The sequence below is a fragment of the Paucibacter sp. TC2R-5 genome, from assembly GCF_025717605.1.
GTDB lineage: Bacteria > Pseudomonadota > Gammaproteobacteria > Burkholderiales > Burkholderiaceae_C > Paucibacter_A > Paucibacter_A albus.
Genome location: NZ_JAJIRQ010000006.1, coordinates 111,417 through 168,317 on the forward strand (window position 1 = coordinate 111,417; position 56,901 = coordinate 168,317).

Below are 56,901 nucleotides of genomic sequence, written 5' to 3' on the forward strand. Positions count from 1 at the left end.
TGGTGGAGGCGGCGGCGGCGCATGGCGTGCCGGTCAGCTTGAAGATGCGCACCGGCTGGTGTGCGAGTGAAAAAAATGCCCTGCGCCTGAGCCTGGCTGCCGAAGGCGCCGGCGTGGCCATGGTCACCGTGCATGGTCGCACCCGTGAGCAGGGTTACAAGGGCGAAGCCGAATACGCCACCGTGGCGGCCGTCAAAGCGGCGCTGAGAATACCGGTGGTCGCCAATGGCGATATCGATTCACCGCAAAAAGCCCGGGATGTGTTGGCCTTGACCGGCGCCGACGCGGTAATGATTGGCCGCGCGGCCCAGGGTCGGCCCTGGATTTTTGCGGAAACCGCGCATTTTTTGGCCACCGGCGAGCAGTTGCCGGCGCCTACCGTCACCCAGGCGCGAGACTGGCTGGTCGAACACCTGCATGATCACTACAGCCTCTACGGCGAGCTGACCGGCATGCGCACCGCGCGCAAGCATATCGGCTGGGCCGTCGCAGACTTGCCCGGTGGCGAAGCATTTCGCCAGGAAATGAACCTACTGGAGAGCAGCGCCGCGCAAGTCAAGGCCTTGCAAGCTTGGTTTGACACACTTGGGGCTTCCTATCAGCGCTTGCCCTATCTTGCCAAGCTGCCAGAAGCTCGAACAATAGCTCCCCATGAATACAAGCAATAAAGATTGAGACAACAGGCATGATGACCCCGAAAACAATCGATGCCTGCGTGCGCGACAACCTCGAAACCTATTTCCGCGACCTGGACGGCGAAGAGCCGCACTCGATGCATGAAATGTTGATCCAAGTGGTCGAGAAACCTCTGCTGGAGGTGGTGATGAAACACGCCGCCGGCAACCAAAGCAAGGCCGCCGAATGGCTGGGCATCAACCGCAACACGCTGCGGCGCAAGTTGACCGAGCATAAATTGCTCTAGCCCGTTCGAGCACAAGCAAGCGCAACTCCCCAGCGCGAACGCATCTTTCTAACGTAGTAGCTCCCCGCACACCATGTCCAAACTGACTGCCCTGATCTCCGTGTCCGACAAGACCGGCATTCTCGAATTCGCCACCGCGCTGAACAAGTTGGGCGTGCGCCTGCTGTCCACCGGCGGCACCGCCAAGCTGCTGGCAGATGCTGGCCTGCCCGTCACCGAGGTGGCGGAGCACACCGGCTTCCCCGAAATGCTGGACGGCCGCGTCAAGACCCTGCACCCCAAGGTACATGGCGGCTTGCTGGCCCGGCGCGACCTGCCCGAGCACATGGCGGCAGCGGCCCAGCACGACATCACCATGATCGACATCCTGGCCGTCAATCTCTACCCCTTTGAGGCGACCGTGGCCAAGCCCGGCTGCACGCTAGAAGACGCGATCGAGAACATCGACATCGGCGGCCCGGCCATGGTGCGCTCCGCCGCCAAGAACTGGAAAGACGTGACCGTCTTGACCGACGCCGGCCAATACGCGCAAGTACTGGAAGAACTCAAGAGCAGCGGCAAGACCAGCGACAAGACTCGCTTTGCCGCCTCGGTCGCCGCCTTCAACCGCATCGCCCAATATGACGCTGCGATCAGCAATTACTTGAGCGCACGTCAGGATGATGGCTCACTGGCCGAGTACCCCGCGCAGATGAACTCCACCTTCGTCAAGGTGCAGGATCTGCGCTACGGCGAAAACTCTCACCAGACCGCCGCCCTCTACCGCGACCTCTATCCCGCGCCCGGCTCCCTGGTGACCGCCAAGCAGTTGCAAGGCAAGGAGCTGAGCTATAACAATATCGCCGATGCCGACGCCGCCTGGGAATGCGTGAAGGCTTTTGAAGCTCCGGCTTGCGTCATCATCAAGCATGCCAACCCTTGCGGTGTGGCCGTGGCCGAGAACGCCGCTGCCGCTTATGCCAAGGCACTCAAGACCGACCCAACCTCGGCCTTCGGCGGCATCATCGCCTTCAACCGGCCCGTCGATGCGGCGGCCGCCACCCATGTGGCCAAGCAGTTTGTCGAAGTTTTGATGGCGCCGGCCTTCAGCGATGAAGCGCGCGCCATCTTCGCTGCCAAAGCGAATGTACGTCTGCTCGAGATCGCTCTGCCGGCCGGTGGCTCAACGCCGTTCAGCCAGGGCCGCAATGCCGTCGACAGCAAGCGCGTCGGCTCCGGCATCCTTTTGCAAACCGCCGACAACCATTTCCTGAAGGCGGCCGATCTGAAGGTCGTCACCACCAAGCAGCCGACGGCACAAGAACTCGAAGACTTGTTGTTCGCCTGGACCGTCGCTCAATATGTGAAGAGCAATGCCATCGTGTTCTGCGCCGGCGGCATGACGCTGGGCGTCGGCGCGGGCCAGATGAGCCGCATCGACTCGGCCCGCATTGCCAAGATCAAGGCCGAGAACGCCGGCCTTACCTTGACCGGCTCGGCCGTCGCCAGCGACGCCTTCTTCCCCTTCCGTGACGGCCTGGATGTGGTCGTTGACGCGGGTGCCACCAGCGTGATTCAGCCAGGCGGCTCGATGCGCGACGACGAGGTGATCGCCGCCGCCAATGAGCGCGGCATTGCCATGGTGTTCAGCGGCGTCCGCCACTTCAGGCACTGAAGAAGGAAACAAACCCGACACCGGGTTTGTTTCAGCGCTCTAGACCAAGGCCGCCAAGCCCACGAGCCCCAGGCCTAAAGCGGCCAAGGCGTCGCCGGCAATCAGCCCACCTCCGACCAAGGAGGTACTGCTCATGTCCTCGGGCAAGTCCACCTCGCTGGCCTTGGCCTTGGGTTTCAAGGTATTGATCAAACTCGATACCACGCCACCGGCCGCGAACCAAACCGAGGTCGGCAGGTTGACAAAGCCGCCAAAGGACGAGGCATAGGGGCTGGGCAAGAACACCGCGTCAAGGCAGAAGTCGACGCTGAAGCCGAGCTTGCCGCTGGCCACATAACGGCGATACACAACGTTGGACTTGATCAACTTGCGCAAGACCTCGGTCACCAAGCCGACCGCCATTCCCAAGAGAATCGCTGTGGTCTGAAACGGCTTGGGCTCGGTCAGGGTGCTCAGCACGCCGACAAATTTGTAAGTCATGGCCGAGGTCCATTGCGCAGGCACCTGTTCGGCGCTCATCACCGTTTGGTCCAGCTTCAGCACCGGATAGGCCGCCATGAAGACATGCGCGATCGCTACCGCGAGCACGGCGCCGAGCAAGATGCCCGCCACCTGAAAGCGGAACTGAATCGTTCGGTTCGTGCCCAAGCGCCAACCGGTCGAGCGGTCTTGCTGCATATCGCCGGCCACGCTGCTTGAGATGAACACCACGCTGGCGACCATTAGGCCTAGGACAGGGTCGCGCAAACCGATCGCAGCCAAGATCAGGACCGTCACCACAAAGGCCGAAGAAATCGGATTCGAGTCGGTCAAGCCCAGCGAGATGCCGTTGACGAGGGCAAACACATAGACCAAGGCCACGGCGATCAACATATAGATCAGCGGCTCATTGAAGAACTGCACCCCAGCCACCACCGTGGCCACCGTCCACACCGCCACCCAACTCAGCAGGCGCGGCAGGCTGGCCCGCGGGCCTGTGCGCTGCTCCTCGGGCACAAGGGTGCGCACACCCGGATCGCGCAGGCGCGCGACGGCGCGCCACAGGATCAAGCTCATATCGATCACCGCCGCGCCCAAAATCATGCCCAGTGCGATCAGGAATGCAATTTTTCGGAAGGGCTCGCCATCCTTGAGCCAGCCAATGCTGATGAAGTAAGGCGCTAGCGCCCAGAACACCAGGCCACCCAAGAGCGCCGGCAAGCCGACCCGCGCGCCAACGATCAAGCCCGCACCAAAGGTCGAGGTCGACAGCTCGATCGCTCCCAACGCCGCAACCTTGGCCGCAGCAAAGCCGCCACCAAACCCGGCAGCCATGCCGCCGAACAAGCGCGACACCGACTGGCGCAACAGCACCGGATCGGTCAGCGCACGCAGGATATTGGCAACCGCCAGCCCCGAGGGAAAAACCAGCTGCATGCGCTCGACCAGGATGGGCGTGTAAAGCATGCCGATGCCAGCGGCCATCATGCCAATGCACAACATATAAGTTACCAGCTGCCAGGCGGGAGGCTGGGGCATGCCCATCCAGGTCATCGCCTGGATCAAGGTGCTCATCGCCATCATGCCGGCCACCGAGGCGGCGGTGGTCTGTATGTAATTGGCGCCATGCTTGCCCTCGCTGCCGTAACCAAAGGTCACGACAGAGCCCAAGATGCCGGCCAAGACCTGACCCCCGACATAAAAGCCGATCGAGAAATTCATGAAGGCGGCCGCGATGCCACCCAAGGGCCCGAGCACCAACATGCCGATGGCGGCCAACAAGGCGTAATAGCCGGCCGAGCCGACCGGCGGCAGCCAGGCCCAGCGGCGGGTATCGGTGTGAATCTCTTGCGGGTCTAGGCTGAAAGCGGACATGGCTGGCAAACAAATTGGTGTGGCGCGCACTGTAGTCCTCGGTTCACAATCCGACCATGCGTGAAGACACCCCCCATCCACTCTCTCCAGGCTCCCCAGTTTCGGTCGCCATCCTGAGCTTTGATGGTTTCAACGAGCTGGACAGCTTTATCGCGCTGGGTCTGCTCAACCGCCTGCGGCCCCTGGGCTGGTCGGCGCAGCTGTGCGGCCCCGGCCACGCCGTCACGTCGATGAACGGCGTTACCGTGCAATTGCAACGCCCGCTGGAATGGGCCAATGAGGCCGATGTGGTGCTGTTCGGATCGGGCATCTACACGCGGGCGATTGCCGAGAACTCCGCGTTGCTGGATCGCCTCCAACTTGACCCCTTGCGCCAGCTGATCGGCGCGCAATGCTCGGGCACCTTGCTGCTGGCGCGCTTGGGCCTGCTGGGCGATATGCCGGCCTGCACCGATTTGACGACCAAGCCCTGGGTGGTGGAGGCCGGTGCCCGAGTGATCGACGAGCCCTTTCAGGCACGCGGCGCCGTCGCCACCGCCGGCGGCTGCCTGGCCTCTCAATACCTGGCAACCTGGGTGATGCTCAAGCGCGCCGGCGAAGCGGCCACCCGCGAGGCGCTGCATTACGCCGCACCGGTCGGTGAAAAAGACGTTTACGTGGAACGCTTGTTGACGCGGGTGAAGCCGTTTTTGTTCTAGACCCAGCTCCCTAGTCAAGGGCCATTCCGCTTGGCCTGCCTGGGCATTGCGGTTAGCCTATTGAGAGAACAAGCAGGAGACCCGATGAACCAAACGCTGCAAGAACGATTGCACCTGGCGCTGGAGCTGCAGCGCAGCGCCTTCCGTGCCGAGATGAACCCGAGCTTGGCGGTGCGCCTGGACAGGCTGCAACGCCTGCGGGCCATGACGGCCAAGTACAGCGAGGCGCTGGTGGCGGCCATCTCCAGCGATTTCGGCCACCGCGCACCTCAAGAAACGCTGCTGGCCGATATCTTCACGGTCGAGTCGGGCGTCAAACATGCGCAAAAGCATCTGAAGGCCTGGATGCGCACGCGCCGGATGCCAACCGCACTGCACTACCTGCCCGCCAGCAACCGGCTGATGCGCCAGCCGCTCGGCGTGGTCGGCGTGGTCTCGCCCTGGAATTACCCCTATTACCTCGCGATGGCGCCGGCACTGGCCGCGCTGGCCGCGGGCAACCGGGTCATGATCAAACCCTCAGAGTTGACCCCGGCGACTTCGGCGCTGATGGCCAATATGGTGGCCGAGTTCTTCGCGCCGGAGGAGATGCAGGTCATCACCGGCGACGCCGATGTCGGCCGCGCCTTCACCCAACTGCCTTTTGATCATCTGTTCTTCACTGGCTCCACCGCAGTCGGCCGCCATGTGGCGCAAGCTGCCGCGCAAAACCTGACCCCGGTCACGCTGGAGCTGGGCGGCAAGAGCCCCGCGCTGATTGACCGCAGCTGCAATTTGCAGCTGACCGCCGAGCGCCTGGCCTACGGCAAGCTGCTCAATGCCGGCCAGACCTGCGTGGCGCCCGACTATCTTTTGGTGCCCAAGGAAATGGTCGAGCCGCTGGCCGAAGCGATTGTCAAAGCAATGCAGCGCCTGTTCCCGACGCTGGAAGGCAACCCCGACTACAGCAGCATTGCCGCCGAACGCCACTTGAGCCGCCTGCAAGGCTTGCTGAGCGACGCCAGGTCGCGCGGCGCTCGCCTGCTGCCCACCCACCAGGAAACGATGACTAGCCGCAAGCTGGTGCCCCACCTGCTGCTCGACGTGACAGACGAGATGGCGGTCATGCGCGAAGAAATCTTCGGCCCGCTGCTGCCCATCGTGGGCTACACCCAGGTTGAGGAAGCCTTGGCCTATATCAACAAGCATGAGCGCCCGCTGGCGCTGTACTGGTTTGGCCAAGACGAGGCCGCACAGCAGCACGCGATGGAGCAGACCCACGCCGGCGGCGTCACCATCAACGACTGCATCTGGCATCTGGGCCAGGAGGAGCAGCCCTTTGGCGGCGTCGGCGCCAGTGGTATGGGGAGTTATCACGGTGAATGGGGTTTCCGCACCTTCAGCAAGGAAAAGCCGGTCTTCAGCCAAGCCCGTTTTGCCGGCACCAAGCTGTTCTATCCGCCCTATGGCAAGACCTTCACGACGCTGTTGAACCTGCTGAAGAAAATCGTATGAAAAGACGCAGTCTCTTGAAGTTAGGCCTGGGCGGCGCCGTGCTGCTGGGCCTTGTCGGCGGCGGCATGGCTCTGCTCAAGCCGGGCCTGGTAGACAAGCATATGAGCCCGTCTGCGCGCGAGTTGATGCGCGCAGTCGCTTTGAGCGTGATGGACGGGCTTTGGCCCGCGCCTGGGGCCGCCCGGGACGCGGCCCTGCAAGCTCATCTGGACCGGGTGGACGCCAATATCGGCGGCTATCCGGCGGCCGTGCGGGCCGAACTCTCGCAGCTTTTTGCCTTGCTGAGCAGCAGCGGCGGCCGCCTCGCACTGATAGGCATGAGCCAAGACTGGCCCAAGGCCAGCGTGGCCGAGATTCAAGAACTGCTGAACGAATTGCGCCTATCCAGCCTGGACTTGCGCCAGCAGATTTATCACGCGCTGCGCGACCTCAACACGATCGCCTTCTTCACCGCGCCCGAGCATTGGGCCAGCACCGGCTACCCCGGACCGAGAGAGATTCCATGAGTTCTATCGCTGACCCGATCAAAGCAGGCCTGGCACGTGGATGGAAGGTGTTAGGCCAAGGCCATGCCGCCCTGCCGTCCAGTCTGGACTGCGACGTGGCCATCATCGGCAGCGGCGCCGGCGCCGGCATCACGGCCGAGTTGCTGGCCAAGGCCGGGCTCAAGATCGTCATCATTGAAGAAGGCCCATTGCGCTCCAGCTCCGACTTCAAACAGCGCGAGGCCACCGCCTACGCCGAGCTGTACCAAGAAGGCGCCGGGCGCAAGAACGCCGACCAGTCCATGAACATCCTGCAGGGCCGCTGCGTCGGCGGCAGCACCACGGTCAACTGGACCGGCTCCTTCCGCACGCCGCCCGACGCTTTGGCGCAATGGGTCAAGGAATTCGGCCTGAGCGACTGCAGCCCGGACAAGCTCGCCCCCTGGTTCGAGCAGGTCGAGAAACGCCTCAATATCAGCGACTGGCTGGCCGAGCCCAATGGCAATAACGATGCCTTGCGGCGCGGCACGCTCAAGCTGGGCATTTCGAGCAAGGTTGTGCAACGCAACGTCAAGGGTTGCTGGAACCTGGGCTCTTGCGGCATGGGCTGCCCGACCAATGCCAAGCAGTCGATGCTGATCACCACCATCCCCTCCGCGCTGGACCTGGGCGCCACGCTCTTGGTGCAGACGCGCGCGCAGCGCTTGGCGCTACAGGGCGACACCGTGCAAGCGCTGATCTGCCTGCCGGTCGGCCTGGACGGCTCACCTAACGGCCCGGAGCTGCGCATCACGGCGAAACACTTCGTCGTCGCCGGCGGAGCGATCAACTCGCCTGCGTTGCTGCTGCGCTCGAACGCGCCCGACCCGCACAGCCTGCTCGGCAAGCGCACCTTCTTGCACCCCACCGTCGCCAATCACGCGCAAATGCCCGCGCCGGTCGAAGGCTGGGCCGGAGCCCCCTTGAGCGTCTTCTCGGATCATTTTCTGCACCAAGGTCCGGTCGATGGGCCGATAGGCTACAAGCTGGAAGTCGCACCGGTGCACCCCGGTTTTGCGATGACCAATCTTGGCGGAGTAGGCCCCACGCTGGCCGAGCGCGCCCAGCTCATGCCCTATGCCAATGTGATGATTGGCCTGCTGCGCGACGGCTTCCATGCCGAATCAAGCGGCGGCCAGGTCAGCTTGAAGAGCGACGGCAGCCCGCAGCTGAACTACCCGCTGAATGCCTACTTGCTCGACGGCGCCCGCCGCGCCCACCTGAGCATGACCGAGATCCAGTTCGCCGCCGGCGCCAAAACCGTGCGCCCCGTGCATGAGCTCGCACGCGACTATGGCTCTTGGGCCGAGGCCAAGGACGCCATCAACAAATTGCCGTACAAACCCTTCCTCACCACCGTGGGCAGCGCCCATGTGATGGGCGGCTGCCGCATGGCAGCCGACGCCGGCCGCGGCGTGGTGCGGCCGGACGGCCAGCATTGGCAGCTGAGCAATCTGTCCGTGCATGACGGCTCGGTCTTCCCCACCAGCATAGGCGCCAACCCGCAGGTGTCGGTCTATGGGCAAGCCGCCAGGATGGCGAGCGGCCTGGCCAAGCGTTTGAGCGGGCGCGAAGTTCGCCTGGACTAGGGGATAGTCCGCGCGAAGCGGACTATCGACGCAGTGTCTAATGCCGGCTTCGCCCTAGCGGCAAATCTGCACGGATCATGCGCTTCAACGCCCTTCTTTTCAGCCTGACCGCAGCCCTGTCCTTGACCGGGCCAGCTTGGGCGCAGAACGCCGCGAGTGCTGGCCCTGTCGTGGATGAGGTGCCGCTGCGCGCCCATTTGGCCTTGCTGTCCTCTGACCTGTTCGAAGGCCGCGGCACCGGCCAGCGCGGCGGCGAGCTGACTGTCGCCTATCTGGAAACGCAGGCCAAGGTGCTGGGCCTGCAGCCGGCTGCACCCGGCGGCAGCTACCGTCAAGCCGTGCGCCTGCTCGGCACACGCACGCTCCAAGCTCAAAGCCAGCTGCGCATCGACGGTGACAGCAAGAGCGGGCCCATGCCTGTGCTGAAGTTCGGCAGCGACTGGGTCTACGGCAGCGGCAACGCCCAGGCGATCAATGCCTTTGGCGAAGAGCTGGTGTTTGCCGGCTACGGCATCAGCGCGCCCGAGGAGCGCTGGGACGATTTCAAAGGCCTGGACTTGCGCGGCAAGGTCTTGATCGTGCTGGCCAACGATCCCTACCCCACCGAGGCCGAACCCGGCCGCTTTGCCGGCAAGGCCATGACGATTTACGGTCGCCGGGCTTACAAATTTGAGGAGGCGCTGCGCCGCGGCGCCAAGGGCGTATTGGTGCTGCACACCGAGGCCTCCACGCTGAGCAGTTGGAGCGTGGTCAGCCAAGGCGCTTTGAGCGAGCAGTTCCAGCTCGACGGCGGCAAGCTCGGCCTGCCCCTGCAGGGCTGGATCAGCCAGCCGGCAGCCCAGCAGTTGTTTGCCAGCGCCGGCCTGGACCTGGACGCTTTGCGCGCACAAGCCGAATCGCGCGAGTTCAAGCCCGTACCCTTGGGTCTGCGCCTGCAGGGCGAGCTGCACACCGAACTGCGCCGCCTGGAGCAATTCAATATTGCCGGCCTGGTGCCGGGCAGCGACCCCAAACTCAAGGACGAGTTAGTCATCTACACCGCCCATTGGGACCACATCGGCAAGACGACGAATGCGAGCGGCGAAACGCAGATCTTCAACGGCGCGGTGGACAACGCCTCGGGCACCGCCGCCCTGCTGGCCATGGCGCAGGCCGCCGCGCTTCAGCCGGCGCGGCGCAGCCAGATGTTCCTGTGGGTGGCGGCCGAGGAGCAAGGCCTGCTGGGCAGTGCCTGGTACACGCAGCAGCCGCTCTGGCCGCTGGCGCGCACGGCGGCCAACCTGAACCTGGACACCCTGAACTTTGTCGGCCGCACCCGCGACATCGGTGCCCATGGTGCCGAGCGCAGCGACTTGGGCGCTGTGGCCGCGCAGGTGGCCGAACAAATGGGGCTGAGCATCGCGCCGCCGCGCGTGGACGTCGGCGGCTACTACTTCCGCAGCGACCATTTCAGCTTCGCCAAAGCCGGCGTGCCGGCCTTTTCGGTCAGCAGCGGCAGCCAATACCACGGCGACGTCGCCGCGCAGACCGCCAAGCGCGCCGCCTACGGCCAGCGCTACCACCAAAGCAGCGACCGCTACGACCCCAGCTGGGACCTCTCAGGCATGCGCGAGCAAGCGCAGTACACGCTGACCTTGGGGCGCTCGATTGGCAATGCAGAGGCCATGCCGGCCTGGAAGGCCGGCGACCCGTTTGGCGCAGTCAAGCGCTAAGTATGCTCTGCTTGCGTAACACGCTATGTGCTTGGATTGATGCACCAAGGGTGTAGCATCTCATTCCACTTGCTAGCTTGAGGGGCCCACATGCATTTACCCAGAAGACTCGCTCTCGCTAGCGGCATCATGTTCGCGGCCGGCGCGGCCTTCGCTCAAGACCATCAGGAAGCCCAGGCGCAGGCAAAATTGGCCGCAACACAGTGGCTGGCCTTGGCTGATGCAGGGCAGTTTGGCGACACTTGGGATCAGGCCGCCGCACCCATCCAGGCGCTGATCAGCAAGCCCAAATGGGTGAGCGTTTTGCAGGCCGTGCGCACGCCGCTGGGCAGCGTCCAGACGCGTCAGCTGAAATCGGCTGATTTCACCAAGACATTGCCGGGCGCACCGGACGGCGCGTATGTCGTCATTCGCTTCGAGACCCAGTTTGCCAACAAGGCCAGCGCCGTTGAGACCCTCACGCCGATGAAGGGCGAGGACGGTGCATGGCGGGTTTCGGGCTATTTCATCAAGTAGCAGCCCGTTCGCAATGAATCGTTTGTTCGGTTTGGTCGGCTTTTTAAGCTTTTGGGCCCGCCTGCGCGGCCACCTCGTTTCCCGGCGACGCCTGTGCTTCCTGGTCTTCGTCGGCGGCCTTCATCTCTTGCTGGTGTACTTGCTGCTCGATGCCCTGCATCGACAGCCAAGCAACCCTGCGCGGAAAGCTGCGTATCTTGTCACCGTCCAACTCGCACCTGCACAGCCGGTCCAAAAGGTGCGCCCGGCGAGGCCTTCGAAGGCGAACCCCTTAGCCGCCCGAGCAAAAGCATCGCCCCCGCAGATAGCCAATACCGAAGCGCTCGTCTCGACCGAGCTTGTCGTGCTGGCCGACACCGCTGCGACCGCCGCTTCCGCGCCGCCTGCGCTAGCTGGACTCAACCCCGATGCCACCGGCCGCGCCCTGCGGGAGGCGGCGCACAACCCGTCGCTGGCCTATCGCGCTCGCGTGCGCGACGGCAAGGCAGCGGCCACGATTGATCAGCGCTTGGAGGCCGGCGTGACGACCGCCGGTCGGCGTGATTGCCTGAACGGCAAGCTCAACCCTGGAGCCCAAGGCGACAGCACGGTCAAGTATTCGCCTATCCCCGTCTCCGGCATCCTCTTAGCGCCCTTCATCGTTGCCGACGCGGCACTGGGCAAGTGCGGCCTCTAGCTCCACCACGATGCCATGCTCATGAATCATCCCGCGCTGCAACCCAATTGGGACTTTTCAGGCATGCGAGAGCAAGCGCAATACACGCTGACCTTGGGGCGCTCGATTGGCAATGCCGAGACGATGCCGGCCTGGAAGGCGGGCGACCCGTTTGGCGCTGTCAAGCGCTAAGGATTGCAGCCACGCTTACCTTCCATTCGGCGCTTTCATCCAATAGATTACCTGCAGCAAAACGCAATGCTACTCATGACAAGACCCTGCCCAAACTGTCAAAGACCGCATGGCTTTTCCAATTGGGCCGCAGCGAACTCATCGGTGATGCGACCGTTGAAATGCAAACGCTGCTCGCAGTTTTTTCACCAGACCGGACTGCAGGCATGGTTCTGGTTCATGACCATCTTTCCAACGGGCTTGTTTTTCTCGCTGCACTGGGCCTTGGGCGTGGCAGCAATCGCGATTGCACCCAGCACGATGCTCGCATACGTCAGCCGAAAGTACCCACTCGTGGCCGGCCCAAAGCATGGCTGAAGCTAGCGATGGAGTTTGGCTAAGGCCGAACTTGCACGTGCTGCCTGAAGCTCGTTTGAGTGCCACACAAACTTCGCTACCATGGCCCCATGTCGTTAGCTCAATTCACAGGACTGGCTCTGGCCGGCATCGCCCGCCTGATCACGGGCGCGCAAGGTCATTGGAAGGGCTGCCCGCCGATGGCGGAGCAGCGCATTTATTTCGCCAACCACCAAAGCCATTTCGATTGGGTCCTGATCTGGGCCGCGCTGCCGGGTGACCTGCGGGCACAAACGCGGCCGATCGCGGCGCGCGATTACTGGACCAGCAGCCCGCTCAAGGCTTGGATTACCAGCGCAGTGTTCAATGCGATCTATGTTTCGCGCACCCGGGCCACACCGGATGAAGATCCGCTGGAGCCATTGATCGAAGCCCTCGCCCAAGGTGACTCGGTGGTGATATTCCCCGAGGGTACGCGTTCCAACAAGGGCGAGCCCCAGGCCTTCAAGGCCGGTCTTTTCCACCTGGCCGAGCAGTTCCCGCAGGTCAAGCTGATCCCCACCTGGATCGACAATGTGCAGCGCGTGATGCCCAAGGGCGAAGTGGTGCCGGTGCCGATCTTGTGCACGGTGACCTTTGGAACGCCGATGCAGCTGGCCCCCGATGAAGACAAGCGGGCGTTTCTTGCCCGTGCCCGCGCCGCTGTGCTGGCGCTGCGCCCCGACGGAGGCCGCGCATGAACTGGGACTGGCTTAAAGCACCCAATCCCCTGAGCGCCTGGACGGCCAGCGAGCAAGTGGGATTGCTGTTCGTGATCCTGTTCGGCGTTCTGCTGCTGACCAGCATAGGCAGCTTCCTGAACAGTTTGCGCGAGGCGGGCGGCGGCCAGGATGCCTTGGCGGCTCAAGCGCGCCGCCAGCGCTTTGCCCATGAATTGAGGCTGGCCTGGTTTGGCTCCACCGTGTTTTGGCTGGCCTGGGTGGCGGGGCCGATCGGCGCGACGCTGCTGTTCGGCGTGCTCTCCTTCCTGGCCCTGCGCGAGTACATCACCCTCTTGCACACTCGCCGGGGCGACCACCGAAGCTTGCTCTTGGCTTTCTTTGTGATCTTGCCCATGCAGTACGCATTGACGGGCGGGCGCTACTTCGATTTGTTCTCGGTGCTGATCCCGGTGTACAGCTTTCTGGCGATTCCAGTCGTCAGCGCCTTGGCCGGTGACCCGGCGCGTTTTTTGGAACGTAACGCCAAGATTCACTGGGGCATCATGGTCTGCGTGTACGGTCTTTCGCATGCGCCGGCGCTGCTCTTGCTGGAGTTCCCTGGCTACCTGGGCAGCGGCGCTTTTCTGCTGTTCTTCCTGGTGGCGGTGGTCGCTTGCGGGCAGTCGGCGCAGCTCGCCGCCACCCGGCGCCTACGCAGGCGGCCGCTGGCACGCCAGATCAGCCGTGACTTTTCGATGCGCGCCTGGTGGATTGGCGCGATCGCGGCCGGCCTGGCCGGCGGCGCCTTGTTCTGGATCACGCCCTTCAAGGCCAGCCAAGCGATGCTGATGGCTTTTGTCGCCTCCGGCGCGGGCAGCTTCGGCGGGCTGATCATGCAGGCCCTCAAACGCGATGCGGGCGTCAACAACTGGGGCAATCTCAGCGCCATCACCGGCGCCGTCGGCCTGCTCGACCGCATTGCGGTGCTGTGCTTCGCCGCACCGGTGTTCTTTCACTCGGTACGCTGGTATTTCCAGTTGGCACTTTGAGCGCTTACTGGCGGTGGATGTTGGGGCGGCGGGCGGCTGCCACGTGCCTTGAGCTGCTGCCCATCACGCCAGATCAATCGTCGCTGAAGGGCTGTAAGCCGAACTTGCATGCCGCCAAAGTAAACACCAAAGGTCGTCCTGCGATGGACGCCAATGAGCGAGAACTCGTGGCAAAAAAGCGGCCTTCAAATTCACATCTCTTACGACAAAAAGGCTTACTTGGCCTTGATCGTGATGCCCTGTCTCTGCAACTCTGCCACCATGCGCTGGGCATTGGCGTTGCCTTGTGTGGCAAGTGCCTGGGTAGCGTTGACCAGTGCATCCCCTTGTTCGCGCAACTTGGCAGCCTTTTCCAGTGTTGGGGCCAGTGCCGCAGACTGTGCGTTGAGCTGGTTGCGTTCGGCCACCAGTTGCACTGCCTGAAAGCCTAGCCAGCCCACCAGCGCCACGCCCATCAAGAGCACGGGCACAAAGGGGCTGCGGGTGTCATTGCTGTTCATATTGGCGCTCATGGTTTCTCAACGGCAGCAGCCGTTGCCGGTGCTGGGTTGGGCGTGACTTTCAGGCCCAAGCTGCCCAGCATGTCAATCAGCGCACGGTCATTGTCTTTGAGGGCCAACTGCGCAAGCGAGGTGGCGATGTTGGTGTAGATGCCTTCCAACTGGCCGGTTTGCTGCAAGTAGCCCTGTTTTTGGGCCAGCTCGGCCTGCGCTGTTTGGTTGGTGCTCAGGAGCACACCATTGAGCAGGGCCAGCACCACGGCAAGCGCTGCCAGTAGGGTGGTCAGGATGTATTGCGCTTTAGTCATGGGCAAATTACACGCTTACTGCGCTGCGGCGACGGCGGACCATGGCGCCCATCAACGCCAAACCTGCCAGCAGCATGGCATAGGTTTCTGGCTCGGGCACGGCAGACGTAATCGCCACACGCACCGTGCCATCGGTGCTCAGGTGCGAGAAGTCCAGCTTGCTTTTGTCATAGCCCGTCACAAAGATGCTGGAGTAGCCGTCTTCTGCAGTGCCAAACGAGCCGCTGAAACTGTTAAAGCCAAACAGTGCAAAGCTAGTGCCCTGCGCAGGCACATAGCTGCTGTCAAAGGCAAGGTTCAGCTTGCCATTGAAGGTGAGCGTGTTGATGCTAATCAGCTGGTCGTACTGGGTGCCAGGTGTGGCGCCAAAAAACTCCATGTTCAGCACCGATGTGCTGTCAAACGTGGCATTCCCGCCGCTAAAGCTGAACGCTGCCGGGCTGTTGCCGGGGTTGAAGGCGGCTTTGAAGGCAAAGTTGCCCGCAAAACTGCCAGCACCATTCACATCGTTCATGAAACTCAGGGTGCCTGCGCTGCCCGCCACAGTGCCGTTGTTGGTGAAGTTGCCCTGCACGCTGCTGTCGCCACTGAAGGCAACGGTGCTGTTGTTGACCGTGCCGCCCACCGTGCTGATTTGACCGCCCTGACCCAAGTTGACCGTGCCGTTTTGTGTCAAGGTGTCTGCGCTGAGCACGCCACCATTCAGATTCAGGGTATGTCCCGCGCCAAGGCTCAGGTTCTTGGCTACGTTCAATGCCTGGGTGCTATTCAGCGTGGTGGTGCTGGCCAGCAAACCGGTACCCAAGGCTGCGTCGCCTCGGTAGCCCAACGTGCCGCTGGCCCAGTTGAAACTGCCAGCAGACGTTTCACCGCCACTGGTTTGTAGCGTGCCGCCGCTGAGTGCAATGGTGCCCGCAGCAAGGGTTCCACCATGGGTATCCAAGGTATTGCCCGTGCCAATGTTGAGAATTTTGGCAACATTCAAAGCTTTACCGGACGCGAGTGTGGTCGTGCTGGCCAGCAAACCAGCGCCCACGCTGGCATTGCCGGTATAGCCCAGCGTTCCCTGGTTCCAGTTGAAGTTGCCGCCATCCAAAGAGCCGCTAGCAATTTGCAGCGCACCGCCACTCAGAGCCAAGGTGTTACCACTACCCACACTGAGATTTTGGGCTACGTTCAATGTCTTGCCGGAGCCGAGTGTCGTGTTTTTAGCCAACAGGCCCGCAGCACTTAAGGCTGCATCGCCGGTGTAACTCAGTGTTCCCTTGCTCCACGTAAAGGTACCGCCGCTATCCACCGCGCCAGTTTTGACTTGCAGTGTGCCTCCATCCAGGGTAAGGGTTGAAGCATTGACAACGCTGAATTTCGCTCCTACAGCGAGTGTCTGCCCGGCGCCCAGTGTGGTGGTTTTGCTCAATAAGGCGCTATTCAGAACAGCGTCCCCAGTGAAGCTCAGCGTGCCAGCCGTCCAAACGAGTCTGGACAGAGGTACGAGTGTTACGCCGGCGTTGTTATTGGGCAGTTCCAAGGTGCCGCCAGCCAGATTGACTGTGCCTTTGGCACCGATGTTCAGCGATGACGCTGTCACTTTGCCAGAATCCTGAATGTTCAGGGTGCCGGTGCCATTCAACCCAACAGTTAAGGTAGAAGAGCTATTCCACTGCGAACCAGCGCCCTTAACTGTGAGGGTGCCGGTGGAGTTTGTGGCGTTTCCGACAATGCCTTTTTGGGCACTCACCACACCACCTTCTTCGATGTTCAGAGTGCCGGTGGTAGTAAAGGCGCCACCTATGATGATCTGGTTGGAAAGGTTCCACTGGGAATCCGCACCGATGACGTTGACCACGCCGATACCCGCAGAGCCATTCTGGCCGACAATGCTGTTGACACTATTCACAACGCCACCAGTTGTGATGTTCAGAGTGCCCTTACTGGAAGCAACAGTACCAAGGTTTAGATACCCAGTAGTGTCCCAACGCGACCCGGCGCCAGACACGTTAACTGTGCCTTGGCCAATACTAGTTTGCCCGGTACTGCCAGTCACCCACCCACCGTTTTCAATGTTCAGGACGGCACCTGTGTTTTTGACGCTTGCGCCAACGGTGAGGTTCCCGGTGTTGGTCCACTTGGAGCCTGAACCGGTCACATTGATGGTGCCATTGCCGCCGGTTAAGCTGCCGCCGGGCGAGCCGCCTAATGCGGCGCCATTGGTGGTCACGGAACCGCCATTTTCGATGTTCAGTGTGCCAGTGCCCCCATTACCAATCGTCAGGAAACCTGCGTTTGTCCACTGCGAGCCCGCGCCAGTGACCTTGACCGTGCCGGTGCCGTCTTTGGATTCACCGACTCTGCCATAGAAGTTACTCACCACACCGCCGTTTTCGATGTTGAGCGTACCGGCTCCGCTCCTACCGACGGTCAGGTCAGCCGCGTTGGACCACTGCGAGCCCGCGCCGGTGACAGTTGCTTTGCCATTGCTGCCTGAGTAATAACCAATATCGCCGCCTGCACTCGATACATACCCTGCATTTTCGATGTTCAGGGTACCGGTGCCGGCCTCTCCAACGTTCAGTGCGTCTGAGTTGACCCACCGTGAAGCCGGGCCACCACCAGTGGCCTTGCCAGTCACGTTCACGGTGCCAATGCTGCCCAAAAGGCGGCCGATCATTCCGCGGCGGTTACTCACAGCCCCACCGCTTTCGATATTCAAGATGCCGATGCCGCTGTTGCCAATGGTGAGATCGAAGGTGTTTGTCATCTTCGTGCCGGCGCCAAGCACGTTGTAAGTCTCGGTGTCCCCCGCTAAGTTCCCCACAAGAACACTATCAAAAGTGTTTTTCACTTCGGTGCCCGTTGCCACCGTGGTGGTTTTGTCGGCAGCGAAGCCAGGTGCAAATGCCACCAGCAGGCTCAGGGCCAAAGTGCTTTTTGCGGGCAAACGAAGGCGGCTAAGGCCCAAAGGCTTTGTCATGGAACATCCTTGAAAAACGGATTGAATGTGCATACATCCCATGGCGATATGAATCGCTACTGCAGGGCGAGCTTTGGTTCAGCTCTTTAATGTGGCGCGATTATCAGTAGCAAAAACACCATGCCTTTGGTTGAATCCGCGTGTTGTTAAAACTTTGGCGAGCCCTCTGTGCATTAGTTCAAACCTTTGCCACTTTTCTGCGGCGCCCTGGATGCTTAGGCTGCTTTGCACAGTTTCCATGGACTGAGGCCAGATCATCGAGCGAGCCAACACAGCAGAATTTCCAACTACCCGCAGAGTGAATACAGCCGGGAGTTTTTGGCAATTAGGCTTTGACCTGGGCTATGTACCTGATGCCAACGGTGGTGAATCAGCGACTTGCTACGAGTGAATGCAATTTGAACCACTCCAAAGGCGAACTTCACTCATTGCGAATCTGGGATGACTCTCGCTCTTTTGCGCCTTCAGCACTAAGACTCCCGCCGCGGTGTTGCTGCCATCCACCTTGAGAATTTGGGCTTCCGCAATGGGCACGCTTCGCTCAGCCGCCAGCTTCTCAATGCAAACCCAAAGCTGCAACAAGTCATCAGCATTGCTTGAATTGCTCTCTCGCCCAAGCGGCAAAACGCCAGCGCCAGAATTACTGGCTGCCACCCAGGATCTCCTCCTGAACTGCGACACTGCGAGCCATGAGAATTCTTGGCATTGACCCCGGTCTGCAAACAACGGGTTTTATCTTTGGCACGGCGCTGTCGCGCCTTCAAGTCCGCCGAAGCGTTCTCAGCCGTCGCTGAAACCCTTTCCAACTTAACCCTCGTCGGATCTACACCTTGCGTATTCTTGGCATCGACCCCGGTCTACAAACCACGGGTTTTGGACTTATCGACGCCGACGGCCCGCGTCTGAGCTATGTGGCCAGCGGCACGATCAAGACCAGCGCGGTCGCGACCGGTGACTTACCGGCGCGCCTCAAAATCATTTTCGACGGCGTGCGCGAGGTGACGGCGCGCTACCAGCCGCACTGTGCGGCGGTCGAGATCGTGTTTGTCAACGTCAACCCGCAGTCGACCTTGCTGCTGGGGCAGGCACGCGGCGCGGCCATCACGGCGCTGGTGTCGAACGACCTGGCAGTGTCTGAATACACCGCGCTGCAGATGAAGAAAGCGGTAGTCGGCCATGGCCATGCGGCCAAGGAGCAGGTGCAGGCCATGGTGCAGCGGCTCTTGAACTTGCCGTCAGAGCCGGGCAAGGACGCGGCCGACGCGTTGGGCCTGGCCATCATGCATGCACACGCGGCCGTGTCCTTCGAGGCGATGGGCCGCAGCACCACCTTGCAGCGCCGCCAGCACGCGCAGTTCAAGGGCGGGCGTACTTACTGAGAATCCTTTTCTATGACGAACGAGTTCAATCAGCCGATCGAACGACTGCCTGCCTTGCTGCGTTACTGGCGTTGGCGATATGGCCTCAGTTGCGCTGTGCCGGGTCTCGCCCTGGCGCTCGGCGCATCGTTGCTACTGCTGCGCTCGGCCGCGGCCGGCAGGCATGGGCCGGACTTGGCATATGGGGTATTGCCGGCCCTGGCAGGCTTGGCCTTGCTCGGTTTCGCTTGCGGCTGGCGCTATGCCTCACTGCGCTTTGAACATTACCGCGCCGAGCACCATATCGGCGAAGGCGTGGTCTTGCGCAGCGGTGTTTGGTGGCGCAGCGAGGTCTGGGTGCCGATTGCGCGGCTGCAGCATTTGGACGTCACCCAAGGTCCGCTGGACCGGCGCTGGGGCATGGCGACCTTGAGCCTGCACACGGCCGGCAACCACGACCATCACATCCGCATCGATGGCCTGCCGCTGGCGCAGGCCCATGCCTTGCGCGAACAACTGTTACCTCGCCAAGCCCTTCAGCATGAGTGAAGCCTCGCAGTTGCAAAGCCTGCATCCGGCATCCTGGCTCTTCGGCATTGCCGGCTTGCTCAAGCAGATGCTGATGCCTCTGGTTGCCGTGCTGATTCTGGGTCACAAGGATGCGCAATGGGTGTTGTGGGCCTTGCCCGCCATGTTGGCATTGACGTTGCGCTCGGTGCTGCGGGCACGGGCTTTTCGTTACGAAGTCACCGGAGGCGAGTTGCTGGTGCGCGAAGGCGTGTTGGATCGCTCGCTGCGCCACATCCCGCTCGCGCGTATCCAGAACATCACCCAGCGGCGAATCTTTTTGCACCGGATTTTTGGCGTCACCGAGTTGCACCTGGAGTCGGCCGCCGGAGGCAAACCCGAGGCGGTGATGAAGGTGCTGAGCCTGGCGGCCGCAGCGCAGTTGGAGGCCTTGTTGCGAGGCGCTGTCAACCCGATTGAAACGACCGGAACCTCCTCGGTGACGCATGAGCCGCAACTCTTGTTCGCCATGCCCATGCGGGAGGTTCTGCTGCTCGGGCTGACCAGCAACCGAGGCAAGCTGATGCTGGCGGCCATGTTCGGCGCAGTGATGCCCAACCAGACCTTGCGCACCACGCTGCTGCAATGGTCCGAGCGACCCTTGACGGCGCTGAGCCGCGTCTTCAGGGCGGACCTGGAAAGCCAGGGCTGGCTGCACCTGGCCGCGCTGAGCTTGAGCCTCTTGCTGCTCGGACTATTGATGCTGCAAGTGCTGTCTGCTGCCATGGCTCTGATCAAGTTTCATAACTTCCGGCTTGAGCAGCAAGGCGAGCGCCTCTTGAGCAGCTCGGGCCTGAGCACCCAAACGCGCGCCGCCGTGCGCCTGCCCAGGCTACAGCGCTGGGAACTCAGCAGCAGCTGGCTGCAGCGCCGGCTCGGTCGCTGCCAACTCAGCGTGACGGTGGCCGGCCAACATGACAGCCCCGACAAGGCAGAGAAATTTGCCCGCTTCAGCGAGTTGGCACCGCTGGCCACACCCGCGCAAGCGCAGGCGCTGCTGCGCCTATGCCTGCCGCAGCTGGACTGGCAGGCCCTGGCCTGGCGGCCGCTGGGCGATGCGAGTTTGCGGCGCAGGCTGCTCGGCCAAGCGCGCTGGCTGCTGCCGCTGTGGGCGCTGGGCATGGCGGCCAATCTGGCCTTGGGCGCGCCGCTGCCCTGGCTGGCTGCGCTGTCGCTCAGCGCCCTGCTGCTGGGCGCTGCCGTGCTGCATGCGCGCGCCTGGGTCGGCTTTGCCGCCTACGCCTTGTCCGGCGACCTGATGCTTTACCGCAGCGGTGTGTTCACGCAGCGCTGGATCATCGTGTCGGGCCCCAAGCTGCAGAGTCTGCGCCTCTACAGCTCGGGTCTGGACCGCTATTTCGGCCTGCGGCATCTACAGGCCAACACCCATGGCGGGCTTGGCGGAAGCGGCTTGCAGCGTGCGCTCGACATCCCCTGCCTGCCGGCGGGCGAAGCCGAGTTGCTCCGCGCCGCTTTGTGGCGGGGTTTGCTGCAGACGCCCTAGGCCTCAGCCCAGCTGCGCGCGCCGGCGTGCCAGGGCGCCTAGACCCAAGAGACCGACCAGGCTCAGCGCCCAAGTGGACGGCTCGGGCACGGCGCTGACCGTCAGGCTGCCCAGGCTGTCCGCACCATGGTGGCTGTAGCTGAAGCCGCTGCTGCCCCAGACCGACAGCAGTTGCAGATAGCCGCCGGCCACACCAGCAAAGCCGGCATTGGGGCCGACCAGCGCGCCGCCTTCAAACTGGGCGTAGGCGTCGCTGCCTGGCGCCAAATGAAAGGTCTGGCCCAGGAAGCTAAGGTCCAAACTCTGCAACGCGACCGTCCCATCCGGGCCTGCCAGCAGGGCCGCTTGGTCGTCGTAGCTGAATTGCCCGGCGATGAACTCGCCGACCAATTTAGATGCCGTCGGGCTGAAATCTACAACGCCGCTGAAGTTGAAACTGGCCGCCGAAGCCGCCTGCGATGCCAAGGCCAAGCCGGCCGCCAAGGCGAGAGTTTTGAGATTGAAGATCATGATCTTGTTTGCTTTCAAAATGAGGGAGAGACGGTCACTCAGAACTTGTAGTTGGCAGTGCTCAGCTTGTCGCAGCTCAAGCCCTTCAATTGGACCAAGGGGCGGCTGCGTGTCACGCCACCAGTGCCGGCGGCGTTGATGCCGATCATGGCCGCGCCGTTTGCATTGCTGCAGACCACATGGCCGGAAGCCAAAGGGTCGGCGCTGCTGATGCCCAAAGCGCGCATCGACTGCCCCAGATCCAGCAAGTCATCTGCAGGCGTGAAGTCGGTGATGGTGTCGCCGGCATCGATCATGCTGGTGTAGACGAACTGGTCGGACCCCAAGCCGCCGGTCAGCGTGTCGGCACCTGCGTGGCCACGCCGCCATCGACTGTTGCCGCGCTGAAGGCACCGAGCGTGAAAGCTGCGGACCAGCTGCCGCTGATGGCAGCTGCATTGCCGACGCTGTCGACATCGCTGGCGGTGACGCTGAAGCGTCCACCCGAGCCGGCGGTGATGGGGGCTCCGGGCAGACCGGCACGATGGGCTTGTCAAGCGGCGGCGGGGTGCCGCCGCTGCAGACATTCAGAGCGGAAGCCGTGTTGCGCGGAGCCGGAGCTGCGACCGAAAAGTCGGCTTGGTCTTGATCGGTAGCGGTGCAGCCGCCCAGCGCGCGGATCGCGCCGGTGCTGTTGCTCACCGCTGGCGTAGGGCCGCTGCCTTCAGCAGGCGTGGCGCCAGTGCCATAAGCCACCAGATCCTACATAGCCGGAGCCGTTGCGCTGGCCACCGCCGACGTGGTGCTTGCCAACACCACCTTGCCGAAGGAGCCACTCATCGCTATGGAGCCCACCTTGTCTGGCGTCGGCAGATCGACCGTACCGCCAGCACCCTTGGACTCCTGCACCAAGAAATACTGACCCGGCTGCAAGATGACATCGGGTAAGACCGTGATGCTCGAAAAGCCGGCCGAAGCGCCAGCAGCGGCATATTGCACGCTCCAGCCCTTGAGCCTGACGGGCGCATCGCTGCAATTAAACAACTCAATAAAGTCATTCTTGAGCGTGGCGCCCGAGTTACCGCCTCCGCCATAGACTTGGCTGATGACAACATTGCTGGACGCAAAACGGCCGGAGCAGCAAACGCGGCGGCCAAAAGGCCGGCAATGGTTTTCAATTTCATGGGAGTTCCAGAACGGGAGAAAGGCGGTGCTTGAAACCCTTGCCTGGGATCTTTTTCGCGCCGATCCAAGCGCGCGTACGCATCGTTTGCCCTCCATCCGCCCAGCGAACAGCTTGCTCACGGCGCCCAAGGTGGCAGCCCTAGAATGCCGGTGCGGCTCCTGCACGCAATCTCGTCCTCCGATCGGCGCGGCCCTGAGCCGGCCTCATTGACAAATCCATGACCCTGAAACAGATGATCGCCGGCTTTGTGCGCCGGCATTGGGCGTCTTACGCGGCGTCGGCCTTGATGCTGCTGGGGATCGCTCTATTGACCGTGTGGATTCCGCGTCAGGTCGGTCACGTGGTGGACGGTTTGGTGGCCGGCTCGCTGCATGGCGAAGCGCTGCTGCGCCAACTCGCACTTTTGGTCGGCTGCGGCGTCTCGATCTATTTGCTGCGGGTAGGTTGGCGCCTGGCCTTGTTCGCTGCCGCCTACCGTCTGGGTCGCGAGTTACGCACCCGGCTTTACAAGGTCTTGACCCTGCAAGGCCCGGTATTCTTCCAAGCCAAGCGCACCGGTGACTTGATGGCGCTGGCCACCAATGACATCGACGCGGTGGAGATGGCCGCAGGTGAAGCGCTGCTGGCGGCTTTTGACGGCTCGCTGACCTTGATCCTCGTGCTGTCGATGATGACACTGGGCGTCGACTGGCGACTGGGCCTGGCCGCGCTGATCCCCTTCCCCTTCATGGCTTACGCGTTTTGGCGTATCTCCGAGAAAGTGCATCAAGCCTGGCAAAGCTCGCTGGGCCGCTTCTCGGGCCTGAATCAACATGTGCAAGAGGGTCTCGCCGGCGTGCGTACCTTGCGCGCCCTGGGGCTGACCGAGCGCAACGCGGCGCAATTCAGCGAGCTGGCCGACAGCGCCGGCGAGGCCAGTTTTCAGGCGCAGCGCTGGGAGGCTGCCTTCGAGCCAGCCGTGGGCATGACCTTGGGCGCAGCCTTGACCATCGCCTTAGGCCTGGGTGGCTATTTCGTCGCCAAGCAAGAGCTGACGATAGGCCAGCTGACCGCCTTCACCATGTATCTGGGCCAGCTGATCTGGCCGATGTTTGCGGCCGGTTGGGTCTTGTCCTTGCTGGAGCGCGGCCGCGCCGCCTGGGACCGTTTGTCGCCGGTGCTGGAGGCCCCCATAACGCTCAATGACAGCGGCTCGCAGCCCCTGCCCGCCAGTGCGACGCTACGCTTTGACAACGTCGGCTTCGGCTACGCGCTGGCCGAGCGGGCCGCGCTGAGCCAAGTCAGCTTGACGCTGGAGCCCGGTCAAACCCTGGGCCTGGTCGGCCCGACCGGCGCAGGTAAATCCACTTTGCTGCAGCTCGTATTGCGCCAGTTCGAGCCCAGCGGCGGCAGCATTCATCTCGGGGCCTACAGCTTGCCTGAGCTGAGCCTGCAGGCACTGCGCCAAGGCTTGGCCTGGGTGCCGCAGGAGCCGTTTTTGTTCTCGGCCAGCATCGCCGAGAACATCGCCCTGGCCAAACCGGAGGCCACGCCCGCCGAGATTGAGGCGGCAGCCCGCATGGCCGCCGTGCATGAGGACATCACGCGTCTACCGCAAGGCTATGCGACCGAGATCGGCGAGCGCGGCGTGACGCTGTCGGGCGGCCAGCGGCAACGCGTGGCGATCGCCCGCGCCCTGCTGTCCGACGCGCCACTGCTCCTGCTTGATGATGCCTTGTCGGCCGTGGACACCGGCACCGAGACACAAATCCTGGCCCATCTGCGCGAGCTCAGGCTGCTGCGGCCCGAGCGCAGCAGCCTGATCGTCAGCCACCGGCTCAGTGCGGTGGTGGACGCCGACCATATCGTCGTGCTGCAGCAGGGCCGTATCAGCGAGCAAGGCAGCCATGCCGAGCTGCTGGCTTTGGAAGGCGGCTGGTACGCCACGCAATGGCGCTATCAACAACTGGAGGCCAGCATCGATGCGCAAGACTGAAGCCACGGCCGCGGCTGAAAAAGAACGCCCTTGGGCCGCCGTCGGCCTGCTGATGGAGGCCGCCACACCCGAGAAGGCCACGCTTTGGCGCGGCTTGATCTGGCTGTTGCTGGCGGCTGGCTTGGAAGCACTCGGCCCCATCATCAGCAAGCATTTCATCGACACTTATCTGCAGCCACGCCATTTCGACGCCGGCGCGATGGCCCAGTTGCTGCTCGCGTTGCTCTTGAGCAGCTGGGCCAGCAGCTGGATACGCTTTGGCCAGCTCTCGCGCATGGCCGGCGTGGCGCGCCGCTCGGTCCTGCGCCTGCGTGAGAAGGTCTACGCCCATGTGCTGGCGCTGCCAATGAGCTACTTTGACAGTGCCATCACCGGTCAGTTGGTCAGTCGCGTGACGAATGACAGCGAGGCCGTCAACACCCTTTACCGGCAGGTGCTGTATGTGATGCTGGACTCCAGCATCGTGGTGCTGGGCTCGCTGATCGCGATGGCTTGGCTAGACTGGCGGCTGATGCTGATCGTCGCGACGCTGGTGCCGGCAATGGTGTTGATCATCGCGCTCTACCAACGCCTGAGTGCGCCGGCGGTGGCGCGCGCGCGCCAGCTGCGCAGCGACATCAATGCGCAAATGGCCGAGAGCATGGCCGGCATGGCGATGCTGCAGGCGGCCGGCGCCGCCCAGCGTTTTGGGGCGCGCTTCGAGCGCAGCAATCAGGCACACCTGAAGGCCCGCGTGGCCGAGCTCAGTGCCAATGCCTGGCTGCTGCGCCCAGCGCTGGACCTGCTCAATGTGCTGCTCTTGGTGACGGTGATTTACGGCTTCGGCCGGCGCGAAGTGAGCGGGCTGGAGGTCGGGCTGCTGTTTGCCTTCCTCAGCTATATCGCCCGCGTGGTGGAGCCTCTGATTCAGATCACCATGCAGTTCGGCCAATTGCAGCAGTCGATGATCGCGGCCGCACGGGTGCGCAGCCTGCTGCAAGAGAACGTGGCGCCTAGCCAAGCCGTGGCCGGGCACGCCATCAGCGCCGGCGCCATCAAGATCGAGCATTTGAGCTTCGGCTATGACGCACAGCGTCCGGTCTTGCGTGAGCTTGATCTCGATATTGAGGCCGGCAGTTTCATAGGCATCGTCGGCCACACCGGCAGCGGCAAGTCGACGCTGCTGTCGCTGCTGCTGCGCTTCTACCGGGCGCAAAGCGGGCAGATCACGATCGACGGCCAAGCCTTGGCCAGCTTCCCCGACGAAGCCTTCCGCGCCGCCGTCGGCCTGGTGCCGCAAGAGCCTTATCTGATGGCCGCCAGCGCGCGCGAGAACATCACCATGGGACGTCAAATCAGTGAGGACGCCGTGATCGCGGCGGCCAAGGCGGCCCGCGTTCACGATTTCTTGAGCGGCCTGCCGCAGGGCTATGACACCGTGCTGGGCGAAGGCGGTGCCCGCGTGTCTACTGGCCAAAAGCAGCTGATCGCCATGGCACGCGCGCTGGCCGGCTCGCCGCGCATCCTGTTCCTGGACGAAGCCACCTCGAATATCGACAGCGCCACAGAACAGACCGTCAGCGAAGCCCTGATCGCGCTGCGCGGCCGCGTCACCGTGGTGGCGATTGCGCACCGCTTGTCCACCATCCGCGAGGCCGATCAAATCATCGTGTTGAACCACGGGCATTTGGTCGAGCGCGGCAGGCATCAAGAGCTGATGGCCCATGCAGGCGGCGTCTACCAGCGCCTGGTTCAGCTGCAAGCGCTGGAGGAGTAGAAGAAGGCCGGCTCCCTAAAGCATCATCGCCAGCCGCTCCAGAATGAGCACCGCAAAAAAGCCCAAGCCGGCCAACACCGTCCACTTGATGACGATCACGCCGCGCTGGCGCCAGACCACCTGGCCGGTGCCGATGTAGAGCGCAAAACAAAGCACACCGGCGAACAGCAAAAGGCCCACGACAAGGCGAAAGATCAGCATTTCGACTACCAGGCCGGGGCCAGTTCCGCAAAGCCCTTGGGCGCATCGGCAGCGTCCTCGAAGCTGACAAATTCATAAGCCGAGGGGTCGGCAAACAGCGCGCGGAGCAGCTTGTTGTTCAGCGCATGGCCGCCCTTGAACGAGGTGTAAGCCGCCAGCAGCGGATAGCCCGCGACCTGCATATCGCCAATCGCATCAAGGATTTTGTGTTTGACGAACTCATCGTCATAACGCAGACCCTCAGCGTTCAGCACCTTGTAGTCATCGACGACGATGGCGTTGTCCATCGAGCCGCCCAGCGTCAGCCCGCGCGAACGCATCAGTTCGATATCGCTGGTCATGCCGAAGGTGCGGGCGCGCGCAATCTCGCGCTTGTATTGGCCCGAGCCCATATCGAACACATATTGCTGGCCGGTGGCCGAGACGGCCGGGTTGTCGAACTCGATCTCGAAGCTCAACGTGTAGCCATGATGCGGGCTCAGCTTGGCCCACATCAAACGCTTGCCTTCGCCCTGACGCACCTCGACCTCTTTCTTGACGCGCAAAAACTTCTTCGGCGCCGCCTGCTGTTCGATGCCGGCGCTTTGCAAAAGGTAGACAAAACTAGCGGCCGAGCCGTCGAGTATCGGCACTTCATCGGCATTGATATCGACATAAAGATTGTCCAGCCCCAAGCCGGCACAGGCCGACAGCAGATGCTCGATGGTCTGCACCTTGGGCGCACCGGGGTCACCCAAGGGGCTGACCGTGGTCGCCATGCGGGTGTCACACACCGTATCCACACGCACCGGAATATCGACCGGCGTGTTCAAGTCGACCCGGCGGAACACGATGCCGGTGTTGACAGGCGCCGGGCGCAGCGTCAACTCGACCCGCTGGCCGCTGTGGATACCGACGCCGACCGCCTTGGTCAGGGATTTGAGAGTTCTTTGTTGCAGCATGGCTTCAGTGTCGGTGATCAAGGTGGTGTTTGCTGATCCGGGGGCATTCTTTTGACGGGCAGGCGCAGGCTCAAGCGGGTGCCATGCCCCGGGCTTGAATCGATACGCAGCGAGCCACCCAGGCGCTGCGCGCGGCGCTGCTGGCTTTTCAAACCCCGCCCCATTTGGGCGCTGGTGATATCAAAGCCGTCGCCATCGTCCTCTACCCGAATCTCGACATAGCGCCCATGGTTGCGGGTCACCATGCGCACACGAGTGGCCCGCGCATGCTTGAGCACATTGCTGAGCGCCTCTTGCATCAATCGCAACACATGCAGGGCGTCGGGCGGCTCCAGCCATTCCAGCAGGGGCAGGTCTTGCACATCCCATTCCAGCATCAAGCCGCCCGCCTGCAGGCGTTTGCCCAGCCGGTAGCGCATGGTCGCCAGCAGTGCGACCAAATCATGTGCGACCGGCTCCAGGGAATCGATCACCAAACGCAAATCATCGACGCATTCGCGCAGCACCTCGACCACCTTGTCCTGCTCCATGCTGCCCTGCTCCACCGCCACCATCGCCGACAGCAGGGACGAACCCAGGCCGTCGTGCATATCCTGCATCAGGCGCTGGCGCTCCAGCAGCAAGGCCTGCTGGCGTTCGGCCTCGCGCAGGCGCTGGTGCTGCGCTTGCAACTCGGCGCTCTGCAATTGCAGTCGCGCTTCAAGCTGCTGATTCAACATCTCAACCTCTCTCAAGGCGCCCGTATAGCGGCCTTGCACCGCATACAGGAAACTCGCCAGCGTCAGCAAGGTTGCGAAGGGCAGCAGATAGATATGCTCGGGCCAGGCCCAGCCGGCCAAGAGAATCAGATCGTGCAGGCCCAGCGCCAAACTAAGCAGCAAACTCAGCGCAATCATGCGCAACTCGCGGCTGCCGTCGCGCCAGGCCAAACGCAGCACCAAGGCGACCGTCATCAGGCCGACCAAGGCATTGGCGCCATGCTGCAGCACTGGGCTGGCCAGCACATCATTCCACCAGGGCAGCGTCAGCAAGGCACTGAGCAGCACAAAGCCCAACATGGCCCGCTCAAGCTGCGCGAAGCGGCGGTGTGCAAAGCGCAAGGCGAACAAGAAGATCAACAACATCACCCAAGACAAGGAAGCGTTGCTGAGCCACCAGAACCACTCAAGGCCAGCCGGTGTGCGCGGCAAGTCCAGGTGGTAGTGAAGATTGCGCAGCAGCCAAACCAGGGACAAGAGCGCGAACAAGAAATAGGCCGGCTCGTCGCGCCTGCGTGCCCACAAGGAGAGCGAGAAAAGACCGAGGACGATCAAAGTTAGGCCGGTGGCCTGCGGGATTCCGATCTGCAGCCACCAGCGCCTTTGAAAGCGTATTTCAAGGTCTTCCCGGGCACCCAGCCAGACTCTTGAGACCGAGAAAGGCGCGCCCGTCACGACCGGCACCGCCACCACGACATCCATCATCTTTTGCTGCTGCGCCTCGGTCAGCGCCGCGGGCACAAGCGCCCAAAGTGGCCGCACCCATTGCTCGCGCGCACCGGCCTGGTTGTCGAAGACGGGCTGCCAACCCTCGTCGGTGCGCACCAAGACCGCCGCAGCCAGCGTCACCAGGCGCGGCATATACAGCGCCACGGACGTCGGCCAGCGACCCTGCTCGGGCACATAGCGGAAGCGATACCAACGCATCTGAAACGCGGCCTCGGCCGGCGGGCTGGGCGCCAATAAGGGGCGCCCGCTCAGATCGGGCAGTTGCACCCTCGTCCAGGCCTGCGGATCGCTGGGCGGCTGCAGTGCCTGCGGCAGCCCGCCACTTTTGCCTGCTGCACCATCCTTCGCCCGCAACGCCGCCCACCAGGCATCGAGGTCAGCGCGACTCCAGTTCGCGAGCGCCAATTCAGCCGTCACGGCCGGCTCACCGGCGTGCCGGGCGATCGGCTCGGGCAGGGGCATGGTTTGGGCGCCAGCCGCCTTATGCACTGCGCAACCACCGATGAGCGACAAGGCCAGCAGCAAGGCCGTCAAGCAGCGCATCAGCAGCGATCTCATCGTTTTGGTTGAGGCCAAGATATGTTCAGGCGCTTGCAAGGGCGGAGAGCTCAAGCAAAAAAGGCCCGAGCAAAAAAAGGCCCGGTTCGGTGCCATCGCTGCACCGAACCGGGCCTTCATTCTGCGCCCAAACCCACCAGGGTTTTAGGCTTCACCTCAATCGGCTTGCTTGCGCAGAAAAGCCGGAATTTCGATCTCGTCCATGCCGTTTTGCGACAAGGCCTCAACCTTGGCCGATGCGGTGCGACCGCGACCCTGCCACACGCTTGGGCCGCTTGAACCGGCGGCAAAGTCAGCGCTGCCGCTCATGCCAAAACCCATCGTCGATGCAGCGGCGCCGCCACGGCTCATCACCGTCTCGGTCAAAACCGGGATGTCATGCGTGCCGGTGCGCAGGCTTTGTTGCACCACGGTCAGTGGCGCCGCCGCCCGGGCACGTTGCGACAGGCCGGTGGCGATCACCGTCACGCGCAGCGCGTCACCCAGGCTCTCGTCATAGGCGGTGCCGTAGATCACATGCGCTTCTTCCGACGCATAACGCTTGATCGCGTTCATCGCATTGCGCGACTCGCTCAGCTTGAAGGTCAGCTTGCTGGCGGCAATCAAGACCAGCACGCCGCGCGCGCCGGACAGATCGATACCTTCCAGCAGCGGGCAAGCAACGGCCGCTTCGGCCGCCTTGGCTGCACGGTCCGGGCCGGTGGCTTGCGCCGTGCCCATCATCGCCTTGCCGGGCTCGCTCATCACCGTCTTGACGTCTTCAAAGTCGACGTTGACCAAGCCAGGGATATGGATGATGTCGGAGATACCGCCGACTGCGTTCTTCAGCACATCGTTGGCATGCGCGAAGGCTTGATCCTGCGTGACATCGTCACCCAAGACATCCAAGAGCTTGTCGTTCAGCACCACGATCAGCGAGTCGACATTGGCTTCCAACTCGGTCAGGCCAGCGTCAGCGGCCTTGAGGCGGCGCCCACCTTCGAACTCAAAGGGCTTGGTCACCACGCCCACGGTCAAGATACCCATTTCACGGGCGATCTTTGCAATCACAGGTGCCGCACCTGTACCGGTGCCGCCGCCCATGCCGGCCGTGATGAACAACATATGCGCGCCTTGGATCGACTCGCGGATGCGCGCATCGGCCTCTTCGGCAGCTGACTTGCCCATTTCAGGCTTGGCGCCTGCGCCCAAGCCCGAGGTACCCAGTTGCAGGAGCTGATCGGCCTTGGAGCGATTGAGTGCTTGCGCGTCGGTGTTGGCGCAGATGAACTCAACGCCCTGCACGCCTTGCGCAATCATGTGCTCGACCGCATTGCCGCCGCCGCCGCCGACGCCGATCACCTTGATTTGGGTGCCTTGGTCAAACTCTTCGATCATCTCGATCGCCATACAAATTCTCCTTCAGCTGTTGTGCCGCTGCCTAACGTGAAAAACTTCAGGGAAAACCCTCTTTTTTCACTCACCGCCGTTGTTTCCCGGCAGCTATGCGTGTTAGAAACATTATCCAAGATAAAGCCCATACATTTCAAAAAACTTGTGAGAAAACATCTCAAAATTTTCGGTGGGCCGCGCTTTTTGTCTTAAAAATTCCCCAGAAACCAATCTTTGGCGCGTCCGAACATGGTTTTCATCGAACCCGCTTGCTGCGCCGCCTTCAAACCCCGGGTGCGCGACAGTCTGGCTTCCTCCAGCAAACCCATCACGGCCGCCGAACGAGGGTTGGCCACCATATCGAAAAGGCCGCCGCTATAGGTTGGATTACCGCGCCGAACCGGCTTCAGGAATATGTCCTCGGCCAACTCGACCATACCCGGCATGACCGCCGAGCCGCCGGTCAAAACAATTCCCGAGGAAAGCAACTCTTCGTAACCACTTTCCCGAATTACCTGTTGCACCAAAGAGAATATTTCCTCGACACGCGGTTCAATCACGCCGGCCAGGGCTTGTTTCGACAACATCCGTGGCGCCCGGTCGCCCAAACCCGGTACTTCAACTTGAGCGGCCGGGTCGGCCAGCATTTGTTTGGCCACGCCATGCTCGACCTTGATTTCTTCGGCATCTTTGGTGGGCGTGCGCAGCGCCATCGCAATATCACTGGTAATCAAATCACCGGCAATTGGTATTACGGCGGTATGGCGAATAGAGCCTCCGGTGAATATCGCCACATCGGTCGTGCCAGCGCCAATATCGACCAAAGCCACCCCCAAATCGCGTTCATCGGCGGTCAACGCCGCGAGACTGGATGCGCTTGAATTCAAAACCAGTTGCTCGACTTCCAAGCCGCAACGGCGCACGCATTTGACGATGTTCTCAGCGGCGCTCTGGGCGCCGGTGACGATATGGACCTTGACCTCCAGGCGACCGCCGCTCATGCCAATCGGCTCTTTAACCTCATGGCCGTCAATGACAAACTCTTGCGGCTCCACCAATAACAGACGCTGATCATTAGGAATATTGATCGCCTTGGCGGTTTCAACCACCCGCGCCACATCGATGGGCGTGACCTCTTTATCCCGCACGATGACCATGCCGGTTGAGTTTTGGCCGCGAATATGACTACCGGTGATGCCGGTATAGACCTTGCTGATTTTGCAGTCGGCCATCATTTCGGCCTCTTTCAAGGCTTGTTGAATGGACTGCACGGTGGCATCAATATTGACCACCACGCCGCGCTTGAGCCCGGTGGAGCTGGCAACCCCGAGACCGGCAATGCGCAATTCGCCATTTCCCAGCACCTCGGCCACCACCGCCATGATTTTGGCCGTGCCGATATCCAGCCCGACGACCAAATCCTTGTATTCCTTGGCCATGCTTTTAATCCTTCAGTTTTTCTTCGATCGGCCATTCAATCCGGGTTTAACCTGACTGGGCGTTGTTGATATTCCGCTCAAGCGCACCGCATACCCCTCTGCATGACGCAGATCGGCTGACAACAATGGGGCGTGATTGAGCGAAGTAATTTGGGTAATCGAGCGGGTAAATTGCCCGAAGCGGGCCAGTATCTCGTCTTCGCTGCCGCGCCCGAGTTCGACCACGGCGCCTTTTTCAAAGCTCAGGCGCCACGATCCGCGTCCGGACAAGTCCAGTCGCTCGACCTGCTCGCCGATGGAGGCGCTGACGGTTTGCAAGCGCTGCCACATATGCAGCATCGCTGCGCTGGTGCCGGCTGGGCCGGCCAAGACCGGCAGGTCTTCGTCCTCGACATCGCCCAAATTGGCCTGAAAGACTTCGCCGTAACTGTTCACCAGCAAGCGATCGACATTGGCATCACTTTGCGCGTCGGCGCCCTCGGCCTTGGTTTCCCAATAGGCGCTGGGCTTGTGTTCTTCCAGTTTGACCAAGAGGCGGCTGGGCCACACACGCTGCACCACCGCGCGCCGAACCCAGGGCACTGACTCAAAAGCATCTCGGCCGTCTTGCAAGTTCATGCTTAAAAATGAGCCCGACAAACGCGGCAAGGCATTGGCTCGCAAAGAAGCCTCGCTATTGCGCGTCACATCGCCGTCCACCTGGATGGCGCGGATCGCAAAAACCGGCAATCTCACCACCCAGCGCAAGCCCAAGGCCGCCACCGCCACCAACATAGCCGCCAACAGCAGCGCCGTCACCGCATTCATCAGGCGGATATCGGGCGGCACAGAGATGGGCGTGCTGTTGCTGCGCATAGCTTTTGTTCAGCTGAGGCTCAGGCCTTGCCGTCCAAACGTGCTTGCGAGAGCAGCCACAGGCACAGCTGCTCATAGGAAATGCCGGCCGCCTTGGCCGACATCGGCACCAAAGAATGCGAGGTCATGCCCGGCGAGGTGTTCATCTCCAGCAAAAACGGCTTGTTGTCGCTCTTGCGCAGCATCACGTCGCCACGTCCCCAGCCGCGGCAGCCCAGCGATTGGTAGGCGGCCAGCACCAAGGCGCGAACTTCCGCTTCCTTTTCTTCGCTGAGCGTGCCGGTGGAGTAGCGGGTTGTGGAGGTGAAGTATTTGTTCTGATAGTCGTAGTTGCCGCCTTCGGCCTCGATCTGCATCACGGGCAACGCAAAAGCTTGATCGCCCTCACCCAGAATCGGACAAGTCAGCTCCGGGCCATCGATGAATTCTTCGCAGAGGATTTCATCGTCGTACTGCGCCGCGAGTTGCACCGCATCTTGCATCTGCGAGTAGCCCATCACCTTGCTGATGCCAATGGTCGAGCCTTCGTGCGGCGGCTTGACGAAGATGGGCAGGCCCAACTCATCGGGAATCGCCATGCAGCGCTTGCGGCTGATCTGGTCTTTCTTCAGCTTGACGTAGCGCGGCGTGGCCAGGCCGTCGGCCAACCACAAGCGCTTGGTCATGATCTTGTCCATGGCGATGCTGGAGGCCATCACGCCGGAGCCGGTGTAGGGAATGCCGAGTAACTCCAGCGCACCTTGCACCGTACCGTCTTCGCCGTGGCGGCCATGCAGCGCGATGAAGCAACGATCGAAGCCCTCGGCCTTGAGCTCATGCAGACCGCGCTCGGCCGGATTGAAGGCATGGGCGTCGACTCCGCCGTGCAACAAGGCCGCCAACACGCCCGGCCCCGACATCGTCAAGGAGACCTCGCGTTCGGACGAGTCGCCGCCCATCAAGACGGCCACTTTGCCCAGGGCTTTGGGGTCAATATTCAGATCAAGGTTGCTGATCATGGCTGCGCGCCTTTCGTCGTCGTCAGATAGTCCACTGTCTTGGCCGGCACCGCGCCTATCGTGCCCGCGCCCATCACGATCACCACATCGCCGCCGCGCGCATGGGCGGCGATCTGTGCGGGCAAGTTCGCCACATCATCAACAAACACCGGTGTCACTTGGCCGGCCGCCTGCAGGGCCTGTGCCAGCGCGCGCCCATCGGCCGCAGCAATCGGCGCTTCGCCTGCGGCGTAGACCTCGGTCAGCAAGACCGCATCGGCAGTGGAGATCACCTGCACAAAGTCGTCGAAGCAGTCCCGCGTGCGGGTGTAGCGGTGCGGCTGAAACGCCAAGAGCAAGCGCCGGCCGGGGAAGGCGCCGCGCGCCGCCGCCAAGACGGCCGCCATTTCCACCGGGTGATGGCCATAGTCATCGATCAGCGTGAACGTGCCGCCATCTCGTGTGGGCAGCTCCCCAAAGCGCTGAAAGCGCCGGCCGACGCCGCCAAACTGCGCCAAAGCGGCCGCGATCGGCGCGTCCGGCAGCTCCAGCTCGGTCGCCACAGCAATCGCGGCCAAGGCATTCAAGACATTGTGCGAGCCGGCTAAATTCAGCGTGATGGGCAAATCCGCCATGCCCTGACGCTGCACGGTGAAGCTCATCTGGCCGCCGGCCAGCGCCCGCACATCGACCGCACGCACATCGTTGTCGGCACCGAATCCGTAGCTGATCATCGGCCTGGACAGCAAAGGCATGATGGAACGCACGCCGGCATCATCACCGCAGAGCACGGCCGCGCCATAAAAAGGCATGCGGTGCAAAAACTCGACAAACGCGGCCTTCAGGCGCGCGAAGTCGTGGCCATAGGTTTCCATATGGTCGGCGTCGATATTGGTGACCACCGCCAACATCGGCAATAGATTCAAGAAGGACGCATCCGACTCATCGGCCTCGACGACGATGTACTCGCCCGAACCCAAGCGGGAATTGGCGCCAGCACTCATCAACTTTCCGCCGATCACAAAGGTCGGGTCGATGCCCGCCTCGGTCAGCACTGCCGTCACCAAGGACGTGGTCGTCGTCTTGCCATGTGTGCCGGCGATTGCGATGCCCTTTTTGAGGCGCATCAGCTCGGCCAACATCACCGCGCGCGGCACCACCGGGATGCGCTGGGCGCGGGCGGCGATCACTTCCGGGTTGTCAGGCTTGACCGCCGTCGAGGTGACCACGGCCTGCGCACCGGCGATATGCGCCGCCGCGTGACCGATGTGGATCTGCAGACCCAAGCTGGCGAGACGCTGAGCGGTAGCGCTGTCTGACTGGTCGGAGCCGGACACGGTATAGCCCAGGTTGTGCAGGATCTCGGCGATGCCGCTCATGCCGGCGCCGCCGACGCCGACGAAGTGGATGTGTTTGACGGCGTGTTTCATGATGGATTGACCATTCTTTCTATTTCATCGGCCACCCGCGAGGCCGCCCGCGGCCGCGCCAAAGCACGGGCCTTCTCGGCCATCTCCAGCAGCGCCTCGCGGTCCATGCTCTTCAAGAGCTGGTACACGCCCTCGGCCGACAAGTCCTCTTGCGGCAGATGCACGGCCGCGCCATGCTGGGCCATGAAGCGGGCGTTATCGCGCTGATGCGAGGTCGTGCTGACGACCAAGGGGATCAAGACGGAAGGCAGACCGGCCGCGCAGATTTCGCTCACCGTCACCGCGCCGGCCCGGCACAAAATGACATCGGCCTGGGCCAATTGCGCAGCCATGTCATCGATGAAGGGCAAGATCTCCGCTTGCACGCCTGCTTCGCGGTAAGCGGCCTGCACCGCCGCAAAATTGGCTTGACCGGTTTGATGCACGACGTGCGGGCGCTGCTCCTGCGGCCACAGCGCCAGCATCTTGGGCAGCATCTCGTTGATCGCGCGCGCGCCCAGCGAGCCGCCTACCACCAACAAGCGCAAGGGTCCGCTGCGGCCGGCATAGCGTTCGGCCGGCGGGGCCAATGCCTCGATCTCGGCCCGCACCGGGTTGCCAGTAACAACCGCTTTGGCGGTCGATGCGGCGGCCACGCCGTCGAAGCCGAAGCCGATTCGGCTTGCGAAGGGTTTCAAGCTCTGGTTGCTCAAAAGCATGGCCGCATCGGCATTGACCAGCATCAGCGGCCTGCGCATCAACCAGGCCATCAAACCGCCGGGAAAGCAAACATAACCACCCATGCCCAGGACCGCGTCCGCACTGCGATTGCCAAACACCGAGCGGCTCTGCACAAAGGCCTGAACCAGCTTGAAGACGCCCTTGACCGTGTGCAGCAAGCCCTTGCCTCGCAAGCCCGCAAAGGCCAGGCGGTCAAGCGGGATGCCGGTCGGCGGCACCAGCTTGTTTTCCAAGCCCAGCTCGGTACCCATCCAGCTGACGCTCCAGCCGCGCCGAATCATTTCTTCGGCTACCGCCAGCCCGGGGATGATGTGACCACCGGTGCCGGCCGCCATGATGACGAGGTGCTTGCTCATGTGAGCCCCTCGCCCAGCGGGTACGCTGGTCGGTCCCCCGCGGGGACGCCAGCCTGACGGCTGCCATAGCGGGCCGGCTCGGGAGCGGCCCAGCGCTCGGCCCGTGAGAACAGAGCGCTCATGCGCGGCCTCCGCGCATGAGCGCTCTGTTCTCAATATCAATCCTCAGCACGATAGCCAGGGCCACACAATTCATCAAGATCGCCGATCCGCCGAAGCTCATCAAGGGCAAGGTCAGGCCCTTGGTCGGCAAAGCGCCCAGGTTCACACCCATATTGATGAAGGCCTGGCCGCCCATCCAGATGCCAATGCCTTGCGCGTAGAGACCGGCAAACACACGGTCCAGCGCCACCGCTTGGCGGCCAATATGGAACAAGCGGCGCGACAACCAGAAGAAGCCGATGATCACGACGGCCACGCCGACAAAACCCAGCTCCTCACCGATCACCGCCAGCAAAAAGTCGGTGTGCGCCTCGGGCAAGTAATGCAACTTCTCGACGCTGGAACCCAGGCCCTGGCCAAACCATTCGCCGCGCCCGAAAGCGATCAAGGAATGCGTCAGCTGGTAGGCCTTGCCTTGCGCGTATTTCTCGTCCCAGGGGTTCAGATAGGCAAAGATGCGCTCACGGCGGAAGTCGCTGAAGGCGATCATCAAGACAAAAGCGCCCACCAAGACCGCCACGATCAAGAAGAACATGCGGCCATTGACGCCGCCCAGGAACAGAATGCCCATCGCGATCGCCGCGATCACCAAGAAGGCGCCCATGTCCGGCTCCGCCAACAAGAGCACGCCCACCACGCCGAGGGCCATCGCCATCGGCCAGACCGCTTTGAAGAAATTCTCCCGTGCGTCCATCTTGCGCATCATGTAGCTGGCCGCGTACATGGCAATAGCCATCTTGGCCAGCTCGGAAGGCTGGAAGTTCATCACCCCCAGCGGCAACCAGCGGCGCGCACCGTAAACCACCTTGCCCACACCGGGTATCAAGACCGCAACCAGCAAGACCAGCGAGACCACGAACATCCAGGGCGCCAAGCGCTCCCAGGTAGAGACCGGAATCTGCACCGTGATCAGCGCCGCGATCAAGCCGAACACCAAAGCGAAGATGTGGCGCGTCAGAAAATGCGTGGGCAAATATTTGGCGAATCGCGGATTGTCGGGCATCGCGATCGACGCTGAATAGACCATCAGCAGGCCCAAGCCCATCAGGCCCAAGGTCACCCAAATCAGAGTTAGATCCAGCCCTTGAATGCGCGTGGGCTGACCTGCCGTTGGCGACACCCATTCACGCACGGGCACATCCACGGCCGCATCCTTGGCGCCGGGCAGCCAAGACTTCAAACGGTCGGCAAAGCTCTTCAAGGACAGGCCCGCAGCAGCACTCATAGGCCCTGCCCCAGATCTTGTGCCAAGGCCTGCACGGCGGCGACAAACACCTCTGCGCGGTGCGCGTAATTGCGGAACATATCGAGGCTGGCGCAGGCCGGGCTCAAGAGCACGCTGTCACCGCTGTGCGCCTGAGACAAACACCATTGCGTCGCGGCCTCCAGGCTTGCGTGGTCTTGCATGGGCACGCCGCTGTCCGCCAAGGCGGCGCGGATCTGCTCGGCGTCACGGCCTATCAGCGCAACAGCTCTGGCGTAACGGGCAACACCAGCGGCCAGGGGGCTGAAGTCCTGCCCCTTGCCGTCGCCACCCAGAATCAACACCAGCTTGGCAGGCGCACGGTCGTCGCCCAGGCCCTTGATCGCCGCCACGGTGGCGCCCACATTGGTGCCCTTGGAGTCGTCAACGAAGTCAACCCCATTGAGCGTCCCCACATGCTCGACCCGGTGCGGCTCGCCGCGGTATTCGCGCAATCCATGCAACATCGGCGCCAAGGCGCAGCCAGCGGCCGTTGCCAGCGCCAAGGCAGCCAAGGCATTGGCGGCGTTATGCCGCCCGCGCACTCGCAAGGCGTCGGCGGGCATCAGGCGCTGCAGAGTGATTTCTTCTTCCTCGTCGCCCTGAGAAAGCGCTGGGCCGCCCCAAGCTTTCTCAGCCCCCTTCGGGGGGTGCTGCGCAGCAGCTTGGGGGCGAACAGTTCGCTTCCGGCGCAAAGTTTCATCTTGTTCGCGGGCCCGCACCAACCAGGCCATGCCACCTTCCGTGACCAAGCCAAAATCGCCCGGCCGGTCCGGCGCGTCCAGGCCAAAGCGAGCGACCTTGCGCCCGACCGATTTGGCCGCACGACCTCGGCCTTGCTTGACCATCACGGCGGCCGGCACCATGGCTTCGACGGCCGGGTCGTCGCGGTTGATCACCATCAACGCGGCCTCACCGAACACGCGCGCCTTGGCCTGTGCATAGGCCTTCATATCGCCATGCCAATCAAGATGGTCTTGGCTCAAATTCAAGACGGCGGCAGCCGTCGGCTCAAACCCGCGCACCTCGTCGAGCTGGAAACTCGACAACTCCAAAACCCAGACCTCAGGCAAAACTTCAAACACCGGGCCTTTAGGCGGCGGTGGGTCTATAGGCAGCGGCGCTTCATTCAAGAGCGCATCGACCATCTCCATGGTGGTCTGCTTGTCCTCGCCTTGCTCCACGGCTTCAGCCACAGTTTCAGCAACAAGCTCCGGCGCGGTTTCAACCTCAGCCCCAGCCTCGACTTCTACTTCAACTTCTGGATCAGAGACTTGATGCGCCGGCGGCTCCGTCACGGCAGGCTCGGTCATCGGCTCAACAACAGGCTCGGGCTCTTGGTCCAGCGCCACTGACAGCGTCGTCAGCATGCTGGGGCCAATATTGCCGGCCATCACGACACGCTTGCCGGCCCGCTCGACCAGCAAGGCCGTCATGCAGGTGGTGGTGGTTTTGCCGTTAGTGCCGGTGATGGCGAGCAAGGCCGGCGCGTACTGGCGGCTTTGCTTCAGATCGGCCAGCGCTTGCGCGAACAGGCCCAACTCGCCTTGCACCGGCACGCCGGTCTGCTTGGCCAGCGTCAAGAAGGGAGCGATGCGGGCGTCCAGCGGCGACAGGCCCGGGCTCTTGAGCACCATCTGTACGCCGTTCAACGCGCTGACAGGCAGGTCGCCATAGAAAAACTCTGCGGCCGGCAGCTCGGCGCGCAGCTTTTCCAGCTGCGGCGGATTGGCGCGCGAATCCCAGACCTGGACGCTGGCGCCATAACGCGTCATCCAGGCGGCCATGGCCAGGCCGGAGTCACCCAGACCCAAGACCAATACGCGAATGCCTTCGTAGCTGCGCATCGCCTTACCTGAGCTTCAAGCTGGCCAAACCAACCAGGCACAGCAGCATCGTGATGATCCAGAAACGCACGACGACCTGCGTTTCTTTCCATCCGGATTTTTCGAAATGGTGATGCAGCGGCGCCATCTTGAAGATGCGCCGGCCAGTTCCGTATTTCTTCTTGGTGTATTTGAACCAGCTCACCTGCAGCATCACCGACAAGACTTCGGCCACAAAGATGCCGCCCATGATGCCGAGCAGCATTTCCTGCCGCGTGATCACCGCCATCGTACCGAGCGCGCCGCCCAAGGACAGCGCACCTACGTCGCCCATGAAGACCTGGGCCGGATGGGCGTTGAACCACAAGAAAGCCAAACCAGCGCCGGCCATCGCGGCGCAGAAGATCAGCAGTTCGCCGGCACCGGGGATATAGGGCAGAAGCAGGTATTTGGAGAACACCGAGGAGCCGGTGAAATAGGCAAACAGTCCCAGCACCGAGCCCACCATCACCACCGGCATGATGGCCAGGCCGTCCAGCCCGTCGGTGATGTTGACCGCATTGCTGCAGCCGACGATGACGAAGTAGGACAGTCCGATAAAGCCGAATACGCCCAGCGGATAGCTGACCGTCTTGAAGAAGGGCACGATCAAGTCGGCCTTGGGCGGCAGCTCGGTCGAGAAGCCGCTGCTGACCCAGCGGAAGAACAACTCGATAACGCCGAAGATCGAAGTTTCCGACACGCTGAAGGCCAGATACAGCGCTGCGATCAAGCCAATCAAGGACTGCCAGAAAAACTTCTCGCGGCTGGCCATGCCCTCAGGGTCTTTGTCGACCACCTTACGCCAGTCATCGACCCAGCCTATTGCGCCAAAACCCATGGTCACCAGCATCACCACCCAGACAAAGCGGTTGCTCCAGTCAAACCACAGGAGCGTGGACACACCGATACCGATCAGGATTAAGACACCGCCCATGGTGGGCGTGCCGCTCTTGACCAGATGCTGCTGAATGCCGTATTCGCGGATGGGCTGACCGATCTTCATTTCGGTCAACTTGCGTATCACCCAGGGGCCAAATGCGAGACCAATCAACAAGGCCGTCATGGCAGCCATCACCGCACGGAAAGTGATGTACTGAAAGACGCGCAAGAACCCGAGTTCGGGATAGATGCTCTGCAACCATTGAGCCAGACTAAGCAGCATTGACTGTTCCTCCGCCGTGGGCTTGCAAAGCGCTAACGACCCGTTCCATCTGCATGAACCTCGAACCCTTGACCAAGACGCTATTGACCACCGGCAACTCGGTAGCGTTGTTCAGTGCCGCGACCAAATCGGCGCTGGTATTGAAACGACGGGCCGCCGGGCCAAATGCCGCCGCGGCGTCGGCCGCCGCACTGCCGGCTGTCCAAAAATGAGCAATCCCACGAGCAGCGGCATAAGCGCCAACCTCGCGGTGAAACGCTTCGCCTTGATCACCTACTTCGCCCATATCGCCGAGCAGCAGCCATGAGTTGCGCCCCAAGTCGGCCAGCACATCAATGGCGGCGCGCACGCTGTCCGGGTTGGCGTTGTAGCTGTCGTCGATCAGGGTGACGCACCGGCCACCCTGCATAAAGCTCTTGAGCTGCGAGCGACCCTTGACCGGCTGAAAGCTCTCGAGCCCGCGCACGATCGCGGTGAGTGGTGCACCTGCCGCCAGCGCACAGGCCGCTGCGGCCAAGGCGTTGCGCACATTGTGCAAACCCGCCACGGCCAGCGCTACCGGCGCATCACCGGCGGGCGTATGCAACTCCAGTGCCCAGTGGCCCACCGATGCGGCGTCTGCGCCGTCTACCCAGTTCGCCTTGCCCGTCACATCGGCTTCGCCCTGCAGGGCAAAACTCAGGTGCGGACGCGTGCCGGCCATGGCGTGCCAGATCGGCGCGCAAGCATCTTCGGCCGGGAACACGGCCACGCCGGTGGCACCCAGCGCCTCGATGACGGCGCCGTTCTCGCGCGCAGCGGCCTCCACCGTCTGCATGAATTCCTGGTGCTCGCGCTGCGCGTTATTGACCAAGGCCACCGAGGGTGCCGCCATCTGGGCCAGGGGGGCGATTTCACCCGGATGGTTCATGCCCAGCTCGACCACTGCCGCGCGCATCCATTGCGACTTGTCCTGGCGCAAGCGCAGCAGGGTCAGGGGCACGCCGATATCGTTATTGAAATTGCCCACCGTCGCGAGCGAATCCTCGCCCAACCAGGCCTGCAAGATGCTGGCGATCATCTGGGTCACCGTGGTCTTGCCGTTGCTGCCGGTGACTGCGATCAGCGGCAGCTCGCACCGAGCGCGCCAGGCGGCCGCCAAATGACCCAGGGCCGCCTTGGCATCGGGCACCAAGATGCCGCTCATGCTCGCTTCCAGCAGACCACGCTCGGCCAGTGCAGCCACCGCACCGGCGGCCTGCGCCTGGGGCAAAAAATCATGCGCATCAAAGCGCTCGCCACGCAGCGCTACAAACAAGTCGCCTTGCGCCAGGCTGCGGCTGTCGCTGTGAACGCGGCCGATCAGGGTGGCGGCGTCGCCGATCAGCTGCGCTTGCGGCACGGCGCTCAACAAGAGGCTATGGGCTTGGCCCAACGTCATCATGGGGCTCACAGACCTGCCCTCGCGATCAAGGCCAGACGTGCTTCATCAACATCGGAGAAAGGCCAGCGCTGGCCCTTGATTTCTTGATAGTCTTCATGACCCTTGCCTGCCACCAGCAGCACATCGCGTGGGCCGGCCTGCAGCACAGCAGCCTGGATGGCCGACCGGCGATCAACCATGGTCAAGGGCGCGCCGCCCACTCCGGCGGCAATATCGGCCAGGATTTGCGCGGGGTCTTCATCACGCGGGTTATCGCTGGTGATGATCACCTTGTCCGCCTTGGCAGCGGCAATCGCGCCCATGGCCGGACGCTTGGCACGGTCACGGTTGCCGCCACATCCGAACACACAGATCAGCTTGCCGCCGCGCGCCTCGGCCAGCGGCTGCAGCGCCGTCAAGGCCTTGTCCAAGGCATCCGGCGTATGGGCATAGTCGACCACCAACTGCGGCAACTCCAAGCCATTGCCGACCCGCTGCATGCGGCCGGGCACCGGTGTAACTAGGCCCGCCACAGCGGCGATCTCCGCCAGACCATGGCCGAGTGCCCGCAAGCAACCGATCACACCCAGCAGATTGGCGACGTTGTACTCGCCGATCAAGCCGGTCTCGATCAAGATCGCCTCATCGGCTTCGCGCAGCGTGAAGGCCAGGCCGCCGGCACGGTAATGCAGCTCGGTCGCCCGCAGTCGAGCGGGGCTGCTCAATGAACAGGTCCAGATGTCCAGCTTGGCGCCGAGTTCATGCGCCAGCTCGGCGCCCTTGGGGTCGTCGATATTCAGGACAGCAGCGCGCAGGCCCGGCGCATCGAACAAGGCTCGTTTGGCGACCCAGTAGGCCTCCATCGTGCCGTGATAGTCGAGGTGATCCTGGGTGAAATTGGTGAACAAGGCGACCCGGATCTCGCTGCCGCTGAGGCGAAACTCCTTCAAGCCTATTGAGGACGCCTCGATCGCGCAGGCCGCATAGCCCTGGTCTTGCATGCGGCGGAAGTTCGCTTGCAGCAGCACCGGGTCGGGTGTTGTCAGGCCGGTGTATTCGATCGCAGCGGCCTGCCGACCAGGAATAGGCGGCTCGCCCACCCCCAAGGTGCCGACCACGCCGCAGCGCTGGCCCAACAAGGACAGCGCCTGCGCGCACCACCAAGCGGTCGAGGTCTTGCCATTGGTGCCGGTGGTGGCGATCACGTTCAAGGCCTTGGAAGGCTGGCCGTAATAGGCGGCGGCGATCAAGCCGGTCTTGGATTTCAAGTCCGGCAGCGACGCGACACGGGCGTCCACGAACCCATAACTTTCAACCCCGGCGTCTTCGACCAGGCAGGTCGAAGCACCCGCGGCCAGGGCTTGCGCCACGAACTCGCGACCGTCGCGCGCATAGCCGGGCCAGGCGATGAAGGCATCCCCCGGCTGCACCGCGCGGCTGTCGGTGCGCAGAACGCCGGTGGTCCATTCTTGCAACCAACGGGCGCAGGCTTCGGGAGATTTGAGGCGGGTCAGCATGATGGTTTCAGAAACTCTCTTCTACGGCCTGCGCTTTTTGGCTGGCGATGATCTGTGGCTTGACCTCGAGATCGGTAGGCACATTGAGCAGGCGCAGGCTTTGCGCGACCACTTGGCTGAACACCGGCCCGGCCACCGCGCCGCCGAAGTAGGCGCCGTTGCTAGGCTCGTCGACCATCACCGCGACGATGATGCGAGGGTTGCCGATCGGCGCCATGCCGACGAACCAGGAACGGTATTTCTTGCTCGCATAGCCCTTGCCTTCTTGCTTGTGGGCTGTGCCCGACTTGCCGCCGACGCTATAGCCGCTGACCATTGCTTGCGGCGCGGTGCCGCCGGGGCCGGCCGCCAGCTGCAACATGCCGCGCATGGTTTCGGCCGTCTTGGGTGAAAACACCCGAATGCCGGTGACCACTTCGTCGGGCGACTTGCGCATCATGGTGATCGGGATCACCTCGCCGTTATGGGCGAAGACGGTGTAGGCACGCGCCAGCTGCAGCAGCGAGGCAGACAGGCCGTAGCCGTAGGCCATCGTGGCCTGCTCGATTGGCCGCCAGCTTTTGTAGGGCCGCAGCTTGCCGGTGATGGCACCGGGGAAGTCGATCTGCGGCCGCTGGCCCAAGCCGATGGCAGTGAACAGCTCATGCATTTCACGCGGCGGCATGGACAGGGCCAGCTTGGCAACACCGACGTTGCTGGACTTTTGAATGATCTGCGTGACGGTCAGCGTGTCGCGCGGCGTATGGTCGGTGGGTGACCAGCCGGCGATGCTGACGCTGCCGCGCCCGGTGTTGATGACGCTGTCGGGCGTGACCCGGCCGGTTTCCAAAGCCAGGCCAACAATCATTGGCTTCATGGTCGAGCCGGGCTCGAAGATATCGGTCAGAGCCCGGTTGCGCAGCTGTGCGCCGCTAAGGTTCTTGCGCTCATCAGGCTTGTAGCTGGGGAAGTTGGCCAGGGCCAGGATTTCGCCGGTTTGCGCGTCCAGCACGACCACGCTGCCGGCCTTGGCCTTGTGCTCAGCGACAGCATCGCGGATGCGCTGGTAGGCAAAAAACTGCACCTTGGAGTCGATCGACAGGTCGATATCGCGGCCATTGGCAGCCGGCACGCGCTCGCCGATGTCTTCCACCACGCGGCCCAGCCGGTCGCGCACGACCGAGCGGCTGCCATCACGCCCCTGCAAATCTTTTTGGCGCGCCAGCTCCATGCCTTCTTGGCCCTTGTCCTCGATATTGGTGAAGCCCACCACATGGGCGGCAGCTTCACCTTCCGGGTACTTGCGCTTGTACTCGCGGTCTTGGAACACGCCTTTGAGCCCCAAGGCCTTGATCTGCGCGGCGATCTGGTCATCGGCCTGGCGTTGCAGCCAGACAAAGCGGGTGGCAGGGTCCAGCTTACGCTCTAATTCGGCGTTAGAGATACCGAGGATCTTGGCCAGCGCCTTACGCTTTTCGGGGTCGGCGTCGACCTCTTTGGGGATGGCCCAAACCGAGGGCACGGCCACGCTGGCGGCCAGCACTTGGCCGCTGCGGTCATTGATGCGGCCGCGACTGGCCGGCAGTTCGAGCTGGTGCACATAGCGCGCCTCGCCCTGCTTTTGATAGAACTGAGTGCCAATCACCTGCACATAGAGTGCGCGCGCCAGCAGGCCCGCAAAAGCCAAGCCGACCAGAGCCACCAGAAAGCGCGAACGCCAGACCGGCGTCTTGGAAGCCAGCAGCGGGCTGCTGGAATAGCTGACGCTGCGCATGCCCTGGGAACCACCAACCGCCTTGACCGCCTTGACCGCCTTGGCCGAACGCTTGACCGGCTCGGCACCGCTGGAGCGCGCACGCTTGAACCATTTCATCGCGCGGCTCCGGACTTGGCGGCGGCTGCGGTGGCGTGGTCGTCGGCCATTTGAATCACATTCGGGCTGATGGCGCGCATCTTCAGGCGCTCACGAGCGACCTGCTCCACGCGCAGATTGGTCGCCTGCGCATGGCGCTCGGCCTGCAGACGTTGACTGTCGGCCTCCAGGCGCCGCCCTTCGGCTTGCGCGCGGTCCAGCTCGGTGAACAAGCGGCGCGCCTCATAGGCGCTGCGCACCAAGACCATGCCCGACACCAGCACGACCATCAGCAAGATGAAGTTCAGCCGCCCCAGCATGACTACTCGCCCCGCCGGCGCTTGTGATGCTCAAGCGGCAGCGGCACATCGGTGCGCTGAGCGATACGCAAGACCGCCGAGCGCGAGCGCGGGTTGGCCTGCACCTCGGCCTCACTGGGCTTGATGCGGGCAATCGCCAGCAGCGCCAGGGGCTTAGGCTCGGCAAACAAGGCACGGCGATCGACCACCTGCTTGCTGTGGCCGCCGATGAAGTTCTTGACGATGCGGTCTTCGAGCGAGTGAAAGCTGATGATGGCCATGCGCCCGCCGGGCTTGAGCAGCGCCAACGCCGCGTTCAGCCCTTGCTCGAGCTCCTCAAGCTCGCCATTGACGTGAATCCGAAGAGCTTGAAAGGTGCGCGTGGCGGGGTTTTGACCCGGCTCGCGTGTCTTGACCGCACGAGCCACGACTTCGGACAGCTCGTCGGTTGTGCGCACGGGCTGGCCGTCTGTGCGGCGAGCAATAAGCGCCTTTGCAATCTGGCCAGCAAACCGTTCTTCTCCATAGTTGCGTATCACTTCCGCAATCTGACGCTCATCGGCGCGGGCCAGGAAATCCGCAGCGCTTTCGCCACGGGTGGTGTCCATGCGCATATCCAGCGGTCCGCTGAAACGGAAGCTGAAACCACGCTCGGGGTTGTCAATCTGCGGGCTAGACACACCCAAATCCAGCAACACACCCTGCACTTGCTCGATACCCAAGCCACGCAGTTGGGCGCGCATATCGGCAAAAGGCGAGTGAAGAATGGCAAAACGAGGGTCGGTGATGCGGTCCGGGCCTTCGGTGGCGGCGGCGATCGCCTCCAAGTCACGATCGATCGCAATCAAACGCCCCTGCGGGCTCAATTGCTTTAGCAGCAGACGGGAATGCCCGCCACGGCCAAATGTGCCGTCGACGTAGATGCCGTCGGGCGAGGTCAAGACGTTCTCGACCGTTTCGTTCAAGAGCACAGTGGTGTGCGAGAACTGGGCAGTTGGGGTTTCCATCAGAAGCTGAAGTCCTTCAAAGCGTCCGGCATATCGGACTGCATGACCTGGGCTTCATGTGCGGCATAGGCGGCCGCATCCCAGAGCTCGAAATGACTGCCCATACCCATCAAGATCACATCTTTTTGCAAACCGGCGGAGGCACGCAGCTCGGGCGAAATCAGCACGCGCGCAGCGCCGTCGATCTCGACATCCATCGCATTACCCAGAAACACCCGCTTCCAGCCAGCCGCAGACATCGGCAAGGCCGCCACCCGCTCGCGAAAGCCTTCCCACACCGAACGCGGGAACACGATCAAGCAGCCGTCGGGGTGCTTGGTGATAGTCAGCTGACCAGCACACAGCGCCTGCAAGACTTCACGGTGGCGTGTAGGGACGGCCAAACGCCCCTTGGCATCCATTGCCAAGGCTGAAGCCCCTTGAAACACAAAATTCGCCACGGCGACCCACCAATTTGCACTTATCCCCACTTTACTCGATGAACGATCGAATATCAAGGCAAGTCAAATATTTTTCAATTAAATCAAGTACTTAGCGACAATTCATGAAGCAAGCATTAGGTAAAAATCGTTCAAAAATAAGGACTTGCATAGGGGTCTGCAAGTTGAGGATGAGGTGATGCGGGCGCCAGCCCCCATTTGCGATAGAGCCGCGCCGACTCGGTAGCTGCGCCCCAGCCAACATGCGCAGACAATGGCTGAGCTTCGAAGGCCATAGCGAGCGCCATCCAGGCGGCGCGGCCCGCCCAAAGCAAGACCAAACCAAGCCCAGCAAGGTCAGATCGGCCTCCCCAATGACTTCAGACTCGATCAGCGTGATGCCCGCCTACTAGGCAGCAGCCAGCTCGGCGCCGGCAGCGCCTTGGCGTTTGATCGCGTCGGTGCAGCGGCTGTACCTTCATGAGCGCCCATTGGCTGAGCCAAGGTCAGTGGACGAAGCACGGGCCAGCGCCGGTGCCGGGCTCCAAGGCGACAAGTACGCCAACCCGCTGTCGCCGCGTCAACTCTTGATCGCCAGCAGCTTGACCTACCGTGATCTGCGGCTGCAAGCCGCCCTGCTGCGCGAGAACCTGCTCATCGACTTCCCGACGCAGGAACTTTCGTCGGGCAGCCTTTTACAGATCGGGCGGACTCTTGTGCTTTGGATCACGTTCCAATGCGAGCCCTGCAAACTGCTTGAGCGGCGCCAGCCCGGGCTTGTCAAAGCCTTGGGCGGGCGGCGCGGCGTTCTGGCTCGGGTGCTGCGCAGCGGGACCGTCCGCGTCGGCGATCCGGTCAGCCTACGCGCCTCGGCCATCCCGGCCATGAGTGACGCCTGGCAAGACCGGGTCGTGCAAGTGCTGCAGCATGTTCCCCAGGGCCAAGTGATTGACTACAGCCTGCTGGCGGACTTGGCCGGCGTGGCCAAGTCCTATTGCCGCGCTTTCCCCCGCGCGCTGGCCCGGCACTGCCCGGAACTGGCGCAGCGCGCACAGAGCGGTAAGGTAGTGAGCCCAGAGCAACGCTGGGGCGGCGTCGAACTGTTCGACAAGCGCGCTTACCTGGCAGACCTGCCGGACCTATGGCCAGACGCATGAGGGCTGCGCCAGGCTTGGCTTCACCGCGACAACAGCTGAATCAGCCCTCGATTGAGTGAATCCAGCACCCAGCTGCTGCCATCGGCGCGCACGCCAAGCGTGTTGCTGAGCGCAAAGTAGGCGCTGCGGCCGTCCTGCTCCAGCACCACCAGGCCCATAAAGCCCTTGTCGGCGCCGCTGTGAATCAAGGCCTTGCGGCCATTGATCTGCGAGCCTTCCCAGCCCAGCGCATAGTCGCCCTGCTTCAACTCACGCAAGCGCTGCACATAGGCGGGCGGCAGCTGATGGGCGCGGCCCTGCAGCGCGCGTTGATGTTCGGCCAGCCAGCGCGCGTAGCCGGCCGGGCTCATCCAGACATCGCCGGCCGGCTTGATGGCATCGACCCAGGGCTGCAACTCGGGCGGATACTCGCTCACCGGCTGCAACTGCGCGGCCGACGCGCCCTCATAGCCGGTGGCCGCCTGCGCCGGCTTCAGCCAGGTCGGCTGCAGGCCACGCGCCTGGGCCCATTGCCGCATCAAGGTCTCAAAATCTTGGCCGGTGGCGGCCTCCAACATGGCGCCGGCGACAATATAGCCGGCGTTGGAATAGAGGAAATCCTGCCCCGGCTTGGCCACCGGCGCCAAGCTCATCGCCCATTGCGCCAGCCAGAGGCGCCGGCCCGACTCGGTCGCGGGCGGCGCTTCGGCCCGGGTCTGCAGGTAGTCGGCCAGCTTGTCCAGATCGGCCGACTCGTTCAGGGCGGGCAGGCCGCTGCGGTGGTCCAGCAACTGGGCCAGGGTGACGCTGGCATAAGCGCCTTGTTGCATGGCCGCCAGCTCGGGCAGCAGCTCGGCCGGCCGGCTGTCCCAGCGCAGCCGGCCCTGCTCGACCCAATGGGCCAATAGCGCCGCCGTCATAGCCTTGGACAGCGAGGCGAGTTGGAACATCTCGCTACCCTGCAGAGCCGCGCCGCCAACGGCCGCCTTGCCGGCCACGCCCAGATAGAGCTTGTCGGTGCTGGCCTGCTGGCTGGCATAGACCGCGCCCACCAAGCCTTCCGCCACCGAGGCCTCGGCGCGCTCGCGCAGGGCCTGGTTCTCGGTCAGCAAAAGGGGATTGCGCAGCTCGTCGCCCTCGGCGCCGCCGCAGGCGCTCAGACCAGCAGCCAGGCATAGTGCGGCCGTCAGGCCCAAGAAAATTGAAACGAAGGGGGCGGTGCGGCGTTCGTTCGGAGAGCTCATGGCGGGCCAGGGAAGTTATGGAGAAGCCGCCATTGTGAAAATTAGGTTCTAAAGAAGCCCTAAAGAACGCCTCCCTGTGCCGAATCCAACTCGATGTAGAAGCCGATACCGCGCCCGAGCAGGCCATCACCCAAGCGCAAACGGGCGCCGAGCCGGGTCAGCGCATGGCTGACGATGGTCAGGCCCAGGCCGCTGCCCGGCTCGCCGGACGCGGGGCCGCGCCAGAAGCGATCAAAGATCTGCTCGCGGTGCTCGGGCGCAATGCCTGGCCCGTCGTCCAGCACGGCCAGCCTGAAATGTCCGGGCGGCTCGCCAGCCGCTGCTGCAATCTGCAGCTCAACCTGCTGCGCGCCGTAGCGCAAGGCGTTGTCGACCAGGTTCTGCAAGATCGACTGCAGCGGCTGCGGCTCGCCCTGCCAGAACAGGCTTGCCGGCGCCTGCAAGGACAGGCTGACGCCACGGCGGCGCGCATCCGGGTGGGCGTGACGCAGCACCTCGCCGGCTAGCTCACACAGGTCAACACGCTGATGCACGCCGGGCCGGTCGGGGTCCAGCGCCGACAAATCAAGCAATTGCTGACCCAGATGGGCGGTGCGTTGCAAGCCTTGCTGCAAGGCCTGGGCGGCCTCGGCTCGGCTGGCGTCATCCGGGCTGCGCAGCAGCACATGGGCTTGCGCGCCCAGCGCCGCCAGCGGCGTGCGCAACTCATGAGCGGCATCCTGTAAAAAGGCCCGCTCCTTGGCCAGATGCTCGCTCAGCCGCTCCAGCAGTACATCAAAAGCACGCGCCAGCGGTTGCAGTTCGGCATAACGCAAGTCCAGCCGCAGCGGGCGCAAATCCTTGCGGAAATCCAGCCCCTCGACTCGCCGCGAGAAGCTGCGCAGCGGCTGCAAACCGCTGCGTACCGATAGCCACAGCGTCAGCAGCAAGACCGGCAAGGCGATCAGCAAGGACACCGCCACCTGACCCAGCAACCACTGCAGCAGCTCGGTATCGGAGGGCAGCGGGTCCAACACGGCCAAGCTCCAGCGCCGGCCCTGCGCGATATAGAGCGCATGTGGCCGGCCAGCCAGATCGAGCCGGCTCAGCGGTGTGGTGCCCACGGGCAAGGCCAGGCCCTGCAAAGCGCTGCCGCTCTGATAGACCAAGCTGCCGTCCGGGCGCGCGAGCCGCAGCCCGACCTCGCCGCTGAGCTGGCCGCTTTGCTGACGCAGCAGATTGAGCTCGCCGGCAAAGCCGCGCAGTGCGGCCGTCGCGGCGGCCGCGTCATCCAGTTCATCCAGCCCTTTGAGCAGCAAGGAACCCAGCTGGGCCGCATTCGAGCTCTCGGCCAACTGGCTGCGCGCGGTCCAGTAGTTGGCGGCAATGACCAGCACCGCGATCAGCGCAAAAGCCAGCAGCAGCGCCGCGATCAGGCGCGACCCCAAACTGCGCTTCATAGCGACTCCAGCCAGTAGCCGACTCCCGCCAAGGTGCCGATGCGCTCGGCGCCGATCTTGCGGCGCAGATTGCTCATATGCACTTGCAGCGCGGCGATGTCCAGCGCCTCGCCCAGCGGCTCCAACCGTTGCGCCAAGGTATTGCGGGCCACCACATCGCCGCCGCCCTGGGCCAGGGCCAGCAGCAGCTGAAACTCACGCGGCGTCAGCTTCAGCGGCTGGCCGTCCAGTTGGGCGACGCCCTTGCGGGGCAGCAAACAAAGCGCGCCGAAATGCCAGGTCTCGCCGGCCTGGGCCGCGCTGCGCCGCAGCACCGCCCGCAGGCGGGCCAGCAACTCGGCAATCTCGAAGGGCTTGACCAGATAGTCGTCGGCGCCGGCGTCCAGGCCGCCGAGCCGGTCGTCCAGCCCGCCTCGCGCGGTGATCACGATCACCGGCGTGGTGCTTTGGGCCAGCCGCCAGCGCTGCAGCAGCTGCAGCCCGCTGCCGTCGGGCAGGCCGAGGTCGAGCAAGACGGCGCTGCAGGCCGGGTCATCCAGCCGCAGCGGCGCATCGGCGGCACGGCGCAGCCATTCGACGCTGAGGCCGTCCAGCTGCAGGGCATGAACCAGGGCCCGGCCCAGATCCAGATCGTCCTCGATCAGCAGGATATGCATAGGCCCTTGCCGTGCTGGGTGTTGTGTCGGACATCTTGCGGGGCATCAAGAGAGCGCGTGTTCGGTGTCATGCGGTGCCCGCTGTGCGATGAGAATGAGAGTTGAGCCTGTATTTTGCGCCAGGGCCAAGCCTGGCTGTCACCAGCGTTTCATGCACAGCTGTCACGCTTTCGCCTTCAAATCGACGCGCAGACAGCTCATGCCCTCTGGATTTTTTCTGCTGCTTGCGGCGCAATTCGCCTCGGCGCTGGCCGACAACGCCTTGCTGATCGTCATCATTGCCCGGCTGGTGGAGCTGGATCTTCCCGGCTGGTGGGCGCCGATGCTGAAGTTCGGCTTCACGGTCTCCTATGTGGTGCTGGCCCCCTTCGTCGGCCCGCTGGCGGATGCCATACCGAAGGCGCGTTTGATGGCCTGGATGAATGCGGTCAAGCTGCTGGGCATCTTGGGCCTAGCCCTGGGCCTGCACCCGTTTGCCGCCTTTGCCATCGTCGGCTTCGGCGCCAGTGCTTATGCGCCGGCGAAGTATGGGCTGGTGACAGAGCTCGTCGGCCCTCAAGGCCTGGTGCGGGCGAATGGCTGGCTGGAGGTCAGCGTGGTCTGCGCGGCGCTATTTGGCACGGTGCTGGGCGGCTTGCTGGTCAGCCCCTGGCTGCTGGATCAGTCCGGCGTCCAAGCGGCGCAGCAAGGGCTGCAAACCCTCGGCTGGCTGACACCCAGCCGGCTGAGCCTGTCTATCGTCTTGCTGATGCTGGTTTACGGCCTGGCAGCGGCGCTCAATTTGGGCGTGCCCGACAGCGGCGCTCGCTACCCGACAAGTGGCCTGCACCCAAGGCGCCTGTGCCAAGATTTTTGGCAGGCCAATCGCAAGCTCTGGGCAGACGCCGAGGGCGGGCTGTCCCTGGCGGTGACCACACTGTTTTGGGGCGTCGGGGCGACGCTGCAGTTTGCCGTCTTGCGCTGGGCCGCCGACGTGCTGCATCTGCCACTTTCGCAAGCGGCCTATTTGCAAGCGGCCGTGGCGGTGGGCGTGATCGCCGGTGCCGGCGCGGCCGGGCGCTGGGTGCCGCTGCATGCGGCCAAACGGATGCTGGTGTTCGGCGTGCTGCTGGGACTCTTGATCCCGGCCATCGCCAGCGCCGACTCGCTCTTCGCGGCGCTTCCCCTGCTGGTCTTGGTGGGCGCCGTCGGCGGGCTGATGGTGGTGCCGCTGAATGCCTTGCTGCAGCACCGCGGCTATAAGCTACTCAGCGCCGGCCGCTCGATCGCCGTACAAGGCTTCAACGAGAACGCCAGTGTGCTGGTGATGCTGGCCATCTATGCCGCCCTGCTGGCGCTGGACGTTTCGATCGTGACCCTGATGTGGGGCTTTGGTCTTTGCATCGCCAGCTTGATGGGCTTGCTGATCTGGCGGGCTCGCCGCCAGGCCGAGATCAAACCATGCGCTGTTTAGGCGCCACGATGGGCGAGCGATAGGGCTCCTCGCCGCGGTGAATCACCGAGTCGAGCACGCCCTCGAAGCGCGCCACGATGCTGCTCCAATCCAGCGCTTGAGCCGTCACCGCTGCTGCCTCGCCCATGCGCCGGCGGCCCGCTGCATCGCCGGCCAAGTCGACGGCGGCCTGCACAAAGCCGGCCGCATCGTCAATCTCCACCACACGGCCATTGACGCCGTCGCTGATCAGCTGCGCGGCCGCCGCGTAATTGAAGGCCAGCACGGCCAAGCCGCTGGCCATCGCTTCGGTAGTGACGTTGCCGAAGGTCTCGGTCAAGCTGGGGAACAAGAACAAATCGCCGCTGGCGTAATGGGCGGCCAAGTCTTCGCCCTTGCGCTGCCCTACAAATATGGCGTTAGGCAGCTGCTGCTGCAACTCCGCCTGCTGCGGGCCACTGCCCACCACGACCAATTTGGCCTTGGAATTGCTCTTGGCTATGGCCTCAAAGGCTGCCGTCAGCGCAGGCAGATTCTTCTCGGGCGCGATCCGGCCCACATAAACCACCACCAAATCATCCATCGCCACACCCCATTGCTCGCGCAAGGCCTGGCTGCGCCGCAAGGGCGAGAACTGCTGCACATCGACACCGCGCGACACCACGCTGAGTTTCTTAAAACCGCCTGCCTCCAGATCGCGGCGCAGCGCCTCGGTCGGCACCATGGTCGCCTGCGTGCGGTTATGGAATTTACGCAAATAGGCCATGATGGGCTTGTAGAGCCAGCCAATGCCGTAATGCCGGCTGTAGGCGTGGAAATTGGTGCGGAAGTCCGAGCACACGGGCAGCTTCAGATGTGTGGCCGCCTGCAGGGCCGACCAGCCCAAAGCGCCTTCGGTAGCGATGTGCACCACGTCCGGTCTATGCAGCGACCACAGCTGGACCAAGGCACGTTTGGACGGCAGGCCCATGCGTAAATTGGGGTAGCGCGGAATCGGCAGGCCGCGCATCAAGACCTCGTGAAAACGCACGCCGGTCTCGGCCGCATCGCTGGCGTCCTGGCGCGGCCGAATCAGCTGCACATCATGGTTGCGTGCATGCAAGCCTTCGACGATGCGGGCAATCGTCATCGCCACCCCATTGACCTCGGGAGGATAGGTCTCGGTCACAAAGGCAATGCGCAGAGAGCGCTGCGCCGCAGGATAGTTATCCACCAAGATGCCGTTGGAGCTTGCGGTCGTAACGTTTTTCATGTGCGCATCGTGCACGGCGCGCATAACAGTTCGATGACAGATACAAAACATTACGGTCGGGCGATCGTCACGGAATTTTCATGCAGCGAAGTCACCATTGCGCTCGCAGCATGCCGACCCATTCCGGGCGGCAGCTCTTGCCCATGACGAACGAGGACGTGCGCGTGAACGACAAGCCTTTTCTCCAAACTCTTGCCCACACCCTGAGAGTGCAGCGCTGGGATGACCACCGCTACTACCATCACAGCCGCATCAATCAAAGCCTGCACCTGCTCAGCGCGATCTTCTTTCTGATCTCTTACGCCATGCTGTTCTTCAACCCGGCCATGGCTGCGCTGCTGGCCTGGTGTGTCTCGATGACCAGCCGCCAGGCCGGGCACTTCTTCTTCGAGCCGCGCGGCTATGACCATGTCAACCAGGCCAGCGACGAGCACAAGGAAGAAATCAAGATCGGCTACAACATCCAGCGCAAGATCGTGCTGCTGGCGATCTGGGTGGCGATCCCTGCCGCGCTCTGGCTGCAGCCCTCGCTGTTCGGCCTGATCCAGCCCGCCACCGATGTGCAGGGCTGGCTACATGACGTCGGCATTGCCTGGTTAGCGCTGGGTGCGGCGGGCCTGATCTTCCGCGTCTTGCAGCTCTGGATTCAGCAAGACCTGATGACAGGCGTGGCCTGGATGACCAAGATCCTGACCGACCCCTTTCACGACATCATGCTGTATCACAAGGCGCCGCTGTACCTGATGCGCGGCGAGCTGATCGACCCGATGAACCATGTTGCGCATGACCTGAATGCGAAACACGGTTAATTGACACTTTAGGATTTACTGCCGCCAGCCCACCACTGGCTCAGCATTTCCTTCAGCAAGCCGCGCTTGATGGCCTTGTTCGTCAGCGCGGCATCTGCCTCCCACCAGCCTTCGGCCTGCATCGTTTGGCCCGCCTTCACAAAGCGCTGCGTGACTTGATCGAAGTCCGCATCGCTGTAATTGAGGCTGAAGATCAGGCGCCCGGTACCGACCCAACTCAAGGCCAAACCCTGCTCGCGCAAATAGAACTGCAGCATCCAGTTGTAGCGCGAGGGCTCGGTGTAGAACACCGTCCAGATTGACTGCATATGAGCAACCCGCACCGGCAGACCGGCGCTCTGCAGCGCCGCATTGAAGCGTTCGGCGCGTGCGTTCCAGCGCTCATCCAGGCCCGCGTAGACTTCCTTGATGGCTGGACTCTCCAGCCTATCCAAAAACACCTTCATCGCACCCATCACATAGGGGTGCGAGTTGAAAGTGCCACGAGCGAAGCAGATATCGGCCGGACGCTCTTCGCGAAAGCGCTTCATCAACGCACGTTTGCCACAGACCACGCCGACCGGCAGGCCGCCGCCCAGCGTCTTGCCATAGGTGACCATGTCGGCGCGCACGCCGAAATACTCCTGCGCGCCGCCCGGCGCGAGCCGGAAGCCCAGGAACACCTCGTCAAAAATCAACACGATGCCGCGCTCGCTGCACACCTCGCGCAAGGCCTTCAACCAAGCGGTATAGGCCGCGCGGTCGTAGCCAGCGCGGCGTGCACTGTCCAGCAACTGCGAGTCACCCGGCGCGCCCTTGTTCGGATGCAGCGCCTGCAGTGGATTGATCAGGACGCAGGCGATGTCGCGGCGGGTGCGCAGCACTTGCAAGCTGCGCTCCTCCATCTCCTGCAGCGTATAAGTTTCGCGCGGCGGCAGCGGGTTGCCGATGCCCGGCTGCACATCCTCCCACCAGCCGTGATAGGCGCCGCAAAAGCGCACCAGGTGCTTGCGCTTGGTGTGATAACGCGCCAGCCGCACGGCCTGCATCACCGCCTCGGTGCCCGACATATGGAAGGACACCTCGTCCAGCCCGGAGATTGCCTTCAGGCGATCGACGTTGTCGGCCACGCAGGGGTGATAAGCACCCAAGACCGGCCCGAGCTGGTGGGTCAAGGCAATGCCTTCGTCCACACAGTC

At 63.0% G+C, this 56,901-nt stretch carries 52 protein-coding genes (2 of these 52 running past the window's edge); 21 read left to right on the plus strand and 31 right to left on the minus strand.

Annotated features, from left to right (window positions below; all coding sequences use genetic code 11):
• From dusB to purH, 3 genes are all read left to right on the plus strand, one after another.
• Positions 1–668: the 3' portion of a tRNA dihydrouridine synthase DusB gene (gene dusB / locus LNV08_RS15225; RefSeq protein ID WP_263534573.1), read on the plus strand. It extends 403 nt beyond the left edge of the window; the window shows 668 of its 1,071 coding nt (coding positions 404–1,071); its start codon lies beyond the left edge, outside the window; it ends in the stop codon at positions 666–668.
• Positions 669–688: 20 nt separating this feature from the next.
• Positions 689–922, plus strand: coding sequence for a Fis family transcriptional regulator (locus tag LNV08_RS15230; protein ID WP_263534774.1), 234 nt, complete (start codon positions 689–691; stop codon positions 920–922).
• 73 nt (positions 923–995) lie between these two features.
• Positions 996–2,576, plus strand: a complete 1,581-nt coding sequence (gene purH / locus LNV08_RS15235) for a bifunctional phosphoribosylaminoimidazolecarboxamide formyltransferase/IMP cyclohydrolase (protein ID WP_263534574.1) — start codon at positions 996–998, stop codon at positions 2,574–2,576.
• Between the two features lie 39 nt (positions 2,577–2,615).
• On the opposite strand, the gene LNV08_RS15240 is transcribed toward purH, so the two are convergent.
• Positions 2,616–4,430 (minus strand): OPT/YSL family transporter, encoded by a 1,815-nt coding sequence (locus LNV08_RS15240; protein WP_263534575.1) that lies wholly within the window; start codon positions 4,428–4,430, stop codon positions 2,616–2,618.
• 56 nt (positions 4,431–4,486) lie between these two features.
• Here LNV08_RS15240 and LNV08_RS15245 point away from each other — a divergent pair, with 56 nt between their 5' ends.
• The 6 genes from LNV08_RS15245 to LNV08_RS15270 all read left to right on the plus strand — a co-directional run bounded on the left by LNV08_RS15245 (position 4,487) and on the right by LNV08_RS15270 (position 10,963).
• Entirely contained in the window at positions 4,487–5,128 is a 642-nt protein-coding gene (locus LNV08_RS15245) for a DJ-1/PfpI family protein (protein WP_263534576.1), read from the plus strand.
• An 84-nt stretch (positions 5,129–5,212) separates the two neighbouring features.
• Entirely contained in the window at positions 5,213–6,622 is a 1,410-nt protein-coding gene (locus tag LNV08_RS15250) for a coniferyl aldehyde dehydrogenase (RefSeq protein ID WP_263534577.1), read from the plus strand.
• Positions 6,619–7,128 carry a hypothetical protein gene (locus tag LNV08_RS15255; protein WP_263534578.1) on the plus strand — a complete coding sequence of 170 codons (510 nt, stop codon included), beginning with the start codon at positions 6,619–6,621 and terminating at the stop codon, positions 7,126–7,128. The genes LNV08_RS15250 and LNV08_RS15255 overlap by 4 nt, the downstream gene beginning before the upstream one ends.
• Positions 7,125–8,735 carry a GMC family oxidoreductase N-terminal domain-containing protein gene (locus LNV08_RS15260; protein WP_263534579.1) on the plus strand — a complete coding sequence of 537 codons (1,611 nt, stop codon included), beginning with the start codon at positions 7,125–7,127 and terminating at the stop codon, positions 8,733–8,735. Before LNV08_RS15255 ends, LNV08_RS15260 begins: the two co-directional genes overlap by 4 nt.
• Positions 8,736–8,812: 77 nt before the next feature.
• Positions 8,813–10,447: a M28 family peptidase gene (locus tag LNV08_RS15265; RefSeq protein ID WP_263534580.1), complete on the plus strand. Its 1,635-nt coding sequence runs from the start codon at positions 8,813–8,815 to the stop codon at positions 10,445–10,447.
• Between the two features lie 90 nt (positions 10,448–10,537).
• Entirely contained in the window at positions 10,538–10,963 is a 426-nt protein-coding gene (locus LNV08_RS15270) for a DUF4019 domain-containing protein (protein ID WP_263534581.1), read from the plus strand.
• 43 nt (positions 10,964–11,006) lie between these two features.
• On the opposite strand, the gene LNV08_RS15275 is transcribed toward LNV08_RS15270, so the two are convergent.
• Positions 11,007–11,174, minus strand: coding sequence for a hypothetical protein (locus tag LNV08_RS15275; protein ID WP_263534582.1), 168 nt, complete (start codon positions 11,172–11,174; stop codon positions 11,007–11,009).
• A gap of 132 nt (positions 11,175–11,306) precedes the next feature.
• Here LNV08_RS15275 and LNV08_RS15280 point away from each other — a divergent pair, with 132 nt between their 5' ends.
• The 4 genes from LNV08_RS15280 (at position 11,307) to LNV08_RS15295 (ending at position 13,896) form a co-directional block, all read left to right on the plus strand.
• Positions 11,307–11,639, plus strand: a complete 333-nt coding sequence (locus LNV08_RS15280; protein ID WP_263534583.1) for a hypothetical protein — start codon at positions 11,307–11,309, stop codon at positions 11,637–11,639.
• Between the two features lie 21 nt (positions 11,640–11,660).
• Positions 11,661–11,810, plus strand: coding sequence for a hypothetical protein (locus tag LNV08_RS15285; RefSeq protein ID WP_263534584.1), 150 nt, complete (start codon positions 11,661–11,663; stop codon positions 11,808–11,810).
• Positions 11,811–12,256: 446 nt separating this feature from the next.
• Entirely contained in the window at positions 12,257–12,886 is a 630-nt protein-coding gene (locus LNV08_RS15290; protein WP_263534585.1) for a lysophospholipid acyltransferase family protein, read from the plus strand.
• On the plus strand, positions 12,883–13,896 hold the full coding sequence (locus LNV08_RS15295) for a phosphatidate cytidylyltransferase (protein WP_263534586.1): 1,014 nt from the start codon (positions 12,883–12,885) through the stop codon (positions 13,894–13,896). The genes LNV08_RS15290 and LNV08_RS15295 overlap by 4 nt, the downstream gene beginning before the upstream one ends.
• 215 nt (positions 13,897–14,111) lie before the next feature.
• Here LNV08_RS15295 and LNV08_RS15300 read toward each other — a convergent pair whose 3' ends face one another.
• The 3 genes from LNV08_RS15300 to LNV08_RS15310 are packed head-to-tail and all read right to left on the minus strand — an operon-like array spanning position 14,112 to position 17,675.
• A complete protein-coding gene (locus LNV08_RS15300) occupies positions 14,112–14,408 on the minus strand; it encodes a hypothetical protein (RefSeq protein WP_263534587.1) in 297 nt (98 codons plus the stop codon).
• Entirely contained in the window at positions 14,405–14,704 is a 300-nt protein-coding gene (locus LNV08_RS15305; protein ID WP_263534588.1) for a hypothetical protein, read from the minus strand. Before LNV08_RS15305 ends, LNV08_RS15300 begins: the two co-directional genes overlap by 4 nt.
• 7 nt (positions 14,705–14,711) lie before the next feature.
• Positions 14,712–17,675 (minus strand): beta strand repeat-containing protein, encoded by a 2,964-nt coding sequence (locus tag LNV08_RS15310; RefSeq protein ID WP_263534589.1) that lies wholly within the window; start codon positions 17,673–17,675, stop codon positions 14,712–14,714.
• A gap of 830 nt (positions 17,676–18,505) precedes the next feature.
• On the opposite strand from LNV08_RS15310, the gene ruvC reads away from it, so the two are divergent.
• The 3 genes from ruvC to LNV08_RS15325 are packed head-to-tail and all read left to right on the plus strand — an operon-like array spanning position 18,506 to position 21,104.
• A complete protein-coding gene (gene ruvC, locus LNV08_RS15315) occupies positions 18,506–19,054 on the plus strand; it encodes a crossover junction endodeoxyribonuclease RuvC (RefSeq protein ID WP_263534590.1) in 549 nt (182 codons plus the stop codon).
• 12 nt (positions 19,055–19,066) lie between these two features.
• Positions 19,067–19,582, plus strand: coding sequence for a PH domain-containing protein (locus tag LNV08_RS15320; RefSeq protein WP_263534591.1), 516 nt, complete (start codon positions 19,067–19,069; stop codon positions 19,580–19,582).
• Positions 19,575–21,104 carry a PH domain-containing protein gene (locus tag LNV08_RS15325; protein ID WP_263534592.1) on the plus strand — a complete coding sequence of 510 codons (1,530 nt, stop codon included), beginning with the start codon at positions 19,575–19,577 and terminating at the stop codon, positions 21,102–21,104. Before LNV08_RS15320 ends, LNV08_RS15325 begins: the two co-directional genes overlap by 8 nt.
• A 3-nt stretch (positions 21,105–21,107) precedes the next feature.
• Here LNV08_RS15325 and LNV08_RS15330 read toward each other — a convergent pair whose 3' ends face one another.
• From LNV08_RS15330 to LNV08_RS15340, 3 genes are all read right to left on the minus strand, one after another.
• Positions 21,108–21,614: a PEP-CTERM sorting domain-containing protein gene (locus LNV08_RS15330; protein WP_263534593.1), complete on the minus strand. Its 507-nt coding sequence runs from the start codon at positions 21,612–21,614 to the stop codon at positions 21,108–21,110.
• Positions 21,615–21,652: 38 nt separating this feature from the next.
• Positions 21,653–21,940, minus strand: a complete 288-nt coding sequence (locus tag LNV08_RS15335) for a hypothetical protein (RefSeq protein WP_263534594.1) — start codon at positions 21,938–21,940, stop codon at positions 21,653–21,655.
• A 415-nt stretch (positions 21,941–22,355) separates the two neighbouring features.
• Positions 22,356–22,874, minus strand: a complete 519-nt coding sequence (locus tag LNV08_RS15340) for a lamin tail domain-containing protein (RefSeq protein WP_263534775.1) — start codon at positions 22,872–22,874, stop codon at positions 22,356–22,358.
• Between the two features lie 122 nt (positions 22,875–22,996).
• Between LNV08_RS15340 and LNV08_RS15345 the strand changes: the two genes are divergently transcribed.
• Positions 22,997–24,754: an ABC transporter ATP-binding protein gene (locus LNV08_RS15345; protein ID WP_263534595.1), complete on the plus strand. Its 1,758-nt coding sequence runs from the start codon at positions 22,997–22,999 to the stop codon at positions 24,752–24,754.
• Positions 24,741–26,510, plus strand: coding sequence for an ABC transporter ATP-binding protein (locus tag LNV08_RS15350; RefSeq protein ID WP_263534596.1), 1,770 nt, complete (start codon positions 24,741–24,743; stop codon positions 26,508–26,510). The genes LNV08_RS15345 and LNV08_RS15350 overlap by 14 nt, the downstream gene beginning before the upstream one ends.
• Before the next feature lie 15 nt (positions 26,511–26,525).
• Here LNV08_RS15350 and LNV08_RS15355 read toward each other — a convergent pair whose 3' ends face one another.
• The 18 genes from LNV08_RS15355 to mraZ all read right to left on the minus strand — a co-directional run bounded on the left by LNV08_RS15355 (position 26,526) and on the right by mraZ (position 47,764).
• Positions 26,526–26,711, minus strand: a complete 186-nt coding sequence (locus LNV08_RS15355) for a hypothetical protein (protein WP_263534597.1) — start codon at positions 26,709–26,711, stop codon at positions 26,526–26,528.
• Between the two features lie 5 nt (positions 26,712–26,716).
• Positions 26,717–27,652, minus strand: coding sequence for a UDP-3-O-acyl-N-acetylglucosamine deacetylase (lpxC, locus tag LNV08_RS15360; protein ID WP_263534598.1), 936 nt, complete (start codon positions 27,650–27,652; stop codon positions 26,717–26,719).
• 17 nt (positions 27,653–27,669) lie between these two features.
• On the minus strand, positions 27,670–29,697 hold the full coding sequence (locus LNV08_RS15365; RefSeq protein WP_263534599.1) for an ATP-binding protein: 2,028 nt from the start codon (positions 29,695–29,697) through the stop codon (positions 27,670–27,672).
• Between the two features lie 156 nt (positions 29,698–29,853).
• Positions 29,854–31,086: a cell division protein FtsZ gene (gene ftsZ / locus LNV08_RS15370; RefSeq protein WP_263534600.1), complete on the minus strand. Its 1,233-nt coding sequence runs from the start codon at positions 31,084–31,086 to the stop codon at positions 29,854–29,856.
• Between the two features lie 191 nt (positions 31,087–31,277).
• Complete coding sequence (ftsA, locus tag LNV08_RS15375; protein WP_263534601.1) at positions 31,278–32,507, minus strand: cell division protein FtsA; 1,230 nt, start codon at positions 32,505–32,507, stop codon at positions 31,278–31,280.
• A gap of 12 nt (positions 32,508–32,519) precedes the next feature.
• Complete coding sequence (locus LNV08_RS15380; RefSeq protein WP_263534602.1) at positions 32,520–33,362, minus strand: cell division protein FtsQ/DivIB; 843 nt, start codon at positions 33,360–33,362, stop codon at positions 32,520–32,522.
• A gap of 20 nt (positions 33,363–33,382) precedes the next feature.
• Entirely contained in the window at positions 33,383–34,360 is a 978-nt protein-coding gene (locus tag LNV08_RS15385; RefSeq protein WP_263534603.1) for a D-alanine--D-alanine ligase, read from the minus strand.
• The gene (gene murC, locus LNV08_RS15390) at positions 34,357–35,769 is read right to left on the minus strand and encodes a UDP-N-acetylmuramate--L-alanine ligase (protein WP_263534604.1); all 1,413 of its coding nucleotides are present in this window, start codon (positions 35,767–35,769) and stop codon (positions 34,357–34,359) included. The genes LNV08_RS15385 and murC overlap by 4 nt, the downstream gene beginning before the upstream one ends.
• A complete protein-coding gene (gene murG / locus LNV08_RS15395) occupies positions 35,766–36,845 on the minus strand; it encodes an undecaprenyldiphospho-muramoylpentapeptide beta-N-acetylglucosaminyltransferase (RefSeq protein WP_263534605.1) in 1,080 nt (359 codons plus the stop codon). The genes murC and murG overlap by 4 nt, the downstream gene beginning before the upstream one ends.
• 118 nt (positions 36,846–36,963) lie before the next feature.
• Complete coding sequence (gene ftsW, locus LNV08_RS15400) at positions 36,964–38,232, minus strand: putative lipid II flippase FtsW (RefSeq protein WP_263534606.1); 1,269 nt, start codon at positions 38,230–38,232, stop codon at positions 36,964–36,966.
• Positions 38,229–40,097: a Mur ligase family protein gene (locus LNV08_RS15405; protein WP_263534607.1), complete on the minus strand. Its 1,869-nt coding sequence runs from the start codon at positions 40,095–40,097 to the stop codon at positions 38,229–38,231. Before LNV08_RS15405 ends, ftsW begins: the two co-directional genes overlap by 4 nt.
• A gap of 4 nt (positions 40,098–40,101) precedes the next feature.
• Positions 40,102–41,280, minus strand: a complete 1,179-nt coding sequence (gene mraY / locus LNV08_RS15410) for a phospho-N-acetylmuramoyl-pentapeptide-transferase (protein WP_263534608.1) — start codon at positions 41,278–41,280, stop codon at positions 40,102–40,104.
• The gene (locus tag LNV08_RS15415; protein ID WP_263534609.1) at positions 41,270–42,703 is read right to left on the minus strand and encodes a UDP-N-acetylmuramoyl-tripeptide--D-alanyl-D-alanine ligase; all 1,434 of its coding nucleotides are present in this window, start codon (positions 42,701–42,703) and stop codon (positions 41,270–41,272) included. Before LNV08_RS15415 ends, mraY begins: the two co-directional genes overlap by 11 nt.
• Positions 42,704–42,708: 5 nt before the next feature.
• A complete protein-coding gene (locus LNV08_RS15420) occupies positions 42,709–44,199 on the minus strand; it encodes a UDP-N-acetylmuramoyl-L-alanyl-D-glutamate--2,6-diaminopimelate ligase (RefSeq protein WP_263534610.1) in 1,491 nt (496 codons plus the stop codon).
• Between the two features lie 7 nt (positions 44,200–44,206).
• Positions 44,207–45,952 carry a peptidoglycan D,D-transpeptidase FtsI family protein gene (locus LNV08_RS15425; protein WP_263534776.1) on the minus strand — a complete coding sequence of 582 codons (1,746 nt, stop codon included), beginning with the start codon at positions 45,950–45,952 and terminating at the stop codon, positions 44,207–44,209.
• A gap of 95 nt (positions 45,953–46,047) precedes the next feature.
• On the minus strand, positions 46,048–46,350 hold the full coding sequence (ftsL, locus tag LNV08_RS15430; protein WP_263534611.1) for a cell division protein FtsL: 303 nt from the start codon (positions 46,348–46,350) through the stop codon (positions 46,048–46,050).
• A gap of 2 nt (positions 46,351–46,352) precedes the next feature.
• A complete protein-coding gene (gene rsmH, locus LNV08_RS15435; protein ID WP_263534612.1) occupies positions 46,353–47,336 on the minus strand; it encodes a 16S rRNA (cytosine(1402)-N(4))-methyltransferase RsmH in 984 nt (327 codons plus the stop codon).
• Entirely contained in the window at positions 47,336–47,764 is a 429-nt protein-coding gene (gene mraZ, locus LNV08_RS15440; RefSeq protein ID WP_263534777.1) for a division/cell wall cluster transcriptional repressor MraZ, read from the minus strand. Before mraZ ends, rsmH begins: the two co-directional genes overlap by 1 nt.
• A gap of 500 nt (positions 47,765–48,264) precedes the next feature.
• On the opposite strand from mraZ, the gene LNV08_RS15445 reads away from it, so the two are divergent.
• Complete coding sequence (locus tag LNV08_RS15445) at positions 48,265–48,912, plus strand: MOSC domain-containing protein (RefSeq protein WP_263534613.1); 648 nt, start codon at positions 48,265–48,267, stop codon at positions 48,910–48,912.
• A 20-nt stretch (positions 48,913–48,932) separates the two neighbouring features.
• Here LNV08_RS15445 and LNV08_RS15450 read toward each other — a convergent pair whose 3' ends face one another.
• Genes LNV08_RS15450 through LNV08_RS15460 form a run of 3 tightly spaced genes read right to left on the minus strand, consistent with a single transcriptional unit; the run spans position 48,933 to position 52,230 of the window.
• Complete coding sequence (locus tag LNV08_RS15450) at positions 48,933–50,135, minus strand: serine hydrolase domain-containing protein (protein WP_263534614.1); 1,203 nt, start codon at positions 50,133–50,135, stop codon at positions 48,933–48,935.
• Between the two features lie 59 nt (positions 50,136–50,194).
• Entirely contained in the window at positions 50,195–51,574 is a 1,380-nt protein-coding gene (locus LNV08_RS15455; protein WP_263534615.1) for a sensor histidine kinase, read from the minus strand.
• A complete protein-coding gene (locus tag LNV08_RS15460) occupies positions 51,571–52,230 on the minus strand; it encodes a response regulator (protein ID WP_263534616.1) in 660 nt (219 codons plus the stop codon). Before LNV08_RS15460 ends, LNV08_RS15455 begins: the two co-directional genes overlap by 4 nt.
• Before the next feature lie 199 nt (positions 52,231–52,429).
• On the opposite strand from LNV08_RS15460, the gene lplT reads away from it, so the two are divergent.
• Entirely contained in the window at positions 52,430–53,683 is a 1,254-nt protein-coding gene (gene lplT / locus LNV08_RS15465) for a lysophospholipid transporter LplT (RefSeq protein WP_263534617.1), read from the plus strand.
• Here the strand turns inward: lplT and LNV08_RS15470 are convergent.
• On the minus strand, positions 53,664–54,914 hold the full coding sequence (locus tag LNV08_RS15470) for a glycosyltransferase family 4 protein (protein ID WP_263534618.1): 1,251 nt from the start codon (positions 54,912–54,914) through the stop codon (positions 53,664–53,666). The genes lplT and LNV08_RS15470 overlap by 20 nt on opposite strands.
• 110 nt (positions 54,915–55,024) lie before the next feature.
• Here LNV08_RS15470 and LNV08_RS15475 point away from each other — a divergent pair, with 110 nt between their 5' ends.
• Positions 55,025–55,723, plus strand: coding sequence for a hypothetical protein (locus LNV08_RS15475; RefSeq protein WP_263534619.1), 699 nt, complete (start codon positions 55,025–55,027; stop codon positions 55,721–55,723).
• 8 nt (positions 55,724–55,731) lie between these two features.
• Here the strand turns inward: LNV08_RS15475 and LNV08_RS15480 are convergent, their stop codons facing one another.
• A protein-coding gene (locus LNV08_RS15480) for an aminotransferase class III-fold pyridoxal phosphate-dependent enzyme (RefSeq protein WP_263534620.1) crosses the window boundary here: on the minus strand, positions 55,732–56,901 show its 3' portion. Its footprint extends 504 nt past the window's final position; only the last 1,170 of its 1,674 coding nucleotides appear in the window; its start codon lies off the right edge, out of view; it ends in the stop codon at positions 55,732–55,734.

Coding starts and splice junctions, on each gene's coding strand:
- LNV08_RS15230 (WP_263534774.1), top strand. CDS start 689: ATGACCCCGAAAACAATCGATGCCTGCGTGCGCGACAACCTCGAAACC.
- purH (WP_263534574.1), top strand. CDS start 996: ATGTCCAAACTGACTGCCCTGATCTCCGTGTCCGACAAGACCGGCATT.
- LNV08_RS15240 (WP_263534575.1), bottom strand. CDS start 4,430: ATGTCCGCTTTCAGCCTAGACCCGCAAGAGATTCACACCGATACCCGC.
- LNV08_RS15245 (WP_263534576.1), top strand. CDS start 4,487: ATGCGTGAAGACACCCCCCATCCACTCTCTCCAGGCTCCCCAGTTTCG.
- LNV08_RS15250 (WP_263534577.1), top strand. CDS start 5,213: ATGAACCAAACGCTGCAAGAACGATTGCACCTGGCGCTGGAGCTGCAG.
- LNV08_RS15255 (WP_263534578.1), top strand. CDS start 6,619: ATGAAAAGACGCAGTCTCTTGAAGTTAGGCCTGGGCGGCGCCGTGCTG.
- LNV08_RS15260 (WP_263534579.1), top strand. CDS start 7,125: ATGAGTTCTATCGCTGACCCGATCAAAGCAGGCCTGGCACGTGGATGG.
- LNV08_RS15265 (WP_263534580.1), top strand. CDS start 8,813: ATGCGCTTCAACGCCCTTCTTTTCAGCCTGACCGCAGCCCTGTCCTTG.
- LNV08_RS15270 (WP_263534581.1), top strand. CDS start 10,538: ATGCATTTACCCAGAAGACTCGCTCTCGCTAGCGGCATCATGTTCGCG.
- LNV08_RS15285 (WP_263534584.1), top strand. CDS start 11,661: ATGAATCATCCCGCGCTGCAACCCAATTGGGACTTTTCAGGCATGCGA.
- LNV08_RS15290 (WP_263534585.1), top strand. CDS start 12,257: ATGTCGTTAGCTCAATTCACAGGACTGGCTCTGGCCGGCATCGCCCGC.
- LNV08_RS15295 (WP_263534586.1), top strand. CDS start 12,883: ATGAACTGGGACTGGCTTAAAGCACCCAATCCCCTGAGCGCCTGGACG.
- LNV08_RS15300 (WP_263534587.1), bottom strand. CDS start 14,408: ATGAGCGCCAATATGAACAGCAATGACACCCGCAGCCCCTTTGTGCCC.
- LNV08_RS15305 (WP_263534588.1), bottom strand. CDS start 14,704: ATGACTAAAGCGCAATACATCCTGACCACCCTACTGGCAGCGCTTGCC.
- LNV08_RS15310 (WP_263534589.1), bottom strand. CDS start 17,675: ATGACAAAGCCTTTGGGCCTTAGCCGCCTTCGTTTGCCCGCAAAAAGC.
- LNV08_RS15320 (WP_263534591.1), top strand. CDS start 19,067: ATGACGAACGAGTTCAATCAGCCGATCGAACGACTGCCTGCCTTGCTG.
- LNV08_RS15325 (WP_263534592.1), top strand. CDS start 19,575: ATGAGTGAAGCCTCGCAGTTGCAAAGCCTGCATCCGGCATCCTGGCTC.
- LNV08_RS15330 (WP_263534593.1), bottom strand. CDS start 21,614: ATGATCTTCAATCTCAAAACTCTCGCCTTGGCGGCCGGCTTGGCCTTG.
- LNV08_RS15340 (WP_263534775.1), bottom strand. CDS start 22,874: ATGGAGGGCAAACGATGCGTACGCGCGCTTGGATCGGCGCGAAAAAGA.
- LNV08_RS15345 (WP_263534595.1), top strand. CDS start 22,997: ATGACCCTGAAACAGATGATCGCCGGCTTTGTGCGCCGGCATTGGGCG.
- LNV08_RS15350 (WP_263534596.1), top strand. CDS start 24,741: ATGCGCAAGACTGAAGCCACGGCCGCGGCTGAAAAAGAACGCCCTTGG.
- LNV08_RS15355 (WP_263534597.1), bottom strand. CDS start 26,711: ATGCTGATCTTTCGCCTTGTCGTGGGCCTTTTGCTGTTCGCCGGTGTG.
- lpxC (WP_263534598.1), bottom strand. CDS start 27,652: ATGCTGCAACAAAGAACTCTCAAATCCCTGACCAAGGCGGTCGGCGTC.
- LNV08_RS15365 (WP_263534599.1), bottom strand. CDS start 29,697: ATGAGATCGCTGCTGATGCGCTGCTTGACGGCCTTGCTGCTGGCCTTG.
- ftsZ (WP_263534600.1), bottom strand. CDS start 31,086: ATGGCGATCGAGATGATCGAAGAGTTTGACCAAGGCACCCAAATCAAG.
- ftsA (WP_263534601.1), bottom strand. CDS start 32,507: ATGGCCAAGGAATACAAGGATTTGGTCGTCGGGCTGGATATCGGCACG.
- LNV08_RS15380 (WP_263534602.1), bottom strand. CDS start 33,362: ATGCGCAGCAACAGCACGCCCATCTCTGTGCCGCCCGATATCCGCCTG.
- LNV08_RS15385 (WP_263534603.1), bottom strand. CDS start 34,360: ATGATCAGCAACCTTGATCTGAATATTGACCCCAAAGCCCTGGGCAAA.
- murC (WP_263534604.1), bottom strand. CDS start 35,769: ATGAAACACGCCGTCAAACACATCCACTTCGTCGGCGTCGGCGGCGCC.
- murG (WP_263534605.1), bottom strand. CDS start 36,845: ATGAGCAAGCACCTCGTCATCATGGCGGCCGGCACCGGTGGTCACATC.
- ftsW (WP_263534606.1), bottom strand. CDS start 38,232: ATGAGTGCTGCTGCGGGCCTGTCCTTGAAGAGCTTTGCCGACCGTTTG.
- LNV08_RS15405 (WP_263534607.1), bottom strand. CDS start 40,097: ATGCGCAGCTACGAAGGCATTCGCGTATTGGTCTTGGGTCTGGGTGAC.
- mraY (WP_263534608.1), bottom strand. CDS start 41,280: ATGCTGCTTAGTCTGGCTCAATGGTTGCAGAGCATCTATCCCGAACTC.
- LNV08_RS15415 (WP_263534609.1), bottom strand. CDS start 42,703: ATGATGACGTTGGGCCAAGCCCATAGCCTCTTGTTGAGCGCCGTGCCG.
- LNV08_RS15420 (WP_263534610.1), bottom strand. CDS start 44,199: ATGCTGACCCGCCTCAAATCTCCCGAAGCCTGCGCCCGTTGGTTGCAA.
- LNV08_RS15425 (WP_263534776.1), bottom strand. CDS start 45,952: ATGCGCAGCGTCAGCTATTCCAGCAGCCCGCTGCTGGCTTCCAAGACG.
- ftsL (WP_263534611.1), bottom strand. CDS start 46,350: ATGCTGGGGCGGCTGAACTTCATCTTGCTGATGGTCGTGCTGGTGTCG.
- rsmH (WP_263534612.1), bottom strand. CDS start 47,336: ATGGAAACCCCAACTGCCCAGTTCTCGCACACCACTGTGCTCTTGAAC.
- LNV08_RS15450 (WP_263534614.1), bottom strand. CDS start 50,135: ATGAGCTCTCCGAACGAACGCCGCACCGCCCCCTTCGTTTCAATTTTC.
- LNV08_RS15455 (WP_263534615.1), bottom strand. CDS start 51,574: ATGAAGCGCAGTTTGGGGTCGCGCCTGATCGCGGCGCTGCTGCTGGCT.
- LNV08_RS15460 (WP_263534616.1), bottom strand. CDS start 52,230: ATGCATATCCTGCTGATCGAGGACGATCTGGATCTGGGCCGGGCCCTG.
- lplT (WP_263534617.1), top strand. CDS start 52,430: ATGCCCTCTGGATTTTTTCTGCTGCTTGCGGCGCAATTCGCCTCGGCG.
- LNV08_RS15470 (WP_263534618.1), bottom strand. CDS start 54,914: ATGAAAAACGTTACGACCGCAAGCTCCAACGGCATCTTGGTGGATAAC.
- LNV08_RS15475 (WP_263534619.1), top strand. CDS start 55,025: ATGCCGACCCATTCCGGGCGGCAGCTCTTGCCCATGACGAACGAGGAC.